Here is a 53,986-nt window from a genome sequence, read left to right on the forward strand (position 1 = left end):
TGGCCGGAGCCGGTGCGGTCGCCGGGCGGAGGGGAATGACGCGGGCTTCGTTCGGCGCGTAGTTGCTCACCCCTTCAGCCTAGAAGCGCCGAGCCGCGAGGGAAGGGATCGGCTCGGCATTCCGCTCTCGGGGGAATCGAGGCGCGTCACTCGCCCGTCACTGTCCGATCCGCCCGTCGATCCGCTCGCGCAGGAAGTCCGCGTGGCCGTTGTGCCGGGCGTACTCCTCGATCAGGTGGACCAGCACTTCCCGCAGCGCGACCGGCTCGTCGTCGTGGGTGCCGGTGATGTCGAGGTCGCGGGCCTCGTCCACGAACCGCTCGGCGAAGGCCACCTCGGAGCGCCAGGTGTCCCAGGCATCCGCCACCACCTCGGGGTCCGGCACCGCGCCGTTGAAGTCACCGTCCGGGTCGCCGTCCGAACGGTAGTGCCGCGGCGCGTCCTGGCCGGCCAGCACCCCGCGGAACCAGGCCTGTTCGACCCCCGCCAGATGACGCACCAGCCCGAGCAACGACATGTTCGAGGGCTCGACGGAACGCCGGGCCATCGCCTCGGCGTCCAGGCCCGCGCACTTCATCTCCAACGTCAGCCGCTGGTCGCGCAGATACCCGACGAGCGTGTCCCGCTCCCCCACGAACCCACCGTCGGAGCGCGGATCGTCGTCCGGGTGCACGAACATGTCCCACCAGCCGAAGGTCCGCTCGGACGGGGAGTTCCCGGACTGGGGAGGCTGGGGAAGTGCGGTGTCGGCCATGCCTACGAGCATCGGCGCGCCGACCGGGATCCGCCACCGCTTTTCCGCCTGACCAAAAACGGTGTCAAGTCGCCCGTGGTGCACGGCGGTCGGCACGGAACCCGGCCCGCGTACATCGGGAGGAACCGGGGTAGCCGGGACCAGAAACGATCACCAGACCGACCTGTCGGCTCACCCCACCGGAGGACCCCTGTGCTGATGGCCCACCCCGCGGTACTGCGCAACCTCGTCGAGCAGTACGTCACCCTGCGCACGCTGCACGCCGAGAACGGCGGTACGGAAGTCCGGCGGCGCATGGACGACGTGGCCTACACGCTGTGCGTCTCGACCGGTACGAGGGACGTGGACGCGGCACTCATCGCGGCCCTCCACCGGCTGCCCGGAGCTCGGACGACGGACGACTCCCTCCTCACCACCTGACCCGAGGCACGGGCCTGTTGCCCAAGAAACCCTGGTGTCCGAGCTCAGTGGGCGATCTGGACCGGGTCGGGCGGGCCCGAAGGCGAGCCCGCCCGACCCTTCAGCCCCTTCAGCGCAGCCACTGGTCCTTCTCCGCGGGCCGGTACAGCGTCACGGCCCGTGTCAGCTTGTCGAGCACCAGCCTCGGCGCCGCGACCCGGGTCACTTCGCCGTCGTACGAGAACCGCGGGTCGCCGTGCAGCACTTCGAGCCGCAGGCCCCGCACCTGCGCCGTGGTGAGGACCCGGCTGTTGTGCAGGGTGCCGGTCAGGACGGCGAGCAGCAGCCGGGTCCTGGCCAGCGGGGTGCCGGCGTCGACGGCACGGACGTCGAGCAGTCCGTCGTCGAGTTGGGTGCGGTAGGTGGGGGCGAACCCGGCGGGGTGGTAGATGCCGTTGCCCGCGAAGAGGAGCCACAGACGCTTGGGGCGGCCGTTGACCGAGACGGTCACGGGGCTGCCCTTGGCGAGGACCCTGGCCAGTCCGACCACCAGCGCGGGCCACTTCCCGATCCGCTGCTCCAGTTTCTCCCGGGCCCCGACCAGGTCCGAGTAGACGCCGAGGCTGAAGGTGTTGAGGAACACCTGCTCCGGTCCGCCGGGGGCACGGGCCCGCCCGAGGTCCGTGACGACCGCGTCGCCCGCCTGCACGGCTCGTACGACGTCCTCCAGGGTCTGGTTGCCGAGGTCGACGGCGAAGTGGTTGAAGGTGCCGCCGGGGAAGACCGCGAGCGGCAGGCCGAGCCGGGCGGCGATCTCCGTCGCGGCGTTGATCGTGCCGTCTCCGCCGCAGGCGCCGAGGGCGCCGCCCGCGTCCTTGGCCCGCCGGGCGGCCTGTTCCAGGAGTTCCACCAGGTCCTGGTCCTCCTGCGGCACCGTGATCTCGGCCTTGGGCAGCGCGGCGCGCAGATACGCGCTCGCGTCGGGGGTGTCGGCGCTCCATGAGAGCCCCGAGGACGGGTTGACCACGATGTGCAGTCCGGCGCCCCCGGGCAGCGCGGGAGCGGGCCGCCGCGGGGGTGCCGCCGCGGCCGCGGCCTCCGGTTTGACGGGCCACCAGCGGGCGGTCAGCGCGGCGGCGCCGACGCCGATCGCGACGCCCACGGCGACATCGCCCGGACGCCGGGCCCCCGAGCGCGTGCGGGTCACGGTCAGTGCCGCCGCGCCGGGCACCGCGAACAGGCCGTACCGGGGTGCTTCGAGCAGGACACCGGCGGCGAACGCGGCGGCCGACGCGACTCGGCCGGCCGCGTCGAGCGGCTGCGCCTTGCGGGCCGCCGGGCGCGCCAGCACGCGGGTCACGGCCGAGGCGATGGCGACGGTGCCGATGCCGCGCAGCGCGGCCCGGCGCGCGGTCCGGTTCCCTGACGCGCCGAGGGCCGCGGCGGCGGCGCCCCACACGAGTCCACCGGCCACGGTCCGCCGCCATCCGGTGGGCCCGGCCGGTCCCGTGGCCGCCCCGCCCGGCCGCCACGGCGTGCCGCCGCTTGTCCGTCGCCCCGCCCCACGCCTTCTCATCACAGGCCCACCCTCGCGTCTCGACAACAGATCTCCTGGTCGGCAAGGTTGTGCCGCCGTTGTCCCTGTTCCCCGAGTTCGCGCATTCATGGACCCCGGTCGGGGCGGCGGTCAGGTGGTCTTGGGCAGCTTCACCACGGTCACGAAGAAGTCGTCGATCTGGCGGACTGCGGCGATGAACTGGTCGAGGTCGACGGGCTTGGTCACATAGGCGTTCGCGTGCAGTTTGTAGCTGCGCAGGATGTCCTCCTCGGCGGAGGAGGTGGTGAGGACGACGACGGGGATGTGGGCCAGTTCGTCGTCGGACTTGATCCGCTCCAGGACCTGGCGCCCGTCGTACTTGGGCAGGTTGAGGTCGAGCAGGATCAGGTCGGGGCGCGGTGCACCGGTGTGCTGGTTGGTGCGGTAGAGGAAGTCGAGGGCCTCCTCGCCGTCGCGTACCACGTGCAGGGTGTTGCGGATCTTGTTGTCCTCGAACGCTTCGCGGGTCATCAGCTCGTCGCCTGGATCGTCCTCGACGAGCAGGACCTGGATGGGTTCGACGGGGGTGCTCACGTGTGTGCTCCTTCGGGTGGGCGCGCTGCCTCCTCGGCCCCGAGGTCGGGTTCCGTTCGCGCCATGGGCAGGGTGAAGGACACGCGCGTGCCCGCACCGGCGGTGCCGTCCAGGGTGATGGCACCTCCGTGGTGCTCGACGATCTTGCGGCACACGGCAAGGCCGATCCCCGTGCCCTCGTACTCGTCGCGGCCGTGCAGCCGCTGGAAGATGACGAAGACCTTCTCCCTGAACTGGGGTTCGATGCCTATGCCGTTGTCCTGCACGACCAGCCGCCACTGTCCGTCCTCCGGCTCCGCCTCGCAGCGGACGGCGATCTCGGGCGACCGGTCGGGGTGGCGGAACTTCACGGCGTTGCCGATCAGGTTCTGCCAGAGCATGGTGAGGGTGGTGGCGTCGCCCGTCACGGTGGGCAGCGGCCCCGCGCGCACGACACGCGCGCCCGTCTCCTCCAGGACCACGCTGAGGTTACCGAGTGCCCGGTCCAGTACGTCGTCGAGCGCGACGGGGACCAGTTCCTCGCCGACGCGGCCGACGCGGGAGAAGGTCAGCAGGTCGTTGATGAGGATCTGCATGCGTTTGGCGCCGTCGACGGCGAAGTCGATGTACTGCTTGGCCCGGGCGTCCAGTTGGTCGCCGTACCGTTTCTCCAGGAGCTGGCAGAAGGACGCGACCTTGCGCAGGGGTTCCTGCAGATCGTGCGAGGCGACGTAGGCGAACTGCTCCAGCTCCGCGTTCGAGCGCTTCAGTTCCAGGGTCTGGGTGTCGAGTTCCTCGGCCTGCCGCTCCAGGAGAACCTCACGGGCCTTGGAGGCGGAGAGTTCCTCGACGATGCGGCGGCGCATCTCCTCGACGGCCCGGGCCACCCGCTCCAGGTCGCGCGGCCCGTCGAGCCGGATCCTTCGTTCGAACGCGCCGCCGCTGACGTCCACCGAGGCCGCTTCCAGGACCCGCAGGGGGCGCCCCACGATCCGGTGCAGCAGCAGGGTCAGCGCGACGCCGCTCGCCAGGAAGGCGGCGAGCATGCCGAGGAAGAGGAGGTTGCGGGACCGACGGCTGTCCTCGGCCGAGGCGCGGGTCCGGTCGCGCAGCTGCTCGATGTCCTTCTCCAGGGTGGCGAGTTGACCCCGGATCGCGTCGAACCTGGCCTTGCTCGCCTCCAGGGAGGGGGCTTTGGCGCCGCCTGGCGTGCGGGCCGCCTCGATCAGGGGCTCGGCGTAGTCGCGGCGCCAGACGTCACTGAGGCGCTCGGACGCCTTCAGGTCCGCGGCGATCCGGGAGTGGCGGGCGAGTTCCGCCGACAGGCGGGCCTCGAAGGTCTTCTCGTCCCGTGCTCCCGACGCGTAGGGATCGAGGAAACCGGAGTCCCTGCTCAGTACGTAGCCTCGTACGCCCGTCTCCTGGTCCACCAGCGAGGTCTCCAGCTGGTAGGCGGTGGAGCGGGCCGGCTGGATGCGGTCGGTGAGCAGATCGGTGCGGTCGTCGGCGCGGGCCTGGAGGACCCCGCCGGACACGGCGAAGACGATCACCAGCAGCACGTTGGCGGCCAGCACCACATGGATCCAGCCCTGCACGGTCAGCCGGGCGACGCGTGTGGGCTTTCCGTCCCCGAGGGTGTCCGCCGTAGGGTCCGGTCCCGGGGCGTTCGGCGTACGGGTCATGACATTCCGTCCGTCGCCAGGTGCAGAACGGCCACGTCGTCGGCGAGTCCGCCGTGGGAGGCGGTCAGCGCGGCGACGTCCTCGACGACCGCGTCGACGAACGGCCGCCCGCGCAGGTCCTGGTGTTTCCTCGCCACCGCGAGCAGTCCTTCCTCTCCGAGCCGCCCGCCCGGGGCCACGACGCCCTCGAAGAGCCCGTCGGTGAACAGCGTCACGGCGCTGATGTCGTGCGCGGGCAGCTCGGTCTCCGGCCAGCGGGCCCGGCCCGGGAGCAGTCCGAGCGCGGGGCCCGGGGCCGGCTCGAACAGCTCGATGCCGCGCGAGGTGCTCACGAGCAGTCCCGGGTGTCCGGCGCGGATCACGCTCATGCGGCTGCGGTCCTCGGCGATCCGCAGGACGGTGAGGGTGGCGAAGATGTAGTCCGCGGCGCGCTCGGCGCCGATGATCTCCTCCAGAAGCTCGAGTTGGCGCGCGCCCACGCATCCGGAGAGCACGGCGGCCCGCCAGGCCACCCGCAGACAGACGCCGAGCGCGGCCTCCGCCGCGCCGTGGCCGGAGACGTCCCCGATCACCGCGTGCACGGTGCCGTCCTCGCTCTCGACGACGTCGAAGAAGTCGCCGCCGAGCAGGGCGTGGTCCCGTCCCGGGGTGTAGCGCGAGGCCACCTGGCAACCGGCGCCCCGCAGCAGGGGCGTGGGCAGCAGTCCGCGCTCCAAGCGCGCGTTCTCCCGGGCCAGCAGTCGGCTCGCATGGAGTTCGACGTTCGACCGCTCCACCTGCTTGCGCTGCAGGGCGTACCGGACCGCGCGGCTGAGCGCCTCGGCGTCCAGGCCGTCCTTGGCGAGGAAGTCCTGCGCTCCTTCGGCCACCGCGGCGAGCCCGGCCTCGTTCTCGGCGACTCCGGTGAGCACCACGACGGCCGCGTCGGGCGCGGCGTCACGCACCAGCCGGACCGCGCCGAGTCCGTGGGTGTCGGGCAGATGCAGGTCCAGCAGGACGCACACGGAGTACGGCGAGGCATCGAGGAACACACGTGCCTCGGCGAGGGACTTGCACCAGGTGACCTCCATCGGCAGTCCGCTGTCGGCCAGCACCTCCCGCACCAGCAGCGCGTCTCCGGCGTCGTCCTCGACCAGCAGCAGTACCGCGGTGGCGTCCAGGGCCCAGCGGGGATCCGAACTCCCCTGTCGGGGCACCGCGCCTCGTTCACCTGTCCGCGGCAGGCGATCCGCCACGCTCGCCCCCCTTGGGTGACCCACGCCGACCATGGTCCGCTGTGAGCCTACTGGTACGTCACTCCGGGTCAACGGCGCAGGGCGAGCCGGGCCTTGACGCACTTTCCGACCGGCACCCGCCCGACGGTCACTTCCGTCGCGAGCGCGTGCACGATCTCCAGGCCGTGCCGCCCCACGCGTTCGGGATCCCGCGGATAGCGCCGGGGCAGGGCGGCGCTGCTGTCGTACACGATGACGGTCACGGAGGTGTCGGTTCCCTCCAGTTCCAGGATGTACGGCCCGTGGCTGTGCCGGTCCGCGTTGGTGACCAGCTCGCTGACGACCAGCAGGAGGTCGCCGGTGGCCTGTGCGCCGATCTCGGCACACCACTCCGAACGGAGCTGTTCGAGGAACAGCTCGGCGAAGTGGCGCGCTTCGGCGATGCACCCCGGCTCGCCGGTGTAGTGCGCCGCCCGCCGAAGCGGTTCCACGGGCACGTCGAAGCCAGTCGGTATCACCGCTCCGTCCAAGCGCTCGATCATGTGATTCTCTTTCGGATGCCGGTACGTCGGGACATTCCGCGTCCGGACGCTGCTGCTGCAAAAGTGCTCGTACCCCGTGCAGCCCTCCACAGTCACCCCGATGTTCCCCCGTCCCGGTGGCTTCCGCACACGATTCCCACAAGGGAACGGTGTCATCCCGACACGGCCGGGCAGGGCCACCAGGCGAGGCATGACCGGTCACCGAGTTCTCGGTGCGAGCAAGGGGCGCGGACGGATGGACGGACAGGACCCCGAAGTACGGGACGACATACCGCCCCGGGAACGGGACAACGCCCTGCTCCAGGCCGCCGACCGGCTCGCCTCCGCGGCCGAGATCCTGGTCTCCGTGTCGGCGCGTACGGCGGTCGCGGTCGACAGCAGACTGTCGCCGCCGCTGCTGCGCGCCCTGACCCTGGTGAGCACGGATCCCGGTCTGACGCTCGCGGCACTGGCCGAGCGGGCGCAGATCAGCCGCTCCCGGGCGAGCCGGGTGTGCGACACGCTCGAGGAAGCCGGACTGCTGGCCCGTTCGCCGCGCACCGAGGACCGCAGGGGCGTCGGCCTGAGTCTGACCGGCCGCGGGCGCTCCGCCCTCGACCGGGTGCGGGAACAGCGCACCGTCTGGATCAAGGACGCCCTGCTGCGCATGCCGGAGTCCGATCTGAGCGGGCTGCTGGCCGCGCTGCGGTCGCTCGGCCCGTCCCTGGCCCAGGGGCATCCGGACCGTGCGGAGACACCCGGGCCGCCCGATCGGTCCGCCTGACGCACTCTCAGACCGCATCGGCCTCCAGCGCCTCCCCCACAGTGGGGAAGACCGGCAGCAGGTCCGAGATGCCGGTGATGCCCAGCACCCGCTCCACGAAGGGTGAGAGAGCGGCCAGCCGGAGCCGCGGGCCGAGCACCCCGTGGGCCCGCAGTACGACGTTGATCGTGGTCGAGTCCAGGAAGGTCACCGCGGCCAGGTCGAGGACCACCGCACCCGGGCAGGCCCGGCCCGCCGCCGCGAGGGCCTCGTCGAGCTCGCCCGCGTTGTCGAGATCCATCTCGCCGCGGACCGCGATCACGGTCGACCGACCGGCCTCGCGCGTGGACAGCGACATGGCCGCCTGACCTGGACTCCGGCCTGAATGCACAGCGATCCCTCGAAATGTTGTCGAATCCACGGAGAGTGGGGTAACCGCATGGGAACGGTGCGCCACAACGCCGCGATGGAGCGGTGTCAGGCCCTACCGTAGCCGATCGTTGTCATTTGACAACAATTGCCGTCAGGCAACAATCTGGTCCCCCTCCGATCCCAAGTCCGGCGACCCGTGGGCCGGTTGTCGCAGTGATTGGGTCGCAGTGATGGGTCGCACCGAAGGGACGCAGATGGAGCTAACCGGTACCGGTCGCATGCCCGGGCGCCCGGCCGGACCGGCCGGAGCGCTCTTCGAGCTGGTCCAGCGCGGTCGCCCGGAACGCTTCGAGGCCTTCGGTGAGCCGGGCGACGTCCGCCGAGGACATCTGCTCCAGCACGGCCCGCACCTCGCGCGCGCGGTGGTCCCGGAGTTCGCGCAGCACCTGCTCGCCGAGCGGGCTGAGGCCGACCTCGACCTCGCGCCGGCTCGTCGAGCTCGGCACTCTGCGGATCAGGCCGACTGCCTCCATCCGGTCACACAGACGGCTGACCGAGGAGGGACGCGAGGCCAGGGCGTCACCGAGCGAGCGAAGATTCATGGACCCGCCCTGCTCGATCACGATCAGGGCCCGTAGCTGAGAGGGCGGCACCGGTCCGGACGGCGCGGACTCCTGCCCTCGACCCCACAGGAGTTCGAGGAGCTCCGAGACGGCGTCGAGCGTGTGCGCGGCTTCGTCTCGGGAGGCGGGTGGACGGATCGAGCGAGGCACCGATCCACCTTGTCATCTCCTGAAGGCCATTACCAGCCGCGCCGGTCCACCGGAGCCCTCGAAACAGACCACTGTGACCAGGCAGACCCCCACTCGCACGACAACCGCACGAGAAAGTCATCACGACCGTGACCTCTGTGAACGACGTCGACAGAGCCCTGCGCGCGGCCCCGCCGCACGCACTGCTCGACACCCTGCGCCCCTTTCTGACAGATGTCTGGGGGGCGATCGACGCCGACCTGCTGCTGGCGGACTACGGGATGACCGTGCTCCAGCCGGTCGAGGAGCCCGGCGACCCCGCGCGTGCCGTGTCCCTGCACAACAGCCCCGAAAGCCGGGCCTTCGGCAGTCAGGAGCCGCACGAGGAGCGCCCCCGGAACGGCGAGCGGACGCGTCTGCATCTGCCGGTCTCCGCCCGGGGCGAGCGCCTGGGCATCCTCACCGTCCTGCTGCCTCTGGGGCCCGTGGACCCCGCGGTGACCGACGAACTGGTGCAGGTCGCCGATCTGCTGGGCCACGCGATCGTCGTGGCCGAACGGGACACCGACGTCTACCGGCAGGCCCGGCGGGTCGGCCGGCTGACGCTGGCCGCCGAAATGCAGTGGGAGCTGCTCCCGGGCCGGGCCTGTGCCCGCGAGGAGTTCGCCGTCGGCGCCCAGCTGGAGCCCGCGTACGCGGTGCGCGGGGACAACTTCGACTGGTCCTCGGACGCGCACCGGCTCACCCTGTCGATCATCAACGGGATGGGGGACGGCATCCACGCGTCCTTGCTGACCCATCTGGCCGTCGGCGCCCTGCGCAACGCCCGCCGCGCCGGGCTCCCGGTCGCCGACCAGGCCAGACTCGCCGACCAGGCCCTGTACGCGCAGCACCACGGCGACCAGCACGTGTCGGCGCTGCTGCTCTCCTTCGACCTCGCCACCGGCGGCGCGCTCGCGGTGGACGCGGGCTCGCCCCGGATGTGGCGCCGACGGGGTACGGCCGTGGAGCGGATCGAGCTGGAGGCGCAGCTGCCGCTCGGCATGTTCGAGGAGTCCGACTACGTGGCACAGGAGTTCGGCGTCCTGCCCGGTGACCGGCTCCTGGTGGTGAGCGACGGTGTGTACGACGCCCTGTCCCCGCTGGGAGAGGTCTTCGGGGAGCGGGCGCTGGCCCGTGCCGTGTCGGCCACCGCCCTGCTGCCCGCGGCCGACGTACCGCGCGCCGTCCTCGACGAGCTGGCCCGCTATCGCGTCACCGAGCCGCTGGACGACGCGCTGATCGTGTGTCTCGACTGGTCCGGCAGGCCGGTCGGCACGCCGTCCGGCTGACGCCGAGCCCGGGTCCAGCCGCCGAAATGGCGGCGGCGACGGTGCATTCCCCGGTCCGCTCGGGGCACCCGGACCGGGCGGAATCCGGCCGACGGCGGCCGGGGCCCGAAGGCCCGGAGGTGGACGGTGGACTGGTGGATGTGGCTGGTCGTCGTGGTCGCGGCCCTGGTGCTGCTGAGCGTGGCGGCGGTCTGGGTGCAGACGAGCAGACGGTCGGGGACCGTCATCGCCGTGCGGCGCGGGCACCGGTTCGGGAAGCGGGAGGTGCGATGAGCGAGTTGATGTCCGCGCGCGACCTCGGTGGACGACCGGTGGTCACCCTGGGCGGTGAGGCGGTGGCGCGGGTCAAGGACACCGTCTTCGACGGGCCCGCGGGACGTGTCACCGGCTTCACGCTCAACGGCCGGGGGCTGCTCGCGGGCCCGTTGAAGCAGAGCCTGCCGTGGAGCGCGGTCCACTCACTGGGCCGCGACGCCGTCATGATCCTCGGCCGGGAGGTCCTCGCCGAACCGGCCGCGGTGATCGCTCGGGACGAGGCGGCGCACGGCCGGGTGCTGGGCGCCAGGGTGCTCACGGACAGGGGCACGGAGGTCGGGACCGTGCTGGACCTCGTCGTCCAGGCCGGTATCAGCGGGCGCGTGGTGGGGTTCCGGATCGCCGCCCGCCAGTCCCTGGAGTCCGGTTCGAAGCGCCGCCGTCGCAAGGTGTACGTCCCTCGGGGCGAAACGCTCGCCGTGTCGGGACAGGCACTTGTCATCCCCGCGGACGCGACCCGCTTCGTCGCGGACGACCTGGCCGGTTTCGCCGCCCAGGTCGAGGCGTTCCGGCTCCGGGACACCACTGACCGGACGGAACCCACATCGTGACGCTGTTCACCCGGATCCGCGGCCTGCCGGTCATCACGCTCGGTGAGGCGAACGAGCTCGGCGTCGTCAAGTCCCTCACGATCGATGTCGCATCGGGGCTGGTCGGCCAGGTGCGGCTGTCGTCGGCCCGGGGTCGCAAGGAGATCGCGATCGACTGGAGCGCCTTGCACGTGATCGGCCCGGACGCCGTCCTCGTCCGGTCGGACACCGCTCTGGACACCGCCCCTCCCCCGGCGCCCGCGGAAGTCCTGGGCATCCGGATCCTGACCGAGGACGGGGACGAGCGCGGCACCGTGCGGGACATCGCCTTCCACCCGGTCACCGGCCGCGTCGAGAAGATGTGCACGGCCCTGGGCGACATCCCGGGCGACCGGCTGATCGGGCTCGGGGACTACGCCCTGGTCGTACGGGCCGGCTGAGTCGCCTCAGTACCCAGGAGGCGTCGGGGCCGACTCCGGAACGCCGTAGGACGACGAGGTGTCCGCCGTCGTGGCGCCCGCACTCGCCGTGGCGTCGGTGGTCGCGTCGGAGGACGTGAGGCCGGAGTACGGCTCCGACTCCGATGCCGTCGTGGGAGGTTCGGAGGAGGGGTAATCCGGATCCGATGACGCAGAGGCGGGCGGAGACGATACATCGGCCGCCGGCGCATCGGACGAAGCCGACGAGGACGGAGACTTCGGTGACGCAGACGACACGCTCGCCGCGGGGGACGGCTTGGCCGGGGGGTACGTCCTCTCGTCCCGTCGGCCGTCGGTGTCGCCCCGGTGACGGCCGACCCATTCGTCGCGGTGAGGGTCGTAGATGACGAAGACGTCGATGGTGGTCTTGGCGGGCACGACGACCACCACGTCCTGCGACCGGTACGAGGCCCAGGTGTCACCCGTCCGCCTGGGCACGGCCTGCTGCGCGACCGCCGGTGTCAACGGGTTCCCGCAGGCACAGCGCACGCGCGGCACCCCGTGGCCGTCGACGAGTACCGCCGTGCCCGTCTGGAGCACCGCCTGATAGCCGGTGGCCGCGCCGCCCCGGTAGCCGTGGTTGGTGACGCGGGTGTCCATCCGCAGCTGTACCGGGGTGAGCGAGCGCAGGTAGGCGGGGACCGCGGTGGGCTGGACGCCCTCCACGGAGGCGAACGCCTTGTTCTTCGCCGGCTCCGCCTGGAGCGCCTCGATCTGCTTCTCCACATCGCAACTCGCGGTGTTGCGGGTGCCGCCGTAGAGCCCGGGCGCGGAACCCGACACGCCCCGCGTCACATTGGCGGACTCCGGCATGTTCGCCGCGGGTGTCACCGGCGCGGTGGAGCTGTCCTTCGCCGTCGACTCCGTGAACGGATCGGGACCCGGTTTGTTCGCGGCCTGCAGGAACAACTCACCGCCCGACGCCGTGCCGGACGTGCCGCCCGAGCGAGTGAGGACGACACCGAGAACCACCCCGGCCACCACGACCCCGGTGATCAACGCCATCCGCGGCGCCGACTTCCACCAGGGGTGGTCCGGGCCGCCGCCGTGACCGGGCGGGCCGCCGGGACCGCCGCCTCCTGAACCGCCCGCGCCCGGCGGTCCCGGCGGCGGCCCGATCGGCGGTGGCGCGAGCGGGCGGCCGATCCCCTGGGTCGGAGCGTGGTCGGAGGCACCCGGCCGGGGGGAGCCCGACAGCGGGCCCGACGGGGGTCCCGTGGGCCGGTCGGGGAACGACGGGTCGACGCTCACGAACTCTTCTTCCGGGCGTAGGGATCTCGCGGCGTTTCACGCGTTATATGCCGGTTCATTCCACAACGAGCCCATTGTGTGCTCCGGTCGGGTGTCTCCCGCAAGCTGACGCGGTCGGCCCTCCCGACGAGCGGTGGACCCGGGTGCTGCTTAGCGTGGCAGCGTGAGCCCGCAGACACCGTCCGACCAGCTCGTCGCCACTCCAGGCGAGCGGACGGCCGCCCGCCACGGCTGGGTCCAGGCCCTCCTGGCGGTGGTGGCCGGGGTGATCGTCATGCTCGCGGTCGCCGCTCTCGGGCTGTGGGGGGCCGGTGCCACGGACCTGCCCGAGCACGCCTACCCACGGGTCGTCGCGGCCTCCGTCGTGACCGCGGTCGGCGGCACCATCGAGCTCGCGGGTGACGCGGGCGTGATCGCCGACACCCGGGCGGGGCTGACGGTGATCCCCCTGTCGGTCACGCTCGCCGGGGCCCTGGTGGTCGCCGCCGGGTTCCTGCGGCCGCTGCGGCACCGGGCCGTCGCGGGCGCCCCCGAGTTGGCCGGCTGGGCCGCCAGGATCGCGGTCCTGTGGCTGCTGGCCCTCCTCGGACTCGCGCTCTTCTCCCACCAGAACTTCAAGATCTCCCTCGGTACCGGGACGATCAGCGACCTCGGCGACCTCATCGGGGTCTCGCCCGAGGTGGGCTTCAAGACAGCCGTGCCGCTGACGCTGCTCTACGGGGTGCTGTGGCTCGCGGGTGTCCTCGTCCTCGCCCTGCTGGTGTCGCGCGGAGCTCCGCTCCCGGCCCGGCTGCTGCGCTTCCAGGAGTCGGTGCGCCCGGCCGCGTACGCCATGGTCGTACTGCTCCTCGCCTGCGTCGCCGCGGGAGCGGTCGTCGCGCTGGTGGTGGCCGCGACGCGCGGGCACGTACCCGAGACCTTCGCGGTGATCTTCCTCGGGCTGCCCAACCTCGCCTGGCTCGCCTTCACGATCGGGCTGGGCGCCACCTGGAGGGGGCGGGTGGACGGGCCGTTCGGGCTGCCCATGCCGCACGTCCTCGACCAGGTGCTGCGCACCCCGGACGTCTCCTCAGTCAACCTGCGCACTCTGGGCCACTACGACGGCAGGGTGTGGTGGCTGCTGGTCGTCGACGCGCTGCTGCTCCTGGGCGCCGCGTTTCTGATGGCCGCCCGCTCACCGGCCCGGATGCGGGCCTGGCAGCACGCCGTCCGCATGGCTCTCGCGCTGGCGCTCACCGTGCTCATGATCTGCCTGGTCGGCAGGATCTCGGCGCACTACGCCCTGTCGCTCATCGGCATCGGTGACGCCGGCGGCGGCCTCGCGGGCGAGCTCTTCCTCAAGCCGAAACTCTGGAGCGCGCTCGGACTCGCCGTCGTGTGGGGCCTGGTGACCGGGTTCCTCGGCGCCCTGCTGGCAAGGGGAGTCCACCGAAAGGGCGAGGTCGTACAGGACACGGTCGGCTAGACCCTGTGAGCAACACCGGCCGCCAGGGCGGTTGTCTCCCGCGCTGTCAGCGGTCACGCGGCTCGTCCCGCACCTCCGGGACGAGACGTGTCGGTTCATGGTCGTCGGGTGCCCGTACGACACCGGTGCGGGCCCGGCCCGGAACACTCCCGTTCCGCTCCGGGGCCACCGGTTCGTCCGCGACCGCGTACGTGCTCAGCCGCGTCCCGTCGGTGTACACCCAGCGCTCGTGCTCGGCGTCGTACAGCCAGAGGGACTCGCCGTCGACGACCACCCCGATCCGCTGCCCGCGCGTGATGCCGCGGAAGGACGCCCCGTCCAGCCGCCCGGCCGCCAGGTCCTCGGCCGCCCTCCGATAGCGGATGAGGGCCTGCTCGACGCGGGCGAGGAGCGGGCGCGGGTCGGCCGTTCGGGTGAGGGGGTCGCCCTCCGCGGGCGGCGGCTGCGGTACGGCGACCAGCAGCCGCCCGTCGACCCAGGCCGACCAGCCGTTGGCGCAGACGACCCGGCCCCAGTCACCGAGCCGCTCGACGAGCTGCACCGGGAGCAGCGCGTCGAGCGGCACGGTGGGCCGGGAGGGGTCCGGCGCCTCCCAGGCGGGCAGGCCGTCCGGCGGAACGACGTGCGTCGGGCGGAAGTCGTCGGTCGTCGCCGGGTCGGGAGTCGTCATCGCACCTACTTCCGCATGACCTCGGGTTCGTGCCGCCGCAGCAGCCGGGCCACCACGCACCCGAAGACGATCGACAGCACGGCCAGCATGCTCACGTTGACCAGCCACACGCTGGGCTCGTGCCGGAACAGCGGGTCGGAGGTGAGCGTCCCCGGGACGATCCGGCCCAGGGCGATGGTCCCCGACATCGCGCCCAGGGCCCAGCGGGAGGGGACGAGCCAGGCCACTTGCTCCATGCCGGGCACGCCGTGCAGCTTGAGCAGCGCGCCGCTGAAGACCACCTGGACGACGGCGATCAGCACCAGCAGCGGCATGGTGACCTCCTCCTTGGTCACCATCGCGGAGACCAGGAGGCCGAGCATCATCGCGCTGAAGGCCAGCAGGGCCACGGCCAGCGTGATCTCGACAAGCGGCGACATGAGGACCCCGTCGCCGCGGGGCGCGTTGAGGTCGACCCCGAACAGCGCGACGAGGGTGAGGACGACGGCCTGGAGAACGGTGATGGTGCCGAGGACCACGATCTTCGACATCAGGTACGCCGACCGGGACAGGCCGACCGCGCGCTCCCGCTGGTAGATGACCCGTTCCTTCACCACTTCGCGTACGGCGTTGGCCGCGCCCGCCAGGACTCCGCCGATGCACAGGGTGAGCAGCGCGTTCATCGACGTCTCCAGCGTCAGTTTGCTGCTGGCCACGGCGCGGGCCATCACGCCCATGATGCACGGCAGCGCGATCATGACGGCAAGGAAGGTCCGGTCGGCGCTGAGCACGGCCGCGTACCGACGCACCAGGGTGCCGAGTTGCGCGCCCCAGCTCTGTGCCTTGGGCGGCGGTCCGACGGCGGCGGCCGGGCCGGCCCGGAGCAGATGAGGCTGTGGGCTGGAGCTGTCGATGTACCGGCCCTGGAGTGGCGAGCTCCGGTACTCCCCCGCCCAGTCCCGGCCCTGGTCGCGCTCGAAGGCCTCGAACGCCTCGGGCCACTGCTCGTAGCCGAAGTAGGCGAGCGCGTCCTCGGGCGGTCCGAAGTAGGCGACCTTGCCGCCGGGCGCGAGCACCAGGAGCCGGTCGCAGACGTCGAGGCTGAGCACGCTGTGGGTGACCACGATGACCGTACGGCCGTCGTCCGCGAGGCCGCGCAGCATGTGCATCACCGAGCGGTCCATGCCGGGGTCGAGACCGGAGGTGGGTTCGTCCAGGAACAGCAGCGACGGCTTGGTCAGCAGCTCCAGGGCCACACTGACCCGCTTGCGCTGACCGCCGGACAGACTGTGGATGGGCTGGCCGACGCGCTGCTCCAGGCCCAGCTCCTGGATGACCTCGTCGACCCGTGCCTGGCGCTCTGCCTTCGCGGTGTCCTGCGGAAAGCGCAGCTCGGCGGCGTACGAGAGGGCTCGCCGCACCGTCAACTGGGCGTGCAGGATGTCGTCCTGCGGCACGAGGCCGATGCGCTGGCGCAGCTCGGCGTAGTCCTGGTAGAGGTCGCGGCCGTCGTACAGGACCGCGCCGCGGTCGGCGGGGCGCTGCCCGGTGAGGGCGTTGAGGAGCGTGGACTTCCCGGCGCCGCTGGGGCCCACGACGGCCAGCAGACACTTCTCGCCGACGGGAAAGGACACCTCGTCGAGGAGGATCTTGCGGCCGCGGTCGACGGCGACGGTCAGTTCCTGGACATCGAGGGAGACCTCGCCGGTGTCGACGTACTCCTGCAACTCGTCCCCGACGAGGCAGAACGCGGAGTGGCCGATGCCGACGATGTCACCGGTGGTGATCGGGGCGCGGGTGACGGGCTGCCCGTTGAGGAACGTGCCGTTGTGGCTGCCGAGGTCGAGGATCTCGTACGTCCTGTCCGGGTGGGCCAGCAGTTCGGCGTGCCGCCGGGAGACGACCAGATCGTCGATGACCAGGTCGTTGTCGGCACCGCGGCCGATGCGGACGGTACGGGTGGGCAGCGGCCGTACGGTGGTCGGCCGTTGGAAGGTGCCGCTGGCCGAGGATCGGAAGGCTGCTGACGGCCGCTGCGAGGGCCTGCCGGCGAAGACCGCCCGGGGGCCGTCGGAGGGGCTGCCGAAGTGGATGACGCTGCCGGGTCCGACGCCCCATTCGCGGACCCGCCTGCCGTCGGCGTACGTGCCGTTCGTGCTGTTCTCGTCCTGAATCGTCCAGTGGTCCGCCTCGGGCCGCAGGACCGCGTGGTGCCACGAGACCCGGACGTCGTCGATGACGATCTCGCTCGACGGGTCGCGTCCGACGTGATAGTCGCGGCTCGGACTCAGCACCGTGGAGCCCGTCTCGGTTTCGAGGACGAGTTCGGGCGCCGTCGGCGCGACCGACCGCTCTCCCATGCCCAGAATTCTAGCTATTCGTTCACATATACGCCTGATCACCGGCTCATGGCCGGTTCCGCCCGAGTTCCGTGCCTCCGCGAGGCGGGTCGGGACGGGCGGCGACACCGGACGGCGGGGCCGGTCACCGTGACACAGCGCGCCTCCGGCGGCACCGGCCAGGACGATTCCCACGTGTTCCAGGCGGCTACCGCCGGAGTGGTCGGCTGGGACGACAGCGAGCGGGGCTGTTCCAACCGGCTGATCGACCGGGCGCTGCCGGCCGGCGGAACCCTCCGGGACCTGTCCGGTGGCGGTCAGGCCGCGGAGGTGCCGAGGGCGGCGGCGGTCCGCTGCATGCGCAGCGCGTCGACGGATTCGGCGAGCAGTTCGTACTCGGTGGTGTCGTCGCTGGTGGCGATGCGGACGAGCTTTCCGGCAGCCAGCTCCTCGGCGACCAGCTCCTGTTGGAGGGTGTCACCGCACCAGGCGCGCAGAACGCTCGGCACGTCCGGGACGGTGTCCGCGACCGGTGCGATCGAGTTCGGCGGGAAGGTCGGATCGTCGGGCTGCGGATCGAGCCGCGACGCCATCCAGGAGGCACGGTCCCGCATCCACCACAGGGCCAGCGCCAGGGTGGGCGCGCGATAGGTCCCTAACGGGACGCCGATGCGTCTACCTCCGCATATTCCGTATGCGGTCACATGGCACAGGAATTCGTCGTGCACGATCGCTCCCCCATTGCAACGCTCTCCGCCGGCCCGGCCTCGCTTTCCCTGCGGCTCGCTCACTGCGTGCGGCTCGTTCGTGGTGCATGGTGGTGCTGCGCGCGTCGTGCATGGTCGTGCCGCGCGCGGGCGTGGCTGAATCGCCCTGTCACTCGAGTATCGCCACTCCTGACACTCTGTCACCATGCCATTCCAGCCAGTCTCCTGGCATATTCACCGCCCGGTTTGGCCGAAACGCGACTCGCTGCCCTTACCCGGGAGGTAATCGACGCCCTCGGGCGTCGGCGGGCATGGTTGCGGTATCGGATCCCGGCGGGGAAGCACAGCTCGGAATCCACTCACTGACCAGCAACTACCCTACTTTCCATGGAGGTTGATCCACCATGTCCGCAGCCAACGACCGTTACGAGAACGCCGCCGCCCGCTACTTCGAGGCCTGGAACGCCACTGACCGGGATGCGCTCGCCAAGGCGGTCGCCGCCGCCTGGTGCGCGGACGGCAGCTACACCGACCCGCTGGCCGAGGTCCGCGGGCACGACGGGATCGCGGCGGTGATCGCGGCGGCGCACGAGCAGTTCCCGGGGTTCTCCTTCCGGCCCGCCGGGCCGGTCGACGGGCACCACGACATCGCCCGCTTCGGCTGGGAACTGGTCAACGAGGCCGACGGCACGGCACCCGTCGCCGGATTCGACGTGATCACCCTGGACGCCGCGGACAGGATCCGCAGCGTGCACGGATTCCTGGACCGCGTGCCGACGCAGTAGTGCTCCACGTAGTGCTCCAGCCGACGCACGGCGGCGGTGACCGGAGCCTCGAGTGGGCTCGGCGCGGTCACCGTCCGTGAACCGGCCCTCACCGCCCTGCGCGCACGACCGCGATGAGTTTTCCTTGTCCGGGCTCTTGCGCCGCACCGTGATGAACGGCTGGTCCAGCTTGCCCGCGCTGGACCTGCACCGTCTGGCCAAAGGCGATCGGCAAGGAGGAGGGCGACACCGTGACGGTCCGCCTGGAAGAGCGTCTCAGCCCGTGAGGGCCGCCCGCGCGCCGTCACGGTAGCGCCGCGGCGCGACACCCGTCGTCCGCTTGAAGGCGTTGCTGAACGCGCTCTCGGACGTGTAGCCGACCCGCCGGGCCAGGGCCGACACCGACGTCTCGCCGTGTGGTCCCTCGGGAACAGGTCGGCGAAGGCCGGCGTGGTGCCCTACGCCGTGGACCCGGCGGCGGTCGACCGCCTCTGGGAGCTCAGCGAGCGGCTCACCGCCTGACCGACCGGGCCGCGCGGCCCGGTCGGCTTCTCCGACGGCCTGCTGAGCGAGCCTCAGGCCTTGATGATCGCGTCGATCCGCGCCAGCTCCTCCGCGGTGAAGTCCAGGGCGCGGGTGGCCGCGACGCTGTCCTCCAGCTGCTGGGGGCTGCTCGCGCCGATGAGCGCGGAGGTCACCCGGCCGCCGCGCAGCACCCAGGCGAGCGCCAGCTGCGCCAGGGACTGACCGCGGGACTTGGCGATCTCGTCGAGGGCGCGCAGCTGCCGTACCAGGTCCTCGGTGACCGTGTCGGCGCTCAGGAAGGGGCTATCACTGGCGGCGCGCGAGCCCTCCGGGATGCCGTCGAGGTAGCGGCTGGTGAGCAGGCCCTGCTCCAGCGGGGAGTAGGCGATGGACCCGACCTGCAGCTCGTCCAGCGTGTCCAGGAGCCCCTCGTCCTCGGGGCGGCGGTCGAGCATCGAGTAGCGCGGCTGGTGGATCAGCAGCGGGGTGCCCAGCTCGGCCAGGATGCGGGCGGCTTCCCGGGTCTGCTCCGCGGAGTAGTTGGAGACACCGACGTAGAGCGCCTTGCCCTGCTGGACCGCCGAGTGCAGGGCGCCCATCGTCTCCTCCAGGGGAGTCTCCGGGTCGGGGCGGTGCGAGTAGAAGATGTCCACGTAGTCCAGGCCCATCCGGGCCAGGCTCTGGTCGAGCGAGGACAGCAGGTACTTGCGGGAGCCCCATTCGCCATAGGGGCCCGGCCACATCAGGTATCCGGCCTTGGTGGAGATGACCAGCTCGTCGCGGTGCGGCCCGAAGTCCGCCTTCAGGGCGTCGCCGAGGGCCGACTCGGCGGCGCCGGGCGGCGGACCGTAGTTGTTGGCCAGGTCGAAGTGGGTGACACCGAGGTCGAAGGCGCGGCGCAGGATCGCGCGCTGGGTCTCCACCGGCCGGTCGGGGCCGAAGTTGTGCCACAGGCCGAGCGACAGCGCGGGCAGCTTCAGTCCGCTGCGTCCGGTGCGCCGGTAGGGCATGTCCGCGTAACGGTCGGGGTGTGCGGTGTACAACGCGTACTCCTGAAAGGCCGGGAAAACAGGTCTCCACTCTCGCGCGGGCACGGTGCAGAGGTCCAACGGGAGAATCGGATGGGACTGAGCGACGGCGCTTCTCAATCGGCGACTACTGTTGTGCCCCATGGAACTGCGCCACCTTCAGCACTTCGTCGCGGTCGCCGAGGACCAGCATTTCACCCGGGCGGCGGAACGGCTGATGGTGTCGCAGTCGGGACTGTCGTCCTCCATCCGCGCCCTGGAGCGGGAGCTTCAGGCCCCGCTGTTCGTGCGCACCACCCGTCGGGTCACGCTCACGGAGGCCGGTCGTGCCCTGCTCGGCGAGGCGGAGCGGATCCTCGCCCAGGTGCGCTCGGCGCAGGACGCGGTGGCCGCCGTACAGGGCGTCCTGCGCGGCACGCTCTCCCTGGGCACCGAGCAGTGCATCGCGGGCGTGGATGTGGCCAAGCTCCTCGCCGCGTTCCGGCGGCGCCATCCCGACGTCGAGATCCGGCTGCGACAGGCGGGCTCCGAGGCGCTGGCCGAGGAGGTCGCCGCGGGCCGTCTCGACCTGGCCTTCGCCGTCAGGACGCGGGCGGACGGGGACCAGCTGCGGTCGGTCCCGCTGACCAGCGAGCCGATGACCGTGCTCTGCCATCCCACCCACCGCCTCGCGACCGCCGCCGTGGTCACGCCTCAGGAGCTGGGCGGCGAGGCCTTCGTCGACTTCCACCCCGACTGGGGGCCGCGCCGCACCACGGACGCGGCCTTCGCGGCGGCGGACGTACGGCGGACCGTGGCGCTGGAGGTCAGCGACGTGCACAGCCTGCTGGAGCTGGTCCACGAGGGCCTCGGCATCGCCGTCGTGCCCCGCCACTTCGGCCACAAGCGCGAGGCCGGCGCTCTCACCGCCCTCCCTTTCAAGGGCGCCTGTGACGCCTCGTACGAGACCGTCGCCATGCTGCCGCCGCCGGACGCCACCAGTCCGGCGGCGCGGGCGCTGATGGTGCTTCTCGACACCCCGCAAGAGGGGGCCTGACACCACCCCCGGACGGGCTCCAGCACTCCTGACCCGGCCCGCTCCCCGGCCGCAGACTCGTGGACGTCCACAAAGGCAACCGCGAGGCTGGAGTACGGAGATGGCGGATCACACACGGCGGACGGTCCTGCGCGGGACTGCGGTCGCGGCGGCGGGAGGGCTCGTCGGCGCGATGGGGGGCCGGGTGGCAGCGGCGGCGGCACCGGTGTCGGGCGCGCCGACACAGGGCGGGCATCGGTTCCCGTTCCTGGAGGGGGCGTTCAAGCCCGTCACCGAGGAGCTGACGGCGTTCGACCTGCCGGTCACCGGACGCATCCCGCGCGAGCTGAACGGCCGCTTCCTGCGCAACGGTCCCAACGTCCTGGGTCTGGAGGACCCGCGCGCCCACCACTGGATGCTGGGTGAGGGCATGGTGCACGGCGTGCGGCTGCGGGACGGCCGCGCGGAGTGGTACCGCAACCGCTGGGTCCGCTCGGCCTCCGTGGCCAGGAAGCTCGGCGAGCCGTACCCCGGGCCCGTCCCGCCGGACGACTTCCCGTGCAACACCCATGTGATCGGGTACAAGGGACGGATCCTGGCCCTCCAGGAGAGCGGGCCGCTGCCGTACGAACTCGACCACGAGCTCAACACGGTGGGCACGTACGACTTCCGCGGCACCCTCGAAGGGGCCTTCACCGCCCACACCAAGTTCGACGCGGCGGCCGGCGAGCTGCACGCGATCGCCTACTACCCCACCTGGGACCACGTCCGGCACCAGGTGATCGACCACACGGGCCGGGTCACGAGGACCACGCGGATCCCGGTGGCGGACGCGCCGATGATGCACGACTTCGCGCTCACCGAGAAGTACGTCGTGATCTTCGACCTGCCCATCACCTTCGACCCCGCGGGCGCCGAGCGGGGCGACCCCGTGCCGTACGTCTGGAACGAGAAGCACCCGACGCGGGTCGGTCTGCTGCCGCGCGCGGGCGGAAAGGTCCGCTGGTTCGAGGTGGATCCGGTCTTCTACTCGCACACCCTGAACGCGTACGACGAGGGCTCGTCCGTGGTCGTCGACATGACGACCTACCCGGCGCCCTTCTATGTCGCGGGCCGCGGCGCCGACGGACCGTACGGCGCCGGCACCGCCTCGCTCGAACGCTGGACGATCGACGTGGCGCACGGCCGGGTGCGCACCAGGACCCTCGACGACCGCCCGCAGGAGTTCCCGCGCGTCCACGAGGCGTTGGTGTCCAGGCGGCACCGTTACGCCTACACGGCGGCCGCCGCCGACATGACCCTGGCGTATCTGACGCCCGACGGGAACCCGCCCGACCGGGCCTTCGCCAACGCGCTGATCAAGCACGACCTGCTCCGCGGGACCACCCAGGTCCACCGGCTGCCACGGGACGCCGCCGCGGGGGAAGCCGTCTTCGTACCCTCCGAGTGCGCACGGGCCGAGGACGACGGCTACGCGGTCGCCTATGTGCACAACCCCGATCGCGGGGCCGCCGACCTGGTGATCCTGGCAGCCCAGGACTTCACGGGCGAGCCGGTCGCCCGGGTCCATCTCCCGGGACGGGTGCCGCTCGGCTTCCACGGGAGTTGGATTCCGGACGCGTGAGGGACCGCGATGCGCGATGGTGGACGCATGCATGCAAAGGACATCCTCATCGACGCGTACAGCCGCATCCAAGAAGAGGTCCATGCCGCCGTCGAGGGTCTGCCGCCGGACGTTCTCAACGCCCGTCCCTCGGACGACGCCAACTCCGTGTCATGGCTGGTCTGGCACCTCACCCGCGTCCAGGACGACCATGTCGCGGACGCCGCCGGGCTTGAGCAGGTCTGGCTCTCGCAGGACTGGGAGAAGCGCTTCGGCCTCGATCTGCCGCGCCTGGACACGGGGTACGGGCACAGCTCCGCGAAGGTCGCCAAGGTGCGGGTCGACTCCGGTGACCTGCTGACCGGGTACTACGACGCCGTGCACGAACAGACGCTGGAGTTCGTGCGCGGGCTGGCCGCCAAGGACTTCGAGCGGATCGTGGACGAGCGCTGGGATCCCCCGGTCACGCTGGGCGTACGGCTGGTCAGCGTCCTGTCCGACGATCTGCAGCACGTCGGACAGGCCGCCTATGTACGGGGGCTGGTTCAGAGGGCGTAGCCGGGCAGCACGACGTCCTCGATGAGGGCCTTGCGCTCGTCGAACGGGATGAACGCGCTCTTCATGGCGTTCACCGTGACCGTGCGCAGGTCCTCCACCGTCCAGCCCGCCTCCTCCACCAGCAGCGCCATCTCGCGCGTCATCGTGGTGCCCGACACCAGACGGTTGTCGGTGTTGAGGGTGACGCGGAAGCCGAGGTCGCGCAGGGCGGTGATGGGGTGCTCGGCGATGGAGGTCGCGGCGCCCGTCTGGAGGTTCGACGTCGGGCACATCTCCAGGGCGATACGGCGGTCGCGCACCCAGCCCGCGAGGCGGCCGAGCTTGCCGTCGACGATGTCCTCGGTGATGCGGACGCCGTGACCGATGCGCTGGGCGCCGCAGACCTGGAGGGCCTGGTGGATGCTGGGCAGACCGTGGGCCTCACCGGCGTGGATGGTGAACGGGACGCTCTCGCCGCGCAGGTGCTCGAAGGCGGCGAGATGGTCGGCGGGCGGGAAGCCGTCCTCGGCCCCCGCGATGTCGAAGCCGACGACGCCGGCGTCCCGGAACGCCACCGCGAGGTCGGCGATCTCCCGGGTGCGGTCGAACATGCGCATCCCGCACAGCAGGGTGCCGACCCGGACCGGGGTGCCCGCGGCCTTGGCCATACCGGCCGCCAGGCCCTCCTGCACGGTCTCGACGACCTCGGGCAGGGTCAGCCCGCCGTTCACCATCAGCTCGGGCGCGTACCGGACCTCGCCGTAGACGACGCCGTCCTCGGCCAGATCGAGCACGTACTCCTCGGCCGTGCGCAGCAGGCCCTCGCGGGTCTGCATCACGGCGAGGGTGTGCTCGAAGGTGGCTATGTAGCGCACCAGGTCACCGGAGTTGGCGGCCTCGTAGTACCAGGCGGCCAGCGCGTCCGGGTCGGTGGTGGGCAGCGTGTGACCGACCGTCCCGGCGAGCTCCACCAGGGTGGCGGGGCGCAGGCCTCCGTCGAGGTGGTCGTGCAGCACGGCCTTGGGGAGACGGCGGATGGTGTCGATGTCGATGCGGGGCGCGGTCATGCGTGTCGTTCCTCGGCAGGTTCTGATCGGCAGGTTCTGAACAGATGGGTGGATGTCAGGCGGCGGGCTGGAGCAGGTCCCAGCGGTTTCCGTACAGGTCCTGGAAGACGACGACCGAGCCGTACGGTTCGTGGCGCGGCTCTTCCAGGAAGGTGACGCCCGCCTCGCGCATGCGGGCGTGGTCGCGGGCGAAGTCGTCGGTGTGCAGGAAGAAGCCCACGCGCCCGCCGGTCTGGTCGCCGACCCGGCCGCGCTGCGCCTCGTCCTTGGCCCGGGCCAGCAGCAGTCCGCTGCCGCCGCCCTCCGTGCCCGGCTCGACGACGACCCAGCGGGAGCCGTCGGGCCGCGGCTGGTCCTCGACGAGCCGGAACCCGAGGGCTTCGGTGTAGAAGCGGATCGCCTCGTCGTAGTCGTCGACGACGAGGGTGACCAGCGCGATGCGTCGCATCGGGACCCCTTAGGTAGTTATACGTAACACGTTAGGGTACGGCATCCCACCGCATGCTCCCGCCGCACCCCGCCCACGCCGGGTCGCAGGGTGCGGCGGGGTGCGGGACGCTGGTCACGCCCCCGGCCCGCCGGCGTCCGGCAGGCCTGGGCACCGCGCACGGCGTTCATCTTTCGCGTCCGCCACGGGAACGATCGCGGCCCGGCAATCGTCTACAGTTCTGTAGACCGTCTACAGGACTGTAGTCACCGCGGGCGCGGTCATCCGACGCGCCCGCACGCCCACCATGGAAGGGTCCTCCGTCGATGTCCGCAGCCCCGCGCACCGCGCTGCCGTACGCGGTCGATGTTCCCCGGGCCCTGTCATGAGGCGCGCGGACGCGACCGAACTCGCGGGATCGACCGCGGTCGGCAGCCTGGTCGCCTTCGTGCTGCTGACGCTGGTCGTGACCGGCCAGGACGGCGCCCCGCTCTTCGGTGACCAGGACCTCAACGCCTGGTCCGCGGACCACCGCCCACCCGTCGCGCTGGCCGTGGCCCGCGGTCTGACCTACACGGGCACGGGCCTCGTGCCGTACATGCTGGTCGCGCTGGCGGGTGTTGTCCTCGGCCGCACCGCACGGCAGCGGATCCTCTTCGCCCTCGGCTGCGTCGGCTGTCTCGCCGCCGCCCAGGCCGTTCGGTACGGCGTGATGTCCCTGGTCGCCCGCCCCCGCCCCGCGACGGCGGAGTGGGCCACACACGCCTCCGGCTGGTCCTTCCCCTCGGGCCACACCACCACGTCCGCCATCGCCGGCGGACTGCTCATTCTCGCGGTGCTCGCCCGGGCGCCCCGCGGCGGACGGGCCCTCGCGGCGCTCCTCGCCTGCTGGGCCGTCCTGGTCGGACTCACCAGGGTCTATCTGGGCGTCCACTGGTTCTCCGACGTGCTCGGCGGCTGGCTGTTCGCCCTGTGCTGGCTGAGCCTCAGCGTCTACGCCCTCGCTCGCATCGCCCCGCACACGTTCTCCTCCATATCGGCGCTCCGTCTCCGCCCAGGTCCCACGACGGAAGAGCGCCCCGATGACTCCCACCCCCACCGCGAAGTCCCCCCTCACCCGGCTCCGTAACCACCTCGGCTGGGCCGTCGGCGCGTCCTACCTCGCCGCCGCGGCCCTGCCGGCGCCGGGGCTGTGGTTGCGTCATCCGCACATGATCGGGGCGGCCGGGATACCGCACATCGCCTTCGAGACCCCTCGTTTCCTGCTGTCCCTGCTCCTGTTCAGTGCCGGCCTGCAGGTGCCGATCCACGAACTGCGGGCGTTGGTCAGGCGCCCCACCGCGCTGCTGACCGGGCTCGTCCTCCATCTGGTCGCACCCATGCTGATCATTCCGGGCGTCGCGTTCGCGCTGAGCCGGTCGCCCGACAGCGACGGGGGCAGCGGAATGATCGCGGCGATGATCCTGATCGTCGCGATGCCGGTGGCGGCCGGAGCCACCGTGTGGACGAGCAAAGGGGACGGCGACCAGTCGACGACCGTGGGCCTGGTGCTGGCGTCCACGCTCGTCAGCCCGTTCACCATCCCGGTCACCATGACGGCCCTGTGCCCCCTGCTGAGCGGCGACTACGCGAACACGCTGTCGGGGGCCGCCCTGACCACCGGACACGCCTTCGCACTCACGGGAGTCCTGCTTCCCTGCGGCGCCGGAATCCTGTGCCGGCTCGCCCTGCCGGACCGTGCGCTGACCCGCCTCCTCGACGTCGCGGTCCCCACGGCGATGGTCGGCTCGCTGCTCCTGACGTACATCAACGCCAGCGGTGTCATCGGCCCCTTCCTCACCCATCCCGAACCGGTGCTGCTGGTGGCGGCGCTGGTCGTCGCCGCCACCGTCTGCGGCCTGTCGTTCGGCCTGGGCCGGATCACGGCCCGTGCGCTGCGCCTGGACGGTCCGGCGGGCGCCTCCGTGACACTGGCCTGCGGGATGAACAACAGCAGCGCGAGCGCGGTCCTCATCACGACAACCCTGCCCGACCGGCCGCACGTCCTGCTGCCGGTGCTGGCGTACAGCCTGCTGCAGAAGGTGGCCGCGGGGCGCGTCGTGCGGGCCGGGCTCAGGCGGGGCGCCCGCGCATGACATCGTGGAGATCAACTCGGGGCCGGTCCCGCCGGTCCTTCTGCCCAGCGCTGCCCCCACAGGAGTTGAGTGCGATGTCCGAGCTGCCGAAGCCGACCGGAGCCCCCGCCCATCAGAACGTGACCTTCCCCAGCGCCGGCACCACGGCGCACGGCTATCTGGCACTGCCGGCGTCCGGGCAGGGACCCGGGGTGATCGTCATCCAGGAGTGGTGGGGTCTGACCGACCACATCGCGCAGGTGGCGGACCGGCTGGCCGCGGAGGGCTTCGTGGCCCTCGCGCCCGACCTGTACGGCGGCAATGTCGCCCATGACAGCGGCGAGGCCTTCCGGATGATGAAGGAGCTGCCGGTGTCGCGCGGCGTCGAGCTCCTGTCCGGTGCGGTCGATCATCTGCTCGGGCTGCCCGAGGTCACCTCCGACACGGTGGGCGCGGTCGGCTTCTGCATGGGCGGCGGCTTCGTCCTGTACCTGGCCGCGGCCGACCCCCGGGTCAGCGCGGCGGTGCCGTTCTACGGCGTGATCCAGGGTGAGCTGCCCGACTTCTCCCGCCTGAAGGCACAGATCCAGGGTCACTACGGCGAACTCGACACGAGCATCCCGAAGGAGAACCTGGAGCGGCTGAGGGAGGCGGTCCAGCAGCAGGCCGGCATCGCCGCGGACTTCCGGCTCCACCCGGCCAACCACGCCTTCTTCAACGACGGCCGACCGGAGACGTACGACCGCGAGTCGGCCGCGCGGGCCTGGGAGAGCACGGTGCCCTTCCTGCACGAGCAACTGGGCTGAGCAGGTCACCCGGGGCGGCCCGCCGAGGACCGCCCCCGGTGACAGGGCCCGTCCGTCACCCGCCCGGCCGATGGAGTGCGTCGAGGCGGGCCAACTCGTCGTCGGTGAGCCGCAGCGCGCCCGCGGCGACGTTCTCGACGAGGTGGTCCGGACTGCCGGTGCCGGGGATGGCGAGCACGTGCGGGCCCTGCCGCAGGGTCCACGCGAGGCGTACCTGCGCGGGCGTCGCGCCGTGCGCACGCGCGACGGCGAGCACCTCCTCGTCGCCGCCGGTGCCGCTCGGGCCCCGCTCACCGCCCTTGCCGGCGATCGCGAAGAACGGCACGAACGCGACGCCCAGTTCCCCGCACCTGCGCAGGAGTTCGTCGGTCCCGGCGTCCGGGGAGTCGAGCCCGTACCGGTTCTGCACACTCACCACCGGCGCGATGGCCCGCGCCCCCTCGAGGTGCCGGAGTCCGACGCTCGAAATGCCGAGGTGCCGGATCAGCCCCGCCTCGCGCAGCTCGGCCAGCGCGCCGAAGTGCTCGGCGATCGAGTCCTGCCCCGTCCGCCGCAGGTACACGAGGTCGAGGTGGTCGCGGCCCAGTTGCCGCAGGTTCTCCTCGACATGGGCGCGGAGCTGGTCCGGCGGGGCCGGGGTGCCCCACTCCCCCGAGTAGTCGCGGAACGGCCCGACCTTGGTGGCGATGACCAGGTGGTCCCCGTACGGGGCCAGCGCGCTGTTGATCAGCTCGTTCGCGGAGCGCAGCGACGAGAAGTAGAACGCGGCGGTGTCGATGTGGTCGACACCCAGCTCGATCGCGCGGCGCAGCACGGCGATCGACCGGTCGCGGTCGCTCGGCGTGCCGAGGTGGAAGGCCGCGCTGCCCGTCAGCCGCATCGCGCCGAAGCCGATGCGGCGGACGGGGAGATCTCCGAGTGTCCAGCTGCCCGCAGCCGCCGCGTTGATCGTTTCCGAGGTCATCGCGGCAGTTTCGCACACGCGTTCAGGGCCCGGGCGGCTGCCGTCCGCAGCCGATCAGCAGTAGAGGTTGCCGCCGGCCGAGGTCCCGAGGATCTGCACGAACCGCTGATAGGCGTCCACCCTGCTCTGCACCTGCGCCGGGTTCTTGCCGTCGCACTCCAGGGAGCCGTTGATGCTGCGGATGGTCTGGCCGAATCCCGCGCCGTTGACCATGGCGTTGTGGCCCGTCATGGTGCCGGGACCCGTCTGGGTGTTCCAGTACCAGAGGCCGGTCTTCCAGGCCACGGCGGCATCGTTCTGCACCAGGTAGGGGTTATTGAGGAGGTCGATGCCGAGCGCGTCGCCCGCGGCCTTGTAGTTGAAGTTCCAGCTGAGCTGGATCGGGCCGCGGCCGTAGTAGGCCGACTGTCCCGCCGGGCAGCCGTAGGGCTGGCTCCAGTCGCAGTAGTGGGGGTAGTTGGCGGTGTTCTGCTCCACCACGTAGACCAGGCCGCCGGTCTCGTGGCTGACGTTGGCGAGGAAGGCCGCGGCCTCCTGCTTCTTCACGGTGTCGCTGCCTGTGTTGGCGAAGGCCGGGTAGGCGCTCATCGCCGCCCGCAGACCGCTGTAGGTGTAGAAGGAACTCCGGTTCGGGAACATCTGGTTGAACTGCGCCTCGCTCACCACGAAGCCGTCGGAGGGTGTCGTGGAACCTCCGTCGCAGGCGTAGGGGTCCCAGTACCAGGTGCTGATGGTGGGGTCGTAGCCCGGGTTGTCGTGCTCGGCGACGTAGGTCTTCCCGTCGGTGTAGCGGACGACGTCACCGGTGACGTACGACCTCCCGGCCACCCAGCTCGGATAGCTCGAACAGGCGGCGGCGGACGCACCGGAGGCCGGTAGCAGCACCGGGGTGGCGGACGCGAGGGCGAGGACGGTGAGGACTGCGGAGATTCGGCGCCTCGACACAGGTCAACTCCTTTGCGGGACACGGCCGCTCCCGGACAAGGGCAGCGCGGAGCGGAGCCTTGTGCGCACATGCCGGCGGGGCCGGCCACGGCGTCGGGGGCGGCCGTGGTGGGGGGTGTGGAGCCACACTCAACCGCTTTGGTATGTACCAGTCAAGGGTGTAGACCAGTCAGATCTGACAACGTTGGCAGAGAGGGTCGCACGACGGTGCCCCGGCAGATCGTCGAGGATCTGCCGGGGCACCGTGGGGGTCGCGTCAGCCGAGCGGCTTCTGCAGCACCGCCTTGCGGTGGCTGAACGTCTCGATGGAGTAGCGGCCGTGGTAGCTGCCCATGCCGCTCTCGCCGACCCCGCCGAACGGCAGGTCGGAGACGGTCAGATGGGCGAGCGGCAGACCGAGGCCGAGGCCTCCGGAGGACGTCTCCTCGGCGATCCGCTCCCGGGTGGTGTCCGACTCGGTGAAGACGTAGAGCGCCAGGGGCTTGTCGCGGTCGTTGATGAAGTCGATGGCCTCGTCCAGCCCCGCCACCGTGACGATCGGCAGGATCGGTCCGAAGATCTCCTCCTGCATCACGGGGGCCTTGGGGTCGACGTCGGCGAGGACGGTGGGCGCGAGGTACTTGGTGGCCCGGTCTCCGGTGCCGCCGATGACGGTGCGCCCGGAGTCGAGCAGCGAGCTGAGCCGGTCGAAGTGCCGCTCGTTGACGATCCGCCCGTACTCGCCCGACCGTCCCGGCTCGGCGCCGAAGAGCGCCTCGACGGCGCGCACGAGCTCGGGCTCCAGTGCGCGGGCGGTCTCCGGGTCGGTGAGGACGTAGTCCGGCGCGACGCAGGTCTGCCCGGCGTTGAGGAACTTGCCGCGGGCGAGCCGGTCGGCGACGACGGACAGGTCGGCGTCACGGTCGACGAACGCCGGTGACTTGCCGCCCAGTTCGAGGGCGACGGGGGTGAGGTGCTCGGCGGCGGCCCGCATCACGATCCGGCCGACCGCGCCGTTGCCGGTGTAGAAGATGTGGTCGAAGCGCTCCGCCAGCAGCGCGGTGGTCTCCGGAACGGCGCCCTCGACGACGGCGACCGCGTCGGTGTCGAGGTGGCGCGGCAGCAGCCGGGCGAGGGCGGCGGAGGTGGCGGGGGCGAGCTCGCTGGGCTTGACGACCACCGTGTTGCCCGCGGCCAGCGCGCCGAGCATCGGCGTCAGCAGGAGCTGCACCGGATAGTTCCAGGGGGCGATGACCAGCACGACGCCCAGCGGGTCGTACCGCGTCCAGCCCGTCGCGTCGGCGCCGAGATGGGCGGGGACCGGGGCGGACTCGGGGCGCAGCCACTCGTCGAGATGGTCGAGGGTGTGGTCGATCTCGCGCACGGTGAAGTCGATCTCGGTGCGGAAGGCCTCGGTGGAGCTCTTGCCGAGGTCCGTGTGGAGGGCCTCCGCGAGCTCGGCGCCGTGCGTGGTGAGCAGTTCGCGCAGTCGGCGCAGCTGGGTGGTGCGCCACGCGAGGGGCTTGGTGCGGCCGGAGCGGAAGGTGGCGCGCAGCCGGGCCACGATGTCGGCGGGCTGCTCGGGGGTGCGGTCGTTCACGGTGCCTCGCTGATCGGTGCGGACCTGGCGGCCCACGGGCGGTCGTCTTGAGCCGTAGGGCTCGGTGTAAACGCCAACCTTTCATGCGCCCAAATAAATTCCGGGTACACGAAGAATACGTTCCGCGATCACGACGTCACGGAGGGGTGTCAGAGGGCGGGCTCCGCGGGAGACCCGTGGAGCGTGTCGGCCAGGCGCTCCAGCAGGCCCCTCAGCAGCTCGTCCTCGCCGTCGCTCAGCACCGGCCACCGCGCGCAGACCTCGCGGTCGAGGCGGCGCCAGTACGTCTGGCCGCGCGGGGTGAGATGGGCGAGGATGCGCCGCCGGTCGAGAGGATCGACGCGGCGGTGGACGAGGTTCTGGTCGACGAGTTGGTCCACGAGCTTGGTCAGCGTCGCGGGCGGCAGGAAGGCGGCCTCGGCGACCGCGGTCATGTGGTGGCCCTCGCCGTCGGAGAGCAGGGCGAGCACCCGCCAGGCGTCGAGGGAGCAGCCGTCCTCGTCGAGGACGGTCTGGAGGTGGCGCGCGGCAAGCCGTTCGGCCCGCGTCAAGAGCTGCATCAGGTTCTGAGGCTCACGCGCAGATCGGCCGGCCATCATGCTCCTTGGTCACGAGGTGCGTACATCGTATGAGACGGACTGGAGTTCACCGCGGGGACCCGAAATCATGACGCCATGTTCGGGAGCCCTCCCCCTCCGCTCGACTGGTTCACGGCCGACGACTCCGTGCTCGGTGTGGCGCTGGTCTTCCCGCTCCAGGGGTCGGCGGGCATCTTCGGGCCCGCCTGCGAACTGTGCGCGCGGCTGGCCGCGGAGGAGGTCAACCGCGCGGGCGGCGTCCTCGGCAAGGAGCTGCGACTGCTGCCCGTCGACGGCGGCGCCCCGCCGGGTGCCGTCGCCGACCACGTCGAGGCCCTGGTGGACCTGGGGGTCGTGCAGGGCGTCACAGGCTGGCACATCTCCTCGGTGCGGCAGGCGCTGGCGCCGAGGGTCGCGCACCGGGTGCCGTACGTCTACACCGCGCTGTACGAGGGCGGTGAGCACACCGCGGGGGTGTTCCTCACCAGCGAGACACCGCGCGACCAACTCCGCCCCGCGATGGGACTGTTGGCGCACGAGCGCGGAGTGCGGCGCTGGTTCGTCGTCGGCAACGACTACATCTGGCCACGCCGTACGGCCCGTGCGGCGCTCGGGTACGCCCGCGAGTCCGGGGCCGACATCTGCGGACAGTCCTATCTCCCGCTCGGCACCCACGACTTCGACGGCGTACTGCGGCGCATCGAACGGTCGGAGGCGGACGCTGTCCTGATGCTGCTGGTGGGCAGCGACGCGGTGCGTTTCAACCGGGCGTTCGCGGCGGCCGGACTCGACGAGCGCTGTCTGCGGCTGAGCACGCTGATGGACGAGAACATGCTGATGGCCAGCGGGCCGAGCACCACCTCGGACCTCTTCAGCACCGCGGGCTTCTTCGCCTCGCTCGCGAATCAGGACACCCTCGACTTCCACGGCCAGTACGCCGGAAGGTACGGCATCGAGGCACCGGCACTCGGAAGCCTCGGCGAATCCTGTTACGAGGGCGTCCTGTTGCTCGCCGCGCTCATCTCCAGGGCCGGGTCGCTCGACGTGTCGGCGATCGGGGCGACGGCCGACACCGTGTCGTACGAGGGACCGCGCGGACTGCTCCATCTGCGGGGCAGCCACGTACGGCAGCGGATCTATCTGGCACGGGCCGAGGGAGTCGACTTCGACGTGGTGGCCGAACTCGATCTTCACGGATCCCGCCCTTGACACGTTCGCACCCACACCAAGATACTTCCTGCAGGAAGTAATTAGAATGCCTCGGGCGATCTGTGAATTCATGCACAGAATTCCGCCCCGGGCATTTTTTCTTGCCCGGAGAGAGCGGGAAGATACAGCCGGGAAAGTGTGGTGAAACGCCTTGGAAACAGGGCGACTTGAGGCTGTGACCGCACTTCAGGAACCAGCCGGTACACCATCAGCGGAAAGCTGGAGACTCGCGCGCCATCGCCGCCCCTGAAGGGCTGTCTCTTTCTTTCCGGCTGTCCCCTCATGGGACTTAGGGGGTTCTTTTGTCCAGCGTTTCCAACGTTTCCATGGTTTCCCGGGTTTCCCCGGTTTCCCCGGTTTCCAGCACCTCCAGGCGTCGGTTCATCGCCGGCGCCTCGGCGCTCGCCGCGGTCGTCGCGCTCTCCGCGTGCGGCGCGAAGACCAACTCCGGCGGTACGTCCGACAAGGCGGCGCAGGCCGACACCAGCGGTGACACGGTCAAGGTCGGACTCCTCAACTCGCTCTCCGGCACCATGGCGATCAGCGAGGTGACCGTACGCGATTCGCTGAAGCTGGCGATCGACGAGATCAACGCCTCAGGCGGAGTGCTAGGCAAGAAGATCAAGCCGATCAGCGAGGACGGCGCCTCCGACTGGCCGACCTTCGCCGAGAAGGCGAGCAAGCTCATCAAGGAGGACCGGGTCGCGGCCACGTTCGGCTGCTGGACCTCGGCGAGCCGCAAGGCCGTCAAGCCGGTCTTCGAGAAGAACAAGTCGCTGCTGTTCTACCCCGTGCAGTACGAGGGCCTGGAGGAGTCGCCCTACATCTTCTACACCGGCGCGACCACCAACCAGCAGATCGTCCCGGCGCTCGACTACCTCAAGTCACAGGGCAAGAAGAAGATCTACCTCGTCGGCAGCGACTACGTCTTCCCGCGCACCGCCAACAAGGAGATCAAGGCGTACGCGAAGGCCAACGGCATGACGGTTCTCGGCGAGGACTACGCGCCGCTGGGCTCCACGGAGTTCAGCACGATCGCCAACAAGGTGAAGGCGTCGAAGGCGGACGCGGTCTTCAACACCCTCAACGGCGACTCGAACGTGGCGTTCTTCAAGGAGTACAAGTCCGCGGGCCTGACCGCCACCCGCATGCCGGTGGTCTCGGTGTCGATCGCCGAGGAGGAGGTCAAGTCGATCGGATCGCAGTATCTGGCGGGCCAGTTGACGGCCTGGAACTACTACCAGACGACCCCGGGCGCGGCGAACACCAGGTTCGTGAAGGCGTACAAGGCCAAGTACGGCCAGGACAAGCCGACCAGTGACCCTATGGAGGCCGCGTACACCTCGGTCTACCTGTGGAAGGCGATGGTCGAGAAGGCGAAGTCCTTCGACCCGGAGAAGGTCAAGGCGGCCTCCGACGGCATCACCTTCGAGGCGCCCGAGGGCAAGGTCACCGTCGACGGCGCGAGCCAGCACATCTACAAGACCGCCCGCATCGGCAAGGTCGGCACCGACGGGCTGATCCAGGAAGTGTGGAACTCGGGCAAGCCGATCAAGCCGGACCCGTTCCTCAAGGGCTACTCCTGGGCCTCCGGCCTCTCCTGACCGCCCGTCGCACGGGGGCCTCGACCACGACAGACCTCGTCCACGACGAGAGGCCCCCGTGTCCCGTCCCCCGGAGTCGCTCCATGACCGTGATCCTCGGGCAGATGTTCACCGGCGTCAGCATCGGTGCCGTCCTGCTGCTCATCGCGCTCGGCCTGTCGCTCACCTTCGGCCAGATGAACGTCATCAACATGGCCCACGGCGAGTTCATCATGGCCGGCGCCTACACCACGTACGTCCTCCAGAAATCCATCGCCGGCGCGGGTCTCTCGCTGATCGTCGCGCTGCCCGTCGCCTTCCTCGTCTCGGGTGCCCTCGGCGCGCTGCTCGAATGGCTGCTCATCCGCCGGCTCTATCTGCGTCCCCTGGACACCCTGCTGGTCACCTGGGGTGTCTCCCTGATGCTCCAGCAGCTCGCGCGGGACATCTTCGGCGCACCCAATGTCCAGACCCGCGCGCCGGACGTCCTCACCGGGAACATCACCGTCATCGGCGGCGACGACCCGCTCACCTTCGCGAGCAGCCGCCTGTTCATCCTGGGGCTGGCGGTCGCGGCGGTGGTCGCCCTGTCGCTCACCCTGCGGCTGACCCCACTCGGGCGGCGCATCCGTGCGGTCGTGCAGAACCGGGACCTCGCCGAGGTGTCCGGCATCTCCACCGGCCGTGTCGACCGCACCGCGTTCTTCATCGGGTCCGGCCTGGCCGGGATCGCCGGGGTCGCGCTGACACTCGTCGGTCCGATCGGGCCCACGATGGGCACCAACGTCATCATCGACGCCTTCCTGGTGATCGTGGTCGGCGGCATCGGACAGCTCAAGGGCAGCGTCATCGTCGCCTTCGTGCTGGGCGTGCTGCAGTCCGTGCTGGAGTACTCCACCACGGTCAGCGTCGCGAAGGTACTGGTCCTCGTGGCCATCGTCGCGTTCCTCCAGTGGCGGCCCCAGGGCCTGTACACCGTGCGGACGAGGAGTCTCGTATGACCACCACCACTCCTCATGCCCCATCGGTGAAGCAACTCCGGCCCCCGAAAGGTCGGTTGACCTTCCTGCGTCCCGCGGCCGGTTTCGCCGCGGCCGCCGTCGTGCTCTTCGCCGTCGCCCCGCTCGCGCTCTCCGACTTCCGGCTCGGGCTGCTCGCCAAGTACCTGTGCACCGCGATGGTCGCGGTCGGCATCTGTCTGGCCTGGGGCCGCGGCGGACTGCTGACACTCGGGCAGGGGGTGTTCTTCGGGCTGGGCGGCTATGCCATGGCGATGCATCTGAAGATCGCGGACGCGGGTCCCGGCCAGGTCCCCGACTTCATGCAGCTGTACGGCACCGCCACCGAACTCCCCTGGTGGTGGCGGCCGTTCGCCAACCCGGTCTTCGCCCTCGCGGCGACCGTGCTGCTGCCGATGGCCGTCGCCGCGATCCTCGGCTCGTTCGTCTTCCGGCGCCGGGTCAAGGGCGCGTACTTCGCGATCCTCAGCCAGGCGCTCGCCGCGGCCTTCGCGATCTGGCTGGTCGGCCAGCAGGCCACGACCGGCGGCACCAACGGACTCACCGACATCCAGGGCTTCTTCGGCTACGACCTCGACGACCCGGTCAACCAGCGGATGGTGTACTTCGTCATCGCCGCCGTCCTGCTGCTCCTGATCGCCCTGGCCCGCCAGCTCATCCACAGCCGGTACGGCGAACTCCTGGTCGCCGTGCGGGACTCGGAGGAGCGGGTGCGCTTCCTCGGCTACAACCCGGCGAACGTGAAGCTGGTCGCGTACGTCGTCGCGGCGGGCATGGCCGGACTCGCGGGCGCCCTGTTCGTGCCCGCGGTGGGCATCATCTCCCCCGCGCTGATCGGGATCGTGCCGTCCATCGAACTCGTGATCGGCGCCGCGGTCGGCGGCCGGGCGAGCCTGGTGGGCGCGGTGCTCGGCGCGATCGCGGTCGCCTGGGCCAGAACCGCGCTGTCCGAGGAGTTCCCCGCGGCCTGGACCTACTTCCAGGGACTGCTGTTCATCGTGGCCCTGGCCTTCCTGCCGGGCGGCCTCGCCTCACTGGTGGGGATCGTCCGGCGGCGCAGGGCGAGCAGGGCGCCGGAGGGAGAAGCGGCATGACGGATCCGTCGACCACCGAGCCCCGGACGGACACCGGACTCTCGGGACTGGAGATACGGGGACTGCGGGTGTCCTTCGACGGTTTCACGGCCGTCGACGGAGTGGACCTCGACGTCGGCCCCGGCGATCTGCGCTTCCTCATCGGACCGAACGGCGCGGGCAAGACGACCCTGGTCGACGCCGTCACCGGCCTGGTGAAGGCGGAGGGGTCGGTGCGCTTCGGGGGCGAGGACATCCTCGGCCGCAGCGTGCACCGCATCGCCCGCTCGGGAATCGGCCGCACCTTCCAGACGGCCACCGTCTTCGAGGAGCTGACGGTCCTGCAGAACCTGGACATCGCGGCGGGCGCGGGCCGCGGCACGCTCACCATGCTGCGGCGCCGCAGGGGCGTACCGGAGTCCGTCGCGCGTGCCCTGGAGACGGTGGGCCTGACGGACCTCGCGGGCAGCCTCGCCGGAACCCTCGCGCACGGCCGGAAACAGTGGCTGGAGATCGGCATGCTGCTCGTCCAGGACGTCCGGCTGCTGCTGCTCGACGAGCCGGTGGCCGGCATGAGCCACGACGAACGGCAGGCCACCGGCGAGCTGTTGCGGCGCATCAGCCGGGAGCGGACCGTGGTCGTCATCGAGCACGACATGGACTTCATGCGCTCCTTCGCGCGCAGCGTCAGCGTGCTGCACGCGGGCAAAGTGCTCAGCGAGGGGACGGTGACCGAGGTGCAGGCGGATCCGAAGGTGCAGGAGGTCTACCTCGGACACGCGGCCACCGAGGACACCGAGGACACCACGACCAGCGTGCCCCGACCGACCGCCGTACAGGAGGCCTGACGTGATGCTGGAGATCGACGACGTACGCGTCGGCTACCACCGCAGTACCGTCCTGCACGGCGTCCGTGTCGAGGTCCCGCGCGACGCGGTGACGGCCGTGCTCGGACACAACGGCGCGGGCAAGAGCACCCTGCTGCGCGCCGCCGTCGGACTGCTCACCCCACAGAGCGGCCACGTCCGTCTCGACGGTGAGGACATCACCCGCCGCAAGCCGCACGAGCGGGTGGCGCGCGGCATGGCGTACGTCCCCCAGGGCCAGCAGGCCTTCTCGCACCTCACGACCGCGGAGAACCTCCAGCTGGTCGCGGACGGGCGCAGGCGCGGCAAGGAGGCGATCGCCGAGGCGCTGGATCTGTTCCCGGCGCTGAGGAACCTGTCGAACCGCCGGGCCGGGCTGCTCTCGGGCGGTCAGCGCCAGCAACTCGCCGTCGCCCGTGCGCTGGTGACGGGCCCTCGGATCCTGCTCCTCGACGAACCCACCGAGGGCATCCAGCCCTCGGTCGTCGCCGAGATCGAGGAGACGATCCTCGCCCTGGCCGCCCGTGGCGGGCTCTCGGTCCTACTGGTCGAGCAGCATGTCGGTTTCGCGATGCGGGCGGCGCAGCGGTACTACGTCCTGGAGGCGGGCCGGGTCACCTCGTCGGGCGAGGGCGGGCAGGAGGCCGAGCGGTCGGTACGGGAGGCGCTCAGCGTGTGATCGCGGGCGCTTCTGCGCTCGTACGGGCACCGCTCGGTCTCCTGCGCGTGGCGCCCGGCTTGGTACAGGCGCCGCTCAGCTTCGCGGGAGTGCCGCGCGGGCCCGTTCGAGGTAGGCGCGCTCCGGTGCGCTGTCGGTCAGCGCGATGGCCGCCTCGTACGCCCCTGCGGCCTCAGCGTGCCGGCCCAGGCGGCGCAACAGGTCCGCCCGTACGGCGTGGAAGGCGTGGTAGCCGTCCAGGTCGAGCGCCTCGACGAGGGTGAGTGCCTGCTCCGGGCCCTCGACCTCGGCGACGGCGACGGCCCGGTTGAGGGCGACCACCGGGCTCGGGGCGAGCGCGGCCAGCTGGTCGTAGAGCTGGAGGATCTGGCCCCAGTCCGTGGCGGCCGCGGTCGGGGCGTCGCTGTGTACGGCGTTGATCGCGGCCTGGATCTGGTAGGGACCCGGCCGGTTGCGGCGCAGACAGCGGCGTACGAGCGTCTGTCCCTCGGTGATGAGATCGCGGTCCCACCGGGAGCGGTCCTGGTCGGAGAGGAGGATCAGGTCGCCGTCCGGTGTGGCGCGGGCGGGCCGGCGCGACTCGATGAGGAGCATCAGCGCGAGCAGGCCGAGGGCCTCGGGCTCGTCCGGCATCAGCTCGACGAGGAGGCGGCCGAGCCGGACGGCTTCGGCACAGAGGTCCTCCCGGCCGCCGTAGCCCTCGTTGAAGATGAGGTAGACGACCGCGAGCACCCCCCTGACACGGTCCGGGAGGTCCGCGTCGCGCGGGATGCGGTACGGGATGCGGGCGTCGCGGATCTTGGCCTTGGCCCGGACGATCCGCTGGGCCATGGTGGGCTCGGGCACGAGGAAGGCGCGGGCGATCTGCGGCGTGGTCAGACCGCCGAGGAGGCGCAGGGTGAGGGCGACCTGGGCCTGGGTGGCGAGCGCGGGGTGGCAGCAGGTGAAGATCAGGCGGAGCCGGTCGTCGCGCACGGGGCCCTCCTCGGCCGGTTCGTCCCGGGCGTACAGCCGCTCCGCCTCGGCGTGCCGGGCCTCGCGCGTGGACTCGCGGCGCAGCCGGTCGACGGCGTGGTTGCGCGCGGTGGTGATGATCCACCCGGCCGGGCTGGGCGGTATGCCCGACTCCGGCCACTTCCGCAAGGCGGTGGTGAAGGCGTCCTGGACCGCTTCCTCGGCGAGGTCGATGTCGCCGAGGAAGCGGACGAGGACGGCGACCGCGCGGCCGTATTCGGCGCGGAACACGGCCTCGACGTCGGCGTTCGGGATCATCCGTCCTCGGCTTCTCCCATGAAGGGCCGCACCTCGATGGGGAGCGTGGTCGCCAGTGTCGCCTTGCGGCCCCATTCGAGCGCCGCGTCGAGGTCGGGTGCCTTGATCAGGCAGATCCCGCCCAGGTACTCCTTGCTCTCGGTGTACGGGCCGTCGGTGACGAGCACGTCGCCGTCCTTGGCGCGCACCACGGTGGCCGTCTCCGGTCCGTGCAGTCCCCCGGCGAACACCCACGCACCGGCCTCGCGCAGCTCCGCGTGGAAGACGTCGAGATTGTGCATGATCTCTTTCAGGATCTCGGGCGCGGGCGGCTCGCCGGGCGGCTGCATCACGCTCAGCAGGTAGTACTTCATGATGTGTGCTCCTCGGCCGTGTCGTTCTCGACTCGTTCTCGGGTGGTCTTTCACTGACTACACGAACGGGAGGCGGCCGGATCGACACACGACACGACGACCGCGGGAGATTTTTTCGATGACCACCCCACCGCATCCGCTCGTCACGGCCGCCAGGCGGCTGTCGGCCGAGGTGCTGGCCCCACGGGCGGAGCGCGTGGACCAGGAGGGCGTGCCGGCGAGCAGCATCGAGGCGGTCAAGCGGTCGGGGCTGCTCGGGGTGAGCGCGCCGGTGGCCTACGGCGGGTCGGCCGCGCCCGCCGCGGTGGTCCGTGAGACCGCCGAGATCCTGGCCGCGGCGTGCTGCTCGACCTGGTTCGTGCAGACCCAGCACCACACTCCGGTGCTGACCCTGGCGAAGGGTGAACCCGCGGCGCGAGAACGGTTGTTGGGCCCGCTGGCGGGTGGGGAGCTGCTGTCCGGGGTCGCGTACGCACAACTGCGGGCCTACCCGCGGATCCCCGTCCGGGTCACCCGTGAGCGTGGCGGCTGGCGCTTCGACGGGACGGTCCCCTGGTACACGGGCTGGGGACTGAACGACGTGATGCTGCTCGCCGGGGTGACGGACGCGGACGAGGCACTGTTCGCGTTCACCGAGGCGCGCGAGCAGCCTGGACTGCGGCCTTCGCCGCCGATGCGGCTGGCGGCGCTCACCGCCTCGCGCACGGTGTCCCTGGAACTGGACGGGCTGTGGCTCCCGGACGACGCCGTGGCCCTGCGCACGCCGTACGAGACCTGGGCGGTCACCGACCGCCCCAAGAACACCAACGCCTCACCGGCCGTCTTCGGGATCACCGCGTCGGCGCTCGACCTGCTGGACGGCGATCCCGCGGCGAAGGAGACCGGACAGGTGCTGCGCGCCCGTCTCGACGAGGTCCGTCGGCAGGCGTACGAGCTCGCCGACCACCCGGTGCCCACCGAGCGGATCGCGGAGCGGCTGGCGGTCAAGACGCGGGCGTACGACGTCATGCGCGCGGCCACGACCGCGGCGGTCGTGGCCGGTGGCGGGCGCGCGATGGACCTGGGCAGCCCGGCGCAGCGGCTGGCACGCGAGGGGATGTTCCTGCTGGTGCAGGGGCAGACCGGCCAGGTACGCGCCGCCCACCTCGGTGCGCTCGGCTCACCCGGTGCGCCCGGGCCGCCCGGGCCGCCCGGTTCGTTCGGCTCGCTCAGCTCGTGAAGGGCACCTGCGCGGCGGGGGCGGACGTCGGTGCGAACGGGTGCTGCCACAGGCCCTGCGCGGCCAGGCGCGGCAGGACGCCCTCGCCGAACCAGTACGCCTCCTCCAGGTGCGGATAGCCGGAGAGGACGAACTCGTCGATGCCGAGGGCGTGGTACTCCTTGATCCGCTCGGCGACCTCGTCGTGGCTGCCGACCAGAGCGGTGCCCGCGCCGCCGCGGACGAGGCCGATGCCGGCCCACAGGTTGGGGTGGATCTCCAGGTCCTCGCGGTTGCCGTCATGGAGGGCGAGCATGCGCCGCTGCCCCTCCGACTCGCTGCGGGCCAGGCCCGCCTGGACGGACTTCACGGTGTCCGGGTCGAAGCCGTCCAGGAGTTTGTGGGCCTCGGTCCAGGCCTGTTCGGCGGTGTCGCGCGTGATGACGTGCAGCCGGATACCGAAGCGGACGGTGCGCCCTTCCTTCGCCGCCAGCCCCCGTACCCAGGCGATCTTCTCGGCGACCTGGGCGGGGGGTTCGCCCCAGGTGAGGTAGACGTCGACGTGTCGGGCGGCGATCTCGCCGGCGATGGGTGAGGAGCCGCCGAAGTAGACCTCGGGGACCGGGTCGGGGACCCGGGCCAGCCTGGCGTCCTCGACCTGGAGGTGTTCCCCGGAGAGGTCGACGGTCTTGCCCTCCCACAAGTCCCGCACGATCTGCAGGAATTCGCCGGTACGGCGGTAGCGGGCGTCCTTGTCGAGGAAGTCGCCGTAGGCACGCTGTTCGTGGCTCTCGCCGCCCGTGACCACGTTGAGGAGCAGTCGGCCGCCGGTCTGCCGCTGGAAGGTGGACGCCATCTGCGCGGCGAGCGTGGGTGAGACGAAGCCGGGCCGGAAGGCGACCAGGAACTTCAGCCGTTCGGTGTTCTGGCTGACCATGGCGGTGGTCAGCCAGGCGTCCTCGCACCAGGCGCCGGTGGGGGTGAGCGCGCCGACGAAGCCCAGGTCCTCGGCGGCGCGGGCGATCTGACTCAGATAGGCGACCGTCGGCGGCCGGTTCCGGCCGAAGGCCGTGGCGGGGGTGCCGTGACCGCCGCCGACGACATGGCGGCTGTCGCCGTTGGTGGGCAGGAACCAGTGGAAGGTGAGGGACATGGGCGCGTTCTCCGATCGTGGGGGGGGCCGAGGAGCGAGTGGAGTTACAGCAGGCCGTGGGGGGTGGCTTGGTGCCCCCCAGCACGTATCGGCCGATGTGCTGGATCTTCCAGCGGGCCGGGTCATGCAGGGTATGGGTGCGGGCGTCGCGCCAATGCCGGTGCAGATTGAGCGAGTTGAGCACGGAACGGGTGCCGGACAGCTCGAAGAGGGCGCCCGCGACCTCCACGGCGGTGGCGGAGGTGTGCACCTTCGCGGCGGCCACCGCGATGGACGCCTCGGCCGCCGAGTCCTCGGTCAGCTCGTCGCGGGCCGCGTCGACCGTGCGGGCCGCGGCACCGAGCAGCGCCTCGGACGCCCGTACCTGGACGGCGAGTTCACCGAACCGCTGGATCAGGAGCGGGTCCTCGGCCGCCGTGTCGAAGCCGCTCTCGAACCAGGGCCGGCTCTTGGTGTGGACGAACTCGGCGGCCTCGGCCAGCGCGCCCGCGGCGATCCCGGCGTCGATGGCGGCGTGCAGCAATTGGGCCACGGCCCCGTGGAGTTGGGGCCCCCGGAAGGTGAGGTGATGGGGGACGACACGGTCGGCGGGCACGTGGACGGCGTCGAGGCGGACGGTGCCGCTGGCCGTCGTACGCTGGCCCATGCCGTCCCAGTCGTCGACGACCGTGACCCCCTCGGCGCCGCGGGGGACGTAGGCGACGTGCAGGTTGTCGTCGCCGGCGCGGGCGAGGACGGGGAGCCAGTCGGCGAAGAGCGCGCCGGTGGAGTAGTGCTTGACGCCGGTGAGGACATACGAGCCGTCGGGCCCGGGGTCGAGGCGGGTACGGATGTCCTGGATGTGCCGGGTGGCCGCCTCCGACTGGGCGTTGCCGAAGCGGCGCCCGGCCAGTACCTCGCCGAAGAAGAACGCCTGCTGCTCCGGGGTGCCCTGGCGGCGCAGCACGTTCACGTACACGAAGTGGTTCTGCGGGATCTGGGCAAGGCTGGCGTCGGCCGAGGCCAGCAGCCGGAACACCTCCGCGAGGGTCTCCTGCCGGACATCCGCCCCGCCGTGCTCGGCGGGCACCGTGACGGCGAGCAGTCCGGAGGCGGAGAGGCGGTCCAACTCCTCGCGCGGGAGCCGCCGTTCGGAGTCCCGCGCCGAGGCACCGGCGCGGAACTCCTCGGCGAGCGCGGCGGCGACGGCCAGGGCCCCGATGTCGTCGGCGATCACTTTGGCGGACATCGTGTCAGCCGGCCGCGGCCAGCAGGGGCGCGCTGCCGAGGGCCGCCGAGAACTGGTCGACCACCTGCGTGAGGGCCTCGGCCGTGGCCGGGGCGACGGTGATACCCCCGTCCTCGCCCGTGATGATGTCCTTGTCGAGGGTGAACCAGCCCTGGACGATGTGCGCGGCACCCATGGAGTTGAGGACCGGGCGCAGGGCGTAGTCGAGGGCGAGGACATGCGCGGTGCTGCCGCCGGTGACGAGCGGCAGCACGGTCTTTCCGGTGAGGGCGTACTGCGGGAGCAGGTCGAGCAGGGCCTTGAGGACGCCGGAGTAGGCGGCCTTGTAGACGGGGGTGCCGATGACCACGCCGTCGGCGCGGGCGAAGAGTTCGGTCGCCTCGACGATGGCGGGGTGCGTGAAGTCGGCGCCGAGCAGGGCCTCGGCGGGGATCGTGCGGACGTCGAGCGGGATCACCTCGTGCCCCTGCGCGGCCAGCCGGGTGTCCAGATGGCGCAGGAGCTTCGCGGTGCGGGAGGAGACGGAGGGACTGCCGGAGACGGACAGGACGGTGGCCATGGGGTCCTCTTTCGGGAACAAATGCAGGGGCGGGCGCGGAGTGGGGGACGGGCTCAGACGTGTGCGGGGACGGACGCGGGCTCGGCCCCGGTGTCCGCTCGCGCCTCCAGCTCGCGCACCAGGGGCAGCACCCGGCGGCCGAAGTACTCCACCTCCTCGTGGTAGTGGAGGAAGCCGAGGAGGAAGAGGTCGACGCCGAGCCGCTTGTAGGCGACGATCCGTTCGGCGATCTGCTCGGGGGTGCCGATCATGCCCGTACGGAAGCCGTCGTTGTACTGGACGAGGTCCTCGAAGCTGGAGTCCTGCCACATGCCCTTGCCGTCGGCGGTGGACTGTCCGGCCTGCTTCACGGCGGCGCCGAAGCCCTCGACGGCCTCGTGGTCGGCCTGGGCGACGATCTCGCGCAGGGTCTCGCGGGCCTCGGCCTCGGTGTCACGTGCGATGAGGAAGCCGTTGAGGCCGAACCTCGGTGCGGTGCGGCCGACTTGGCCCGCCGAGCGCCGTACGTCGGCGATCTGCTCGGTGACGCCGTCGAAGTCCTTGCCGTTGGAGAAGTACCAGTCGGAGACGCGGCCTGCCATCGCGCGGGCGGCCGTGGAGTTGCCGCCCTGGAAGATCTCCGGGTGCGGTCGTTCGGGGGTGTTGAGGGGCTTGGGCTTGAGGGAGAAGTCGCGCAAGCGGTAGAAGTCTCCGGCGAGTTCGGTGTGGTCCTCGGTCCAGATCTGGCGCAGGGCCTGGATGAACTCCTCGGAGCGGCGGTAGCGCTCGTCGTGCTCCAGCCAGGGCTCGCCGAGCGCGGTGAACTCGCCCTTGAACCAGCCGCTGACGACGTTGACCGCGAAGCGGCCGTTCGACAAGTGGTCGGCGGTGGCCCCGAGTTTGGCGAGGACGCCCGGGTGCCACAGGCCCGGGTGGACGGCGGCGATGACCTTCAGGCGCTGGGTGGCGAGCAGCAGGGCGAGGCTGAAGCTGGTCGACTCGTGCTGGAACTCGGCGCCGTAGCTGGCCATGTAACGGACCTGGCTGAGCGCGTAGTCGAAGCCGTTGTTCTCGGCGAGGACGGCCAGTTCGCGGTTGTAGTCGTAACCCCAGTCGGTACGCTGCTCGATCCTGCTGGTGACCAGGCCGCCGCTGACGTTGGGAACCCAGTAGGCGAATTTCACGGGATTCACGGGATTCACGGGGTCCAGGGGATTCACGGGGTCCAGGGGATTCACGGGGTCCAGGGGATTCACGGGGTCTAGGGGATTCACGGGCGCTGCGGACATGCGGAACTCCTGTTGCGGATTTCGGGTACGCCGAATTCAGGGGGCGCGTTCAGAACGGCGCGCGGGACCGCGGAATTCAGGCGGTGCTGTGGGAACGCCGCACACGGCTGTCCGACGACAGCGGTGGGGCCGATGAGGTGCGGCGGATCCGGGGACTCAGGCCGCGGTGCAACAGGAGGCGCTGGAGACGCGCGCGAGGTCGACGTGGCGTCGCCGCGTGAGGTCCAGTCGCATCATCATGCCGTCGATCGTGGCAGCCGGCCGCGAGGGCAGTCAAGGAAAACCCGACCGGTCTCGTATCGCGGACCACCGAATTTCACGAACGTGTGACAGGGAAACCCTTGAACAGGCCGTGAAATGGACCGCATTCTGCTGGCGTGCGGACAGAGCAACTGGAATACATCGCGGCGGTCACCCGGCTCGGCTCGCTGCGCCGGGCAGCCGAGGAACTCCATCTCTCCCAGCCCGCGTTGAGCGAGACCGTGCGGAACCTGGAGCGCGAACTCGGCGTCGATCTGCTGGAGCGCAAGCGGTCCGGCGCACGGATGAGTGCCGAGGGGCGGGAGCTGCTGCCCCACATCATCAACGTGCTGGACGCGGTGGACCGGCTGCGCGGCGCGGCCGGCGAGCAGCACCGCATCAGCCGGATGGTCCGCGTCGGCACGGTGAACGCGGCGACGGTGCCCCTGCTCATCCCGACGGTCCGGGCATTCCGCGCGGCGCATCCGCTGACGCAGGTGGAGGTGGTCGGCGCCCAGCAGACGGAGATCCACCGGGCCCTGTCGGAGGGCGGCCTCGACCTGGGCCTGGTGAACCATCTCGACGGTGACGACCTGCCCGCCGACTTCGAGACCACCGAACTGCTGCGCGGCCGACCGGTGGTGTGCCTGCGCCCGGACAGTCCGCTCGCCTCACTCGACGCGGTGTCGGCGGAGGACCTGCTGGACGGACGCGAGGCGCTGATCGCCATGCGCTCCGGGTACGTCATGCACCGCTATCTCCACCGGCTCCTGGAGGGCCGCGGCCCGGCCCTCTCGTACACGACCGACGGCGCCGAGATGGGCAAGCTCATGGTCGCCGAGGGGCTGGGCGCGACGGTCCTGCCCGATTTCAGTGTGATCGGGGATCCCCTCGAGCGGTGTGGCGCGATCACCCACCGGCCGCTCATGGACGACACGACACGGGTCCTGCTGATGCTGCGGCGCCGCCGGGCGGACTCGGTGCCGCGTGCCGCCCACGACCTGCACGAGGCATTCGTGCACAGGGCGGCGGAGCTCGGCGGCCATCTGTCGGATCGGCCCTGAGCGGGGTCGTTCAGTCCTCGTCGCCGACCGGCACCACCACGAGGAAGGCGTCCGACTTCAGATCCATCACCACCGTCGCGGGCTGACCCTCGGTGCGGCGCCGGGCCGCGTACTCCTCCGCCGTCCAGGATCCGCGCGGACCTCCCGCGGGAAACCGCTCCAACACCTTCGTGCCCATACCGGCAGACACCTCCAGCCGTGACCTCGGACTCTCGTGTTCTCCCGCCTGCCCGCGATTCACCCGGACATGTCCTTGAAGGCTCCGCCAGGCGCATCCGACCGCCGTGTTCGCGTGGAAGAGATGAGGGAGGGAACTCGGCAAGGGGGTGGCCCGGCGAACGACGGAGGGACCCATGAGCGACGACGATCCCCGCCCCGCCCCGCGCTGTCTGGTGACCGGCGCCACCGGCTACATCGGCGGCCGGCTGGTCCCCGAGCTGCTGGAGGCGGGGCACCACGTGCGGTGTCTCGCCCGCTCCCCCGCCAAGCTGCGCGACTACCCGTGGGCGGGCGACGCGGAGGTGGTGCGCGGCGACGTCACGGACGCCGGCTCGGTCGCCGAGGCCCTGCGCGGCATCGACGTCGCGTACTACCTGGTGCACGCCCTGGGCACGGGCCATGACTTCGAGGAGACCGACCGGAAGGCGGCCCGCGTCTTCGGCGAGCAGGCCCGCGCCGCCGGGGTGAGCAGGATCGTCTACCTGGGCGGCCTGACCCCGGCGGGTGTCCCCGAAGAGCGTCTTTCGCCCCACCTCAGGTCGCGCGCCGAGGTCGGCCGCATCCTGCTGGAGTCGGGCGTGCCGACCACGGTTCTGCGCGCGGCCGTGATCATCGGCTCCGGCTCGGCGTCCTTCGAAATGCTCCGCTACCTCACCGAACGCCTCCCGGTCATGGTCACGCCCCGCTGGGTGCGCACCCGGATCCAGCCGATCGGCGTACGGGACGTGCTGCGCACCCTGGTCGGCAGCGCGCGGATGCCCGCCGAGGTCAACCGCGCCTTCGACATCGGCGGTCCCGAGATCCTGACCTACCTGGAGATGATGCAGCGGTACGCCGCCGTCGCCGGGCTGCCGCGCAGGCTGATCCTGCCCGTGCCGGTGCTGACCCCCGGGCTCTCCAGCCACTGGGTCGGCCTCGTCACCCCGGTGCCCGCGTCCATCGCGCGCCCGCTCACCGAATCGCTGCGTCACGAGGTCGTCTGCCACGAACACGACATCGTCCGGTACGTCCCCGATCCCCCAGGGCGTCCGTTCGGCTTCGACGAGGCGGTGTCGCTGGCCCTGCAACGGGTGCGGGACGCCCAGGTCACCACCCGGTGGTCGTCGGCCTCCGTGCCCGGCGCGCCCAGTGATCCCCTCCCCACCGACCCCGACTGGGCGGGCGGCAGTCTCTACACCGATCAACGCGAACGGGCCGTGAACGCGCCGCCCGGGGCGCTGTGGCGGGTGATCGAGGGCATCGGCGGTGAGAACGGCTGGTACTCCTTCCCCCCGGCCTGGGCGCTCCGCGGCCGCCTGGACCGGCTGGTGGGCGGTGTCGGCCTGCGGCGCGGACGGCGCGACGCCGCCCGGCTGCGCGTGGGCGACTCGCTCGACTTCTGGCGCGTCGAGGAGATCGAGCCAGGCCGTCTGCTGCGGCTGCGCGCCGAAATGCGGCTGCCGGGCCTCGCTTGGCTGGAGATGTACGCCGAGGCAGGCACCGAAGGCCGGTCCCGCTACCGGCAACGGGCCCTGTTCCATCCGCACGGCCTGCTGGGACACGCCTACTGGTGGAGCATCTCGCCCTTCCACGCCGTCGTGTTCGGCGGCATGGCCCGCAACATCGCCAAGGCGGCGGCCAAGGCCGATGTACCGGCCGGGGCACGGCAGCCCGCCGTGCCGTCCTACTCCCACTCCCACTCCCACTGAGTCCCGCATCCCTCGCCGATACCCGCATCCGCGAAGGACCGCGGGCCCGAAGCAGTCATGTCCGCACTCGTCGCCGCTCTGTCGCAGCACCACGTCCCCTGTCCCGGAGTCACACCATGAACATCTCGGTCGTCCTGTTCACCTCGGACCTGCGCCTGCACGACCATCCAGCGCTGCGCGCGGCGCAGGACGGCTCGGCCGCGCTCGTGCCCCTGTTCGTACGCGACGACGCCGTCGCCGAAGCGGGCTTCACGGCACCCAACCGGATGGCGTTCCTCGCGGACTGTCTGGCGGACCTGGACGGTGGACTGCGGGCGCGCGGTGGCCGCCTCGTGGTGCGCTCCGGCGATGTCGTCGCACAGGTGTGCCACGTGGTCGCCGAGGCGGACGCCGACGAGGTGCACATGGCGGCGGGGGTCAGTGGCTACGCCCGCCGCCGCGAGGAGCGGCTGCGCGCTGCCCTGGAGGGCGAGGGATGCCGACTGCACGTTCACGACACCGTGATCACCGCGCTCGCACCCGGCGCCGTGACTCCGTTCACCTCGGACCACTTCGCCGTGTTCACACCGTACTTCCGGCACTGGTCGCAGGAGCCTCTGCGGGACCCGGTCGCCGCGCCCCGGGCGATCCGGGTGCCGGACAGCGTCGGCTCGGAGGCGATCCCCTCCCGCACGGGCCTGTCCGGGCTGTCGGAAGGGCTGGCGCGCGGCGGCGAGTCGGAAGGCAGGAAGCGGCTCACGGCCTGGCTGCGCGCGGACATCGCCTCGTACGAGGACGGCCACGACGACCTGTCGGGCGACGCCACCTCCCGGCTCTCCCCCCATCTGCACTTCGGCACCCTCTCCCCGGTCGAACTCGTCCACCGGGCGCGCGCGGCGGGCGGCCCGGGCGCCGAGGCGTTCGTACGCCAACTGGCCTGGCGGGACTTCCACCACCAGGTGCTCGCCGCCCGGCCGGACGCGGCCGTCGCCGACTACCGCACCAAACGCGACCGTTGGCGCTCGGAAAGAGCGGCGCACGAGGACATCAAGGCGTGGAAGAACGGACGCACCGGCTATCCGGTCGTCGACGCGGCGATGCGCCAGCTGCGCCATGAGGGCTGGATGCACAACCGGGCACGGCTGCTGGCCGCCAGCTTCCTCACCAAGACGCTGTACGTGGACTGGCGGATCGGGGCCCGGCACTTCCTGGACCTGCTGGTGGACGGCGATGTCGCGAACAACCAGCTCAACTGGCAGTGGATGGCCGGAACGGGCACGGACTCGCGGCCGGGCCGTGTCCTCAATCCGGTGACGCAGGCCAAGCGGTACGACCCGGACGGGGACTACGTCCGGCGCTGGGTGCCGGAGCTGGCGGGGCTAGCGGGCGGCGCCGTGCACGAACCCTGGAAACTCCAGCGCCTGGAGCGCGCCGCGTACGACTACCCGGACCCCGTCGTCGAACTCTCCGACGGACTGGCCCGGTTCAGGGCCGCTCGGGACCGTGGCTGAGCGGCATCACGGCCGATGAGACGGTGTCTCAGCGGTTCGCGACTGTGCGGGTGGCGGCACGGATTTTACTTTCCCTAGAGGTTTCTCCGACCCGCGCCGCCGTACAGGTGGGCGTCCGAAACACCCGTACCGGATCCACGCACCGGATCCACCGAGCGGCCCACCGGAGCGTCACACCCCGGGCCGCCGCCCCGCCAGGAGGCCCAATGCGCATTGCACGAACCGCAGGAACCGTCTTCGTGGCAGGTGCGCTGGTCATGACTCTCGCCGCGCTCGCGTACCCCAGCATGCTCGGACTGCAGACCACGGCCGCTGATCAGAGCCGTGTCATCGCCAATACCTCGACGGGCCCGGTGACCGAGGCCGACCGCGACTTCGTCGTCAAGGTGCGGGCGGCCGGCCTGTGGGAGTACCCCGTGGGGATGCTGGGTCTGCAGAAGGGCACCACCCCGGCGGTCAGGACCGCCGGTGACCACCTGGTCAAGGGCCATGCCGCGCTGGACGAGACCGACCGCAAGGTCGCCGCCGCACTCGGCATCACCATCCCCAACAAGCCGTCTCCTCAGCAGCAGGGCTTCGTGTCGACGCTGAGCGGAGAAACCGGCAAGCAGTTCGACACCGACTTCGCCAACATCCTGCGGATGACCCACGGTTCGATCTTCAACACCGTCGCCAAGATCCGGTCCACCACCAAGAACTCGCTGGTCCGCCAGCTGGCCGACCAGGCCAACGTCACGGTGCTTGACCACATCACGGTGATGGAGAAGACCGGGCTGGTCAACTTCGACCAGACGCTGTTCCAGCAGACCACCCCACCGAAGCTGCCGGCCTCCGACCTCACGCCGCCCGCGCCCGCGCCCGGTGAGCCGACCGTCGTGCTCACCCCTCCCGCCGGCGGCTCCCCCTCGCCCACCGGGACGGTCGGCTGAGCCGTTCCCGGCCCACCGGCGCGCGGGGGATCAGCTCCGGGTGGCCGGGACGGGCGAGTCGTACAGACCCGAGAGGGTCCCGAGGGCGTCCCGAAGCCCGGGCGGGCGGAGCATCCCCCGCACCGGGCGGCCCGCCCAGCCCGGCCCGCCGAGCAGCACGGCCGGGTGGCTGCGGGCCCCCTTGACCCCCCACTGGGTGCCCGCGACATGCTGGGCCAGAGGCAGGTCGGCCGTCGAACGCGTCTGGGCCCACAGCAGGACGGCCTTCGGGCCCAGCCGTCGCACGGCGGCGGTCAGCGCCTCCGTGGGGACCGCCGCGCCGAACATCCGGGTGGGCAGGCCGAGTTCGACGAGTCCCGCGTGCAGCGCCTCCAGGGCCAGGCTGTGCTGTTCGCCCGGGACGCACGCCAGCACCACCGGCCCCGCAGCGGCGGCCGGGGTTCCCACGGGCCGGACCGGCTCGGTGGCGCGGTGCAGGGCACGTGAGATGTGCCAGGACAGCAGGTGTTCCACCTCCACGTAACGGTCGCCGGAGGACTCCCACTTGCGTCCGACCGCGTGCAGGGTCGGCACCATCACCTCGTCCCAGGCGAGAACCACGCCGTAGCGCGCCACGAGCGAGGCCAGCTGGTCGCCCACGGTCGGCGCGTCGAGGCGGACCGCCGCGCGCGCGAGACCCCTGCACTCCTGGCGGACGTCACCGAGCGGCAGCGCACCGGCCGCCTGCGAACGGTGCCCACCGGTCAGGTCGCCTCCCCCGGGCGGCTCCGGTCCGGGCTGAATCCGCCCGAAGCCCTCCTGGACGGTCCTGGCCGCCTCGGCGGGCGGTACCCCGGCCGAGGTCAGCCGGCACATCTCCTCGAGCATCGCCACGTCCCGCGGCGTCCAGCGGCGGTGCCGCCCGTCGGAGCGGACCGCGGGCCCCACGCCGTACCTCCGGTCCCAGGAACGCAGGGTCGTGGGCGACACCCCGAGGCGGCGGGCCAGCGACCCCGTCGTGACGCCCGCATCGACGGGCCGCGCGGCCGCCTCCGGCCGCCGCGCCGGTTGGTTCTCGCCCATGCGGCGACTATACGACGCACAAACGATGCGAGTTGTCCGTCATGTGCCTCGGTTCACACGATGGGGATCACCGGGCGCGTCGCGGGAAGCGCACGGTGACCGGGAGCCCGCCCCAACCGAGGAGCCGTGGCCATGACCGTGGATTCCATCACCGAGCAGTGCGTCGGCGGGCAGTGGGAGGGGCTCTCCGACGCGGATGTGGCCCAGGGCCTCGTGGACGGCGACGAGGAGTGTCTGACCGCCGCCTACCACCGCTGGGGAACGCTGGTGCACACCCTGGCCGGACGTTCGCTGGGCGACACCCGGGAGGCCGAGGACGTCACCCAGCAGGTGTTCCTGGCCGCCTGGCAGGGCCGGCAGGGCTACCGTCCCGAGCGCGGCGCGTTCGCCGGCTGGCTCGTCGGCATCACCCGCCGCAAGATCGCCGACGCGCTCTCCGCGCGGACCCGCCGTACCGATCTGGTCGCCGCCGCGGGAGCCCTCCTCGGCCCGGTCGACGACACCCACGGCCGCCCGGAGACGGTGCTCGACCGCGTCCTCCTGCGCGGCGAGCTCGCCAGGCTCCCCGCGCCCCAGCGCCGGGTGCTGCACCTCGCGTTCTACGAGGACCTGACCCAGCCCCAGATCGCCCAGCGCACCGGCTGGCCGCTGGGCACCGTCAAGAGCCACGCCCGGCGCGGACTGCACCAGCTGCGCCGCTGTCTGCGCGCGGAGGCCGTCGGCTGAACGCCCGGCGGCGCACGCCACGCCCGCGAAACCGCCCTCGCCACGCCCGCGCCGAAGCCGCCACCGGTGAATTCGCCACCGCGGGCCAATCCGACACCCCACCGGCTCCGGATCCCACCCGAACCATTCGTACGTCCTGGAGGACCCCCTGTGAAGGAAGCCGTGGAGATCGGGAGAAACCCGGCCGCGGAGCCCAGTCTGCCGGACCTGATGGCCGACGTCGCCCGAGGCGACCAGCAGGCCTTCACCGCGGTCTACGACATCGTGGCGGGACCGGTGCTGGGCATCGCGCGCAGGGTGCTGCGCGACCGGGCCCAGTCGGAGGAGGTGGCCCAGGAGGTGCTGGTCGAGGTGTGGCGGACCGCTGTCCGGTACCGGCCCGAGAAGGGTTCGGTCATGAACTGGGTACTCACCCTCGCCCACCAGCGGGCCGTGGACCGGGTGCGCTCGGTCGAGGCCTCGGCGGCCCGGGAGCACAAGGCGGCCCTGCTCGACCGGACGCGCGAGTTCGACGAGGTCACCGAGCAGGTCGAGGCCCGGCTGGAGCGTGTGCAGGTGCGGCGCTGTCTGCGCACGCTGACGGAGCTCCAGCGCCAGTCGGTGACCTTGGCGTACTACCGCGGTTTGACCTACCGGAAGGTCGTGGAACTGCTGACCCTGCCGCTGGGCACGGTCAGGACCCGCCGGCGTGACGGTCTCATTCGCCTTCGTGACTGCCTGGGGGTCACCGCATGACCATGGCCGATCTGCACAGCCTGACGGGCGCGTACGCCCTGCACGCCCTCGACGAGCAGGAGCGCGGCAGGTTCGAGCGGCACGCCGCGGACTGTGAGTCCTGCCGCCAGGAGGTCCGGGAACTGGCCGCCGCGGCCGCGCGGCTGGGTCTGGCGGCGGCGACCGTGCCGGCCCCGGACCTCAAGAACAGGGTCATGCGGCGGATCGCCACGGTCCGGCAGGAGGCGCCGCGGACGGTGCCCCTCCCACGGCGGTCCTGGACGCGCGGCGGGGGCACCCGCCGGCTGTCGCGGTGGGCGCTGGCCGCCTGCGTCGCCGCCGCGGCCGGGTTCGGCGGCACGGCGGTCTGGCAACACGACCGGGCCCAGCAGGCGCGGGACACGGCGCGGCAGGCCGAGGGGCGAACAGCCGAACCGGCCGCGGTGCTGGCCGCCCCCGACGCGAGGAGCCGCACCGCGACACTGGCGGGCGGCGCCCGTGGCACGGTGGTCGTCTCCGCGAGCCGTGACCGAGCCGTCTTCGTCGCCTCGGGGATGGCGAAGCCGCCGAGCGGCAAGGTCTACCAGCTGTGGTTCGACGACGCGGGCACCATGCGCTCCGCCGGTCTGATGGACCCCCACCGGGCCACCGAGGCGGTCCTGCTGGACGGTCGTGTCGACCGGGCGTCGGGCATCGGTATCACCGTCGAACCGGCGGGTGGTTCGGCGAAACCGACCTCCGCGCCCGTGGCGTTGCTGAGCTTCCCCACCTGATCCGGGTCCCGTCAGCCGCGCGGCTTCGGCGGTCGT

At 71.4% G+C, this 53,986-nt stretch carries 57 protein-coding genes and 1 pseudogene (1 of these 58 cut by a window edge); 28 read left to right on the top strand and 30 right to left on the bottom strand.

Going from position 1 to position 53,986, the window contains the following annotated elements; genetic code table 11:
- Nucleotides 1-70 carry the 5' end (the start) of a helix-turn-helix domain-containing protein gene (locus ACFVWD_RS03085; RefSeq protein ID WP_389593617.1) on the bottom strand. The gene continues 413 nt to the left of window position 1, outside the view, so 70 of the gene's 483 nt are visible here — the first part of the coding sequence; the start codon lies at nucleotides 68-70; its stop codon lies off the left edge, out of view.
- An 87-nt stretch (nucleotides 71-157) separates the two neighbouring features.
- Nucleotides 158-679, bottom strand: coding sequence for a DinB family protein (locus tag ACFVWD_RS03090; RefSeq protein WP_389593843.1), 522 nt, complete (start codon nucleotides 677-679; stop codon nucleotides 158-160).
- Nucleotides 680-946: 267 nt separating this feature from the next.
- Here ACFVWD_RS03090 and ACFVWD_RS03095 point away from each other — a divergent pair, with 267 nt between their 5' ends.
- On the top strand, nucleotides 947-1,174 hold the full coding sequence (locus ACFVWD_RS03095; protein ID WP_389593619.1) for a DUF5133 domain-containing protein: 228 nt from the start codon (nucleotides 947-949) through the stop codon (nucleotides 1,172-1,174).
- Between the two features lie 109 nt (nucleotides 1,175-1,283).
- Here ACFVWD_RS03095 and ACFVWD_RS03100 read toward each other — a convergent pair whose 3' ends face one another.
- The 5 genes from ACFVWD_RS03100 to ACFVWD_RS03120 form a co-directional block, all read right to left on the bottom strand.
- Nucleotides 1,284-2,627: a diacylglycerol/lipid kinase family protein gene (locus ACFVWD_RS03100; protein WP_389593621.1), complete on the bottom strand. Its 1,344-nt coding sequence runs from the start codon at nucleotides 2,625-2,627 to the stop codon at nucleotides 1,284-1,286.
- A 213-nt stretch (nucleotides 2,628-2,840) separates the two neighbouring features.
- On the bottom strand, nucleotides 2,841-3,284 hold the full coding sequence (locus ACFVWD_RS03105) for a response regulator (RefSeq protein WP_101407157.1): 444 nt from the start codon (nucleotides 3,282-3,284) through the stop codon (nucleotides 2,841-2,843).
- Complete coding sequence (locus tag ACFVWD_RS03110; protein ID WP_389593623.1) at nucleotides 3,281-4,945, bottom strand: ATP-binding protein; 1,665 nt, start codon at nucleotides 4,943-4,945, stop codon at nucleotides 3,281-3,283. Before ACFVWD_RS03110 ends, ACFVWD_RS03105 begins: the two co-directional genes overlap by 4 nt.
- On the bottom strand, nucleotides 4,942-6,141 hold the full coding sequence (locus tag ACFVWD_RS03115; RefSeq protein ID WP_389593625.1) for a PP2C family protein-serine/threonine phosphatase: 1,200 nt from the start codon (nucleotides 6,139-6,141) through the stop codon (nucleotides 4,942-4,944). Before ACFVWD_RS03115 ends, ACFVWD_RS03110 begins: the two co-directional genes overlap by 4 nt.
- Nucleotides 6,142-6,248: 107 nt before the next feature.
- Entirely contained in the window at nucleotides 6,249-6,701 is a 453-nt protein-coding gene (locus ACFVWD_RS03120; protein ID WP_054233827.1) for an ATP-binding protein, read from the bottom strand.
- A gap of 235 nt (nucleotides 6,702-6,936) precedes the next feature.
- Between ACFVWD_RS03120 and ACFVWD_RS03125 the strand changes: the two genes are divergently transcribed.
- Complete coding sequence (locus ACFVWD_RS03125) at nucleotides 6,937-7,464, top strand: MarR family winged helix-turn-helix transcriptional regulator (RefSeq protein ID WP_389593626.1); 528 nt, start codon at nucleotides 6,937-6,939, stop codon at nucleotides 7,462-7,464.
- A 7-nt stretch (nucleotides 7,465-7,471) separates the two neighbouring features.
- Here ACFVWD_RS03125 and ACFVWD_RS03130 read toward each other — a convergent pair whose 3' ends face one another.
- Both ACFVWD_RS03130 and ACFVWD_RS03135 read right to left on the bottom strand, forming a co-directional pair.
- Entirely contained in the window at nucleotides 7,472-7,801 is a 330-nt protein-coding gene (locus ACFVWD_RS03130) for an STAS domain-containing protein (protein ID WP_168505613.1), read from the bottom strand.
- 274 nt (nucleotides 7,802-8,075) lie between these two features.
- Nucleotides 8,076-8,588, bottom strand: a complete 513-nt coding sequence (locus ACFVWD_RS03135) for a MarR family winged helix-turn-helix transcriptional regulator (RefSeq protein ID WP_389593628.1) — start codon at nucleotides 8,586-8,588, stop codon at nucleotides 8,076-8,078.
- Nucleotides 8,589-8,716: 128 nt separating this feature from the next.
- Here ACFVWD_RS03135 and ACFVWD_RS03140 point away from each other — a divergent pair, with 128 nt between their 5' ends.
- The 4 genes from ACFVWD_RS03140 to ACFVWD_RS03155 all read left to right on the top strand — a co-directional run bounded on the left by ACFVWD_RS03140 (nucleotide 8,717) and on the right by ACFVWD_RS03155 (nucleotide 11,183).
- Nucleotides 8,717-9,898: a PP2C family protein-serine/threonine phosphatase gene (locus ACFVWD_RS03140; RefSeq protein WP_389593630.1), complete on the top strand. Its 1,182-nt coding sequence runs from the start codon at nucleotides 8,717-8,719 to the stop codon at nucleotides 9,896-9,898.
- A 126-nt stretch (nucleotides 9,899-10,024) separates the two neighbouring features.
- Nucleotides 10,025-10,171 carry a hypothetical protein gene (locus tag ACFVWD_RS03145; RefSeq protein WP_180362681.1) on the top strand — a complete coding sequence of 49 codons (147 nt, stop codon included), beginning with the start codon at nucleotides 10,025-10,027 and terminating at the stop codon, nucleotides 10,169-10,171.
- Nucleotides 10,168-10,764: a PRC-barrel domain-containing protein gene (locus ACFVWD_RS03150; RefSeq protein ID WP_389593631.1), complete on the top strand. Its 597-nt coding sequence runs from the start codon at nucleotides 10,168-10,170 to the stop codon at nucleotides 10,762-10,764. The genes ACFVWD_RS03145 and ACFVWD_RS03150 overlap by 4 nt, the downstream gene beginning before the upstream one ends.
- Nucleotides 10,761-11,183 carry a PRC-barrel domain-containing protein gene (locus tag ACFVWD_RS03155; RefSeq protein WP_389593633.1) on the top strand — a complete coding sequence of 141 codons (423 nt, stop codon included), beginning with the start codon at nucleotides 10,761-10,763 and terminating at the stop codon, nucleotides 11,181-11,183. The genes ACFVWD_RS03150 and ACFVWD_RS03155 overlap by 4 nt, the downstream gene beginning before the upstream one ends.
- A gap of 6 nt (nucleotides 11,184-11,189) precedes the next feature.
- Here the strand turns inward: ACFVWD_RS03155 and ACFVWD_RS03160 are convergent, their stop codons facing one another.
- Nucleotides 11,190-12,473, bottom strand: coding sequence for a DUF6777 domain-containing protein (locus ACFVWD_RS03160; RefSeq protein ID WP_389593634.1), 1,284 nt, complete (start codon nucleotides 12,471-12,473; stop codon nucleotides 11,190-11,192).
- A 163-nt stretch (nucleotides 12,474-12,636) separates the two neighbouring features.
- Between ACFVWD_RS03160 and ACFVWD_RS03165 the strand changes: the two genes are divergently transcribed.
- Nucleotides 12,637-13,938, top strand: a complete 1,302-nt coding sequence (locus ACFVWD_RS03165) for a streptophobe family protein (RefSeq protein WP_389593635.1) — start codon at nucleotides 12,637-12,639, stop codon at nucleotides 13,936-13,938.
- A gap of 46 nt (nucleotides 13,939-13,984) precedes the next feature.
- Here ACFVWD_RS03165 and ACFVWD_RS03170 read toward each other — a convergent pair whose 3' ends face one another.
- The 3 genes from ACFVWD_RS03170 to ACFVWD_RS03180 all read right to left on the bottom strand — a co-directional run bounded on the left by ACFVWD_RS03170 (nucleotide 13,985) and on the right by ACFVWD_RS03180 (nucleotide 17,654).
- Entirely contained in the window at nucleotides 13,985-14,608 is a 624-nt protein-coding gene (locus ACFVWD_RS03170; RefSeq protein WP_389593637.1) for a hypothetical protein, read from the bottom strand.
- Between the two features lie 5 nt (nucleotides 14,609-14,613).
- A complete protein-coding gene (locus ACFVWD_RS03175; RefSeq protein ID WP_389593639.1) occupies nucleotides 14,614-16,947 on the bottom strand; it encodes an FHA domain-containing protein in 2,334 nt (777 codons plus the stop codon).
- Nucleotides 16,948-17,243: 296 nt separating this feature from the next.
- Nucleotides 17,244-17,654, bottom strand: a complete 411-nt coding sequence (locus tag ACFVWD_RS03180; RefSeq protein WP_101407170.1) for a hypothetical protein — start codon at nucleotides 17,652-17,654, stop codon at nucleotides 17,244-17,246.
- A 383-nt stretch (nucleotides 17,655-18,037) separates the two neighbouring features.
- Here ACFVWD_RS03180 and ACFVWD_RS03185 point away from each other — a divergent pair, with 383 nt between their 5' ends.
- Complete coding sequence (locus ACFVWD_RS03185; protein WP_389593641.1) at nucleotides 18,038-18,418, top strand: nuclear transport factor 2 family protein; 381 nt, start codon at nucleotides 18,038-18,040, stop codon at nucleotides 18,416-18,418.
- 255 nt (nucleotides 18,419-18,673) lie between these two features.
- Here ACFVWD_RS03185 and ACFVWD_RS03190 read toward each other — a convergent pair whose 3' ends face one another.
- The gene (locus ACFVWD_RS03190; protein WP_389593643.1) at nucleotides 18,674-18,799 is read right to left on the bottom strand and encodes a helix-turn-helix domain-containing protein; all 126 of its coding nucleotides are present in this window, start codon (nucleotides 18,797-18,799) and stop codon (nucleotides 18,674-18,676) included.
- A 173-nt stretch (nucleotides 18,800-18,972) separates the two neighbouring features.
- Nucleotides 18,973-19,965 carry an L-glyceraldehyde 3-phosphate reductase gene (gene mgrA, locus ACFVWD_RS03195; RefSeq protein WP_389593645.1) on the bottom strand — a complete coding sequence of 331 codons (993 nt, stop codon included), beginning with the start codon at nucleotides 19,963-19,965 and terminating at the stop codon, nucleotides 18,973-18,975.
- 127 nt (nucleotides 19,966-20,092) lie between these two features.
- On the opposite strand from mgrA, the gene ACFVWD_RS03200 reads away from it, so the two are divergent.
- From ACFVWD_RS03200 to ACFVWD_RS03210, 3 genes are all read left to right on the top strand, one after another.
- Nucleotides 20,093-20,986, top strand: a complete 894-nt coding sequence (locus tag ACFVWD_RS03200; RefSeq protein WP_389593647.1) for a LysR family transcriptional regulator — start codon at nucleotides 20,093-20,095, stop codon at nucleotides 20,984-20,986.
- Between the two features lie 100 nt (nucleotides 20,987-21,086).
- The gene (locus tag ACFVWD_RS03205; RefSeq protein ID WP_389593649.1) at nucleotides 21,087-22,589 is read left to right on the top strand and encodes a carotenoid oxygenase family protein; all 1,503 of its coding nucleotides are present in this window, start codon (nucleotides 21,087-21,089) and stop codon (nucleotides 22,587-22,589) included.
- A gap of 27 nt (nucleotides 22,590-22,616) precedes the next feature.
- Complete coding sequence (locus tag ACFVWD_RS03210) at nucleotides 22,617-23,126, top strand: DinB family protein (protein ID WP_389593651.1); 510 nt, start codon at nucleotides 22,617-22,619, stop codon at nucleotides 23,124-23,126.
- Here ACFVWD_RS03210 and ACFVWD_RS03215 read toward each other — a convergent pair.
- Nucleotides 23,114-24,172: an adenosine deaminase gene (locus ACFVWD_RS03215; protein WP_389593653.1), complete on the bottom strand. Its 1,059-nt coding sequence runs from the start codon at nucleotides 24,170-24,172 to the stop codon at nucleotides 23,114-23,116. The genes ACFVWD_RS03210 and ACFVWD_RS03215 overlap by 13 nt on opposite strands.
- Nucleotides 24,173-24,227: 55 nt before the next feature.
- A complete protein-coding gene (locus ACFVWD_RS03220) occupies nucleotides 24,228-24,620 on the bottom strand; it encodes a VOC family protein (protein WP_384906550.1) in 393 nt (130 codons plus the stop codon).
- Nucleotides 24,621-24,984: 364 nt separating this feature from the next.
- Between ACFVWD_RS03220 and ACFVWD_RS03225 the strand changes: the two genes are divergently transcribed.
- From ACFVWD_RS03225 to ACFVWD_RS03235, 3 genes are all read left to right on the top strand, one after another.
- Nucleotides 24,985-25,728 carry a phosphatase PAP2 family protein gene (locus ACFVWD_RS03225; protein WP_389593655.1) on the top strand — a complete coding sequence of 248 codons (744 nt, stop codon included), beginning with the start codon at nucleotides 24,985-24,987 and terminating at the stop codon, nucleotides 25,726-25,728.
- The gene (locus tag ACFVWD_RS03230) at nucleotides 25,682-26,734 is read left to right on the top strand and encodes a sodium-dependent transporter (protein WP_389593657.1); all 1,053 of its coding nucleotides are present in this window, start codon (nucleotides 25,682-25,684) and stop codon (nucleotides 26,732-26,734) included. Before ACFVWD_RS03225 ends, ACFVWD_RS03230 begins: the two co-directional genes overlap by 47 nt.
- Nucleotides 26,735-26,808: 74 nt before the next feature.
- Complete coding sequence (locus tag ACFVWD_RS03235; RefSeq protein WP_389593659.1) at nucleotides 26,809-27,519, top strand: dienelactone hydrolase family protein; 711 nt, start codon at nucleotides 26,809-26,811, stop codon at nucleotides 27,517-27,519.
- Nucleotides 27,520-27,574: 55 nt separating this feature from the next.
- Here the strand turns inward: ACFVWD_RS03235 and ACFVWD_RS03240 are convergent, their stop codons facing one another.
- The 4 genes from ACFVWD_RS03240 to ACFVWD_RS03255 form a co-directional block, all read right to left on the bottom strand.
- Nucleotides 27,575-28,483 (bottom strand): aldo/keto reductase, encoded by a 909-nt coding sequence (locus ACFVWD_RS03240; protein ID WP_389593660.1) that lies wholly within the window; start codon nucleotides 28,481-28,483, stop codon nucleotides 27,575-27,577.
- Between the two features lie 54 nt (nucleotides 28,484-28,537).
- Complete coding sequence (locus ACFVWD_RS03245; RefSeq protein ID WP_384906559.1) at nucleotides 28,538-29,428, bottom strand: glycoside hydrolase family 19 protein; 891 nt, start codon at nucleotides 29,426-29,428, stop codon at nucleotides 28,538-28,540.
- 256 nt (nucleotides 29,429-29,684) lie between these two features.
- Nucleotides 29,685-31,043 carry an aldehyde dehydrogenase family protein gene (locus ACFVWD_RS03250; protein ID WP_389593662.1) on the bottom strand — a complete coding sequence of 453 codons (1,359 nt, stop codon included), beginning with the start codon at nucleotides 31,041-31,043 and terminating at the stop codon, nucleotides 29,685-29,687.
- A gap of 113 nt (nucleotides 31,044-31,156) precedes the next feature.
- Nucleotides 31,157-31,567, bottom strand: coding sequence for a MarR family winged helix-turn-helix transcriptional regulator (locus ACFVWD_RS03255; RefSeq protein ID WP_389593664.1), 411 nt, complete (start codon nucleotides 31,565-31,567; stop codon nucleotides 31,157-31,159).
- A 114-nt stretch (nucleotides 31,568-31,681) separates the two neighbouring features.
- On the opposite strand from ACFVWD_RS03255, the gene ACFVWD_RS03260 reads away from it, so the two are divergent.
- The 6 genes from ACFVWD_RS03260 (at nucleotide 31,682) to urtE (ending at nucleotide 38,014) form a co-directional block, all read left to right on the top strand.
- Nucleotides 31,682-32,794: a substrate-binding domain-containing protein gene (locus ACFVWD_RS03260; RefSeq protein ID WP_389593666.1), complete on the top strand. Its 1,113-nt coding sequence runs from the start codon at nucleotides 31,682-31,684 to the stop codon at nucleotides 32,792-32,794.
- A gap of 326 nt (nucleotides 32,795-33,120) precedes the next feature.
- Complete coding sequence (gene urtA / locus ACFVWD_RS03265; protein WP_389593668.1) at nucleotides 33,121-34,398, top strand: urea ABC transporter substrate-binding protein; 1,278 nt, start codon at nucleotides 33,121-33,123, stop codon at nucleotides 34,396-34,398.
- 83 nt (nucleotides 34,399-34,481) lie between these two features.
- Nucleotides 34,482-35,378: an urea ABC transporter permease subunit UrtB gene (gene urtB / locus ACFVWD_RS03270; protein ID WP_095856462.1), complete on the top strand. Its 897-nt coding sequence runs from the start codon at nucleotides 34,482-34,484 to the stop codon at nucleotides 35,376-35,378.
- Nucleotides 35,375-36,490 (top strand): urea ABC transporter permease subunit UrtC, encoded by a 1,116-nt coding sequence (gene urtC, locus ACFVWD_RS03275; RefSeq protein ID WP_389593670.1) that lies wholly within the window; start codon nucleotides 35,375-35,377, stop codon nucleotides 36,488-36,490. Before urtB ends, urtC begins: the two co-directional genes overlap by 4 nt.
- Nucleotides 36,487-37,317 (top strand): urea ABC transporter ATP-binding protein UrtD, encoded by an 831-nt coding sequence (gene urtD, locus ACFVWD_RS03280; protein WP_389593671.1) that lies wholly within the window; start codon nucleotides 36,487-36,489, stop codon nucleotides 37,315-37,317. Before urtC ends, urtD begins: the two co-directional genes overlap by 4 nt.
- A gap of 4 nt (nucleotides 37,318-37,321) precedes the next feature.
- Nucleotides 37,322-38,014 (top strand): urea ABC transporter ATP-binding subunit UrtE, encoded by a 693-nt coding sequence (urtE, locus tag ACFVWD_RS03285; RefSeq protein ID WP_389593844.1) that lies wholly within the window; start codon nucleotides 37,322-37,324, stop codon nucleotides 38,012-38,014.
- 75 nt (nucleotides 38,015-38,089) lie between these two features.
- Here urtE and ACFVWD_RS03290 read toward each other — a convergent pair whose 3' ends face one another.
- Together ACFVWD_RS03290 and ACFVWD_RS03295 are read right to left on the bottom strand one after the other, a co-directional pair.
- Nucleotides 38,090-39,286 carry an RNA polymerase sigma factor gene (locus tag ACFVWD_RS03290; RefSeq protein ID WP_389593673.1) on the bottom strand — a complete coding sequence of 399 codons (1,197 nt, stop codon included), beginning with the start codon at nucleotides 39,284-39,286 and terminating at the stop codon, nucleotides 38,090-38,092.
- Nucleotides 39,283-39,639, bottom strand: coding sequence for a YciI family protein (locus ACFVWD_RS03295; RefSeq protein ID WP_060899052.1), 357 nt, complete (start codon nucleotides 39,637-39,639; stop codon nucleotides 39,283-39,285). Before ACFVWD_RS03295 ends, ACFVWD_RS03290 begins: the two co-directional genes overlap by 4 nt.
- Before the next feature lie 118 nt (nucleotides 39,640-39,757).
- Between ACFVWD_RS03295 and ACFVWD_RS03300 the strand changes: the two genes are divergently transcribed.
- Nucleotides 39,758-40,858, top strand: a complete 1,101-nt coding sequence (locus ACFVWD_RS03300) for an acyl-CoA dehydrogenase family protein (RefSeq protein WP_389593675.1) — start codon at nucleotides 39,758-39,760, stop codon at nucleotides 40,856-40,858.
- Here the strand turns inward: ACFVWD_RS03300 and ACFVWD_RS03305 are convergent.
- The 5 genes and pseudogenes from ACFVWD_RS03305 to ACFVWD_RS03325 form a co-directional block, all read right to left on the bottom strand.
- Nucleotides 40,848-41,990, bottom strand: coding sequence for an LLM class flavin-dependent oxidoreductase (locus ACFVWD_RS03305; protein ID WP_389593677.1), 1,143 nt, complete (start codon nucleotides 41,988-41,990; stop codon nucleotides 40,848-40,850). The genes ACFVWD_RS03300 and ACFVWD_RS03305 overlap by 11 nt on opposite strands.
- A 44-nt stretch (nucleotides 41,991-42,034) precedes the next feature.
- A pseudogene (locus tag ACFVWD_RS03310) lies at nucleotides 42,035-43,218 on the bottom strand (SfnB family sulfur acquisition oxidoreductase).
- Between the two features lie 4 nt (nucleotides 43,219-43,222).
- On the bottom strand, nucleotides 43,223-43,777 hold the full coding sequence (gene ssuE / locus ACFVWD_RS03315) for an NADPH-dependent FMN reductase (protein ID WP_389593678.1): 555 nt from the start codon (nucleotides 43,775-43,777) through the stop codon (nucleotides 43,223-43,225).
- Between the two features lie 53 nt (nucleotides 43,778-43,830).
- Nucleotides 43,831-44,958 carry a dimethylsulfone monooxygenase SfnG gene (gene sfnG, locus ACFVWD_RS03320; protein ID WP_389593680.1) on the bottom strand — a complete coding sequence of 376 codons (1,128 nt, stop codon included), beginning with the start codon at nucleotides 44,956-44,958 and terminating at the stop codon, nucleotides 43,831-43,833.
- Nucleotides 44,959-45,201: 243 nt separating this feature from the next.
- Nucleotides 45,202-45,285 carry a putative leader peptide gene (locus tag ACFVWD_RS03325; protein ID WP_351305882.1) on the bottom strand — a complete coding sequence of 28 codons (84 nt, stop codon included), beginning with the start codon at nucleotides 45,283-45,285 and terminating at the stop codon, nucleotides 45,202-45,204.
- Between the two features lie 137 nt (nucleotides 45,286-45,422).
- Here ACFVWD_RS03325 and ACFVWD_RS03330 point away from each other — a divergent pair, with 137 nt between their 5' ends.
- Nucleotides 45,423-46,349 carry a LysR family transcriptional regulator gene (locus ACFVWD_RS03330; RefSeq protein WP_389593682.1) on the top strand — a complete coding sequence of 309 codons (927 nt, stop codon included), beginning with the start codon at nucleotides 45,423-45,425 and terminating at the stop codon, nucleotides 46,347-46,349.
- Nucleotides 46,350-46,359: 10 nt separating this feature from the next.
- Here ACFVWD_RS03330 and ACFVWD_RS03335 read toward each other — a convergent pair whose 3' ends face one another.
- A complete protein-coding gene (locus ACFVWD_RS03335; protein WP_165854173.1) occupies nucleotides 46,360-46,527 on the bottom strand; it encodes a hypothetical protein in 168 nt (55 codons plus the stop codon).
- Between the two features lie 175 nt (nucleotides 46,528-46,702).
- Here ACFVWD_RS03335 and ACFVWD_RS03340 point away from each other — a divergent pair, with 175 nt between their 5' ends.
- The 3 genes from ACFVWD_RS03340 to ACFVWD_RS03350 all read left to right on the top strand — a co-directional run bounded on the left by ACFVWD_RS03340 (nucleotide 46,703) and on the right by ACFVWD_RS03350 (nucleotide 50,675).
- Nucleotides 46,703-48,256 (top strand): SDR family oxidoreductase, encoded by a 1,554-nt coding sequence (locus ACFVWD_RS03340; protein WP_389593683.1) that lies wholly within the window; start codon nucleotides 46,703-46,705, stop codon nucleotides 48,254-48,256.
- A gap of 116 nt (nucleotides 48,257-48,372) precedes the next feature.
- Complete coding sequence (locus tag ACFVWD_RS03345; RefSeq protein ID WP_389593685.1) at nucleotides 48,373-49,746, top strand: cryptochrome/photolyase family protein; 1,374 nt, start codon at nucleotides 48,373-48,375, stop codon at nucleotides 49,744-49,746.
- Between the two features lie 206 nt (nucleotides 49,747-49,952).
- A complete protein-coding gene (locus ACFVWD_RS03350) occupies nucleotides 49,953-50,675 on the top strand; it encodes a DUF4142 domain-containing protein (protein ID WP_389593687.1) in 723 nt (240 codons plus the stop codon).
- 30 nt (nucleotides 50,676-50,705) lie between these two features.
- Here the strand turns inward: ACFVWD_RS03350 and ACFVWD_RS03355 are convergent, their stop codons facing one another.
- Nucleotides 50,706-51,737, bottom strand: a complete 1,032-nt coding sequence (locus tag ACFVWD_RS03355; protein WP_389593689.1) for a MerR family transcriptional regulator — start codon at nucleotides 51,735-51,737, stop codon at nucleotides 50,706-50,708.
- Nucleotides 51,738-51,869: 132 nt separating this feature from the next.
- Here ACFVWD_RS03355 and ACFVWD_RS03360 point away from each other — a divergent pair, with 132 nt between their 5' ends.
- The 3 genes from ACFVWD_RS03360 to ACFVWD_RS03370 all read left to right on the top strand — a co-directional run bounded on the left by ACFVWD_RS03360 (nucleotide 51,870) and on the right by ACFVWD_RS03370 (nucleotide 53,950).
- Nucleotides 51,870-52,463 (top strand): sigma-70 family RNA polymerase sigma factor, encoded by a 594-nt coding sequence (locus ACFVWD_RS03360; RefSeq protein WP_389593690.1) that lies wholly within the window; start codon nucleotides 51,870-51,872, stop codon nucleotides 52,461-52,463.
- 150 nt (nucleotides 52,464-52,613) lie between these two features.
- Nucleotides 52,614-53,198: an ECF RNA polymerase sigma factor SigK gene (gene sigK / locus ACFVWD_RS03365; protein ID WP_389593691.1), complete on the top strand. Its 585-nt coding sequence runs from the start codon at nucleotides 52,614-52,616 to the stop codon at nucleotides 53,196-53,198.
- Nucleotides 53,195-53,950, top strand: a complete 756-nt coding sequence (locus tag ACFVWD_RS03370; protein ID WP_389593693.1) for an anti-sigma factor domain-containing protein — start codon at nucleotides 53,195-53,197, stop codon at nucleotides 53,948-53,950. Before sigK ends, ACFVWD_RS03370 begins: the two co-directional genes overlap by 4 nt.
- The last annotated feature ends 36 nt before the right edge of the window (nucleotides 53,951-53,986 follow it).

It is taken from the genome of Streptomyces sp. NPDC058086 (assembly GCF_042885015.1).
Lineage (GTDB): Bacteria > Actinomycetota > Actinomycetes > Streptomycetales > Streptomycetaceae > Streptomyces.

Bases quoted from the DNA above. Each gene is read 5' to 3' on its own strand.
- ACFVWD_RS03125 (WP_389593626.1), top strand. From the start codon at position 6,937: ATGGACGGACAGGACCCCGAAGTACGGGACGACATACCGCCCCGGGAA.
- ACFVWD_RS03090 (WP_389593843.1), bottom strand. From the start codon at position 679: ATGTTCGTGCACCCGGACGACGATCCGCGCTCCGACGGTGGGTTCGTG.
- ACFVWD_RS03340 (WP_389593683.1), top strand. From the start codon at position 46,703: ATGAGCGACGACGATCCCCGCCCCGCCCCGCGCTGTCTGGTGACCGGC.
- ACFVWD_RS03130 (WP_168505613.1), bottom strand. From the start codon at position 7,801: ATGTCGCTGTCCACGCGCGAGGCCGGTCGGTCGACCGTGATCGCGGTC.
- ACFVWD_RS03325 (WP_351305882.1), bottom strand. From the start codon at position 45,285: ATGATGATGCGACTGGACCTCACGCGGCGACGCCACGTCGACCTCGCG.
- urtC (WP_389593670.1), top strand. From the start codon at position 35,375: ATGACCACCACCACTCCTCATGCCCCATCGGTGAAGCAACTCCGGCCC.
- ACFVWD_RS03350 (WP_389593687.1), top strand. From the start codon at position 49,953: ATGCGCATTGCACGAACCGCAGGAACCGTCTTCGTGGCAGGTGCGCTG.
- ACFVWD_RS03370 (WP_389593693.1), top strand. From the start codon at position 53,195: ATGACCATGGCCGATCTGCACAGCCTGACGGGCGCGTACGCCCTGCAC.
- ACFVWD_RS03335 (WP_165854173.1), bottom strand. From the start codon at position 46,527: ATGGGCACGAAGGTGTTGGAGCGGTTTCCCGCGGGAGGTCCGCGCGGA.
- ACFVWD_RS03120 (WP_054233827.1), bottom strand. From the start codon at position 6,701: ATGATCGAGCGCTTGGACGGAGCGGTGATACCGACTGGCTTCGACGTG.
- ACFVWD_RS03360 (WP_389593690.1), top strand. From the start codon at position 51,870: ATGACCGTGGATTCCATCACCGAGCAGTGCGTCGGCGGGCAGTGGGAG.
- ACFVWD_RS03355 (WP_389593689.1), bottom strand. From the start codon at position 51,737: ATGGGCGAGAACCAACCGGCGCGGCGGCCGGAGGCGGCCGCGCGGCCC.
- ACFVWD_RS03205 (WP_389593649.1), top strand. From the start codon at position 21,087: ATGGCGGATCACACACGGCGGACGGTCCTGCGCGGGACTGCGGTCGCG.
- urtD (WP_389593671.1), top strand. From the start codon at position 36,487: ATGACGGATCCGTCGACCACCGAGCCCCGGACGGACACCGGACTCTCG.
- ACFVWD_RS03110 (WP_389593623.1), bottom strand. From the start codon at position 4,945: ATGACCCGTACGCCGAACGCCCCGGGACCGGACCCTACGGCGGACACC.
- ACFVWD_RS03185 (WP_389593641.1), top strand. From the start codon at position 18,038: ATGTCCGCAGCCAACGACCGTTACGAGAACGCCGCCGCCCGCTACTTC.
- ACFVWD_RS03290 (WP_389593673.1), bottom strand. From the start codon at position 39,286: ATGATCCCGAACGCCGACGTCGAGGCCGTGTTCCGCGCCGAATACGGC.
- ACFVWD_RS03220 (WP_384906550.1), bottom strand. From the start codon at position 24,620: ATGCGACGCATCGCGCTGGTCACCCTCGTCGTCGACGACTACGACGAG.
- ACFVWD_RS03200 (WP_389593647.1), top strand. From the start codon at position 20,093: ATGGAACTGCGCCACCTTCAGCACTTCGTCGCGGTCGCCGAGGACCAG.
- ACFVWD_RS03300 (WP_389593675.1), top strand. From the start codon at position 39,758: ATGACCACCCCACCGCATCCGCTCGTCACGGCCGCCAGGCGGCTGTCG.
- ACFVWD_RS03260 (WP_389593666.1), top strand. From the start codon at position 31,682: ATGTTCGGGAGCCCTCCCCCTCCGCTCGACTGGTTCACGGCCGACGAC.
- ACFVWD_RS03210 (WP_389593651.1), top strand. From the start codon at position 22,617: ATGCATGCAAAGGACATCCTCATCGACGCGTACAGCCGCATCCAAGAA.
- ACFVWD_RS03235 (WP_389593659.1), top strand. From the start codon at position 26,809: ATGTCCGAGCTGCCGAAGCCGACCGGAGCCCCCGCCCATCAGAACGTG.
- urtB (WP_095856462.1), top strand. From the start codon at position 34,482: ATGACCGTGATCCTCGGGCAGATGTTCACCGGCGTCAGCATCGGTGCC.
- ACFVWD_RS03295 (WP_060899052.1), bottom strand. From the start codon at position 39,639: ATGAAGTACTACCTGCTGAGCGTGATGCAGCCGCCCGGCGAGCCGCCC.
- ACFVWD_RS03305 (WP_389593677.1), bottom strand. From the start codon at position 41,990: ATGTCCCTCACCTTCCACTGGTTCCTGCCCACCAACGGCGACAGCCGC.
- ACFVWD_RS03255 (WP_389593664.1), bottom strand. From the start codon at position 31,567: ATGCAGCTCTTGACGCGGGCCGAACGGCTTGCCGCGCGCCACCTCCAG.
- ACFVWD_RS03170 (WP_389593637.1), bottom strand. From the start codon at position 14,608: ATGACGACTCCCGACCCGGCGACGACCGACGACTTCCGCCCGACGCAC.
- ssuE (WP_389593678.1), bottom strand. From the start codon at position 43,777: ATGGCCACCGTCCTGTCCGTCTCCGGCAGTCCCTCCGTCTCCTCCCGC.
- ACFVWD_RS03150 (WP_389593631.1), top strand. From the start codon at position 10,168: ATGAGCGAGTTGATGTCCGCGCGCGACCTCGGTGGACGACCGGTGGTC.
- urtE (WP_389593844.1), top strand. From the start codon at position 37,322: ATGCTGGAGATCGACGACGTACGCGTCGGCTACCACCGCAGTACCGTC.
- ACFVWD_RS03215 (WP_389593653.1), bottom strand. From the start codon at position 24,172: ATGACCGCGCCCCGCATCGACATCGACACCATCCGCCGTCTCCCCAAG.
- ACFVWD_RS03230 (WP_389593657.1), top strand. From the start codon at position 25,682: ATGACTCCCACCCCCACCGCGAAGTCCCCCCTCACCCGGCTCCGTAAC.
- ACFVWD_RS03240 (WP_389593660.1), bottom strand. From the start codon at position 28,483: ATGACCTCGGAAACGATCAACGCGGCGGCTGCGGGCAGCTGGACACTC.
- ACFVWD_RS03345 (WP_389593685.1), top strand. From the start codon at position 48,373: ATGAACATCTCGGTCGTCCTGTTCACCTCGGACCTGCGCCTGCACGAC.
- urtA (WP_389593668.1), top strand. From the start codon at position 33,121: ATGGTTTCCCGGGTTTCCCCGGTTTCCCCGGTTTCCAGCACCTCCAGG.
- ACFVWD_RS03225 (WP_389593655.1), top strand. From the start codon at position 24,985: ATGAGGCGCGCGGACGCGACCGAACTCGCGGGATCGACCGCGGTCGGC.
- ACFVWD_RS03175 (WP_389593639.1), bottom strand. From the start codon at position 16,947: ATGGGAGAGCGGTCGGTCGCGCCGACGGCGCCCGAACTCGTCCTCGAA.